Consider the following 57,182-nt stretch of genomic DNA (forward strand, 5'->3'; position numbering starts at 1 on the left):
AATAAACGCCAGATATCTTATTGATTTGATCTGCTGAGAAAAAATCTTTAGGAATAAATTTCTTTTGTTTTGTCCATTCAATAAATTTTTCTCGGGCAGATTCCTCGGAAATCTTAAAGGGCAAAATAGCATTTGGCAAAAAGTCACCCGAGACTCGATCTGTCAGTACTACGGGATTGTGGCAATAATAACAGAAAGTAGCAACTGTAGTATCATCTGTTACCACATCTCCGCCGCAACTAGGACAATGATAAAGATTAAACTGCTGTTCTTTTACTTCTTCTAAATTTTCATGTTGTTCCTGTGTTTTAGCAGCTGTTATGTCTGTTTCAGAGAAGACACTTAAGCAGTATTCACAATGAAAACTCTGCTTTTCTGGATCAAAGAGCAAAGGTCCGTCACAGTTGGGACATTTGTGAGAAATAACATCACTCATTTTACCGCCTCCTTTCATTCTAATTAAATATTAGAGCGGTATAGCTTGGAAGGGTTGTCCGCATTCTGGACAAAACTTTGGCAGCTGATCAGTAATAGTGATTACCGTTCGACACGCACTGCATCTAACCTGAAGACCGCCGTTGCCTTGGACTGTTGTTTCTGCAGGTTTCGGCATGCCACATTCTGAACAAAACTTACCTTCATTAATCGTCCCGTCGGAAGGGCAGGTCCAAGTATTAGTTTTTTCAGTGGATTGTTTCTGTTGCTGCATCTGGTCATGATTTGCTTGTGAAGCTTGATTAAAGAAGTTTCCAGTAGCTCCCATACCGGCATTCATTCCCATAAAGCCTGCCATACTACCGTTAGCATTGGATCCAGCATCTTTCATCCCTTCAGCGATTGAACCTTGAACAAAGCCTTCACGAATAGAAGGGTCACCCAGCATAGCGCCTTTATTTCTCATATTAATCAAATCTTGAGAATCATCTGTATAAGAAATGCTAGAGATAGCTACTGAGACAATTTCCATACCACGTAAACGGCGCCAGTCATCATCCAACATAGTTGACATCTGTTGACTTAAAGCTAGACTTTTTGCAGGGATGTAAGAAATGCGTTCCCCCATCATTGACAATTGATTAATAGATGCTTGGAGAGCAGTTAAAAATTCTGCTAAAAACTGTTCATTGATATCTTTTATTTCAATTTGATCTTTGCTTTTTGAAACGACATTTGTATAAAAAAGAATCGGATCAATAATTTGAATAGAATAATTACCATGTGCTCTAAGAAAAAGTTCGGCATTATAAAAATTATCAAAATAGTTTAACGGCGTGCTGGTGCCGAATTTTATTCCCCGAATCTCTTGTAAATTGATGTAGAAGACTTTTTGTTTCTGTGGTGTAACCCCTCCAAATTTAAAGCGGTCAAACGATTCTTGAATGGCTCCTTTTAAATTACCGGTAAACATTGAAGGAGCGGAATGACTTTCAACTGTGTAGTAGCCTTCTTCCGCGGTAAAGTCAATAATTTTACCTCCGTCGACTAACAACATCATTGTATTTGGGTAGACGTGGATTACTGAGCCGTCCGTGATGACGTCTGCAGTTCCTTTCTTATTTGCCCCTCGTTTATCATTTTTTCTGACTTTAAAGCCTGTTGTCATAACAGTTTGTTCATCTAATTTATCAGGTTCGATAACTTCTAGCCATTGATCTGCTAGACCACCGCCTATTGAGCTTGTTGCTGCTTTAATTAATCCCATACTAGTCACTCCTTCAAAGTAGTTAAAACTTGTCTTTATTTTATCATATGATGATATTTCTGAACAATCATTCTAAAGTCGCAGCTTGATATTCTTCAGTATCATTGTTGATACGAATATTGTATAATGTTAAGGAGTAAAAATAAGGAGAGATGATTGTGGCCTATCAAGCATTGTATAGAGAATGGCGTTCGCAGACCTTTGATGATTTGGTGGGGCAGCAAATGATTACCCAAACATTAAAAAATGCGATAACGCAAAATAAGGTGTCACATGCCTATCTTTTTACGGGTCCCAGAGGAACTGGAAAGACAAGTGCTGCTAAAATTTTTGCCAAGGCAATAAATTGTCCTAATAATGTTAACGGCGAACCGTGTAACCACTGCCCCAACTGTATCGGAATTACTGAAGGAACGATTAATGATGTATTAGAAATCGATGCGGCCAGTAATAATGGTGTAGAGGAAATTCGCGATATCAGAGATAAAGTTAAATATGCTCCGACACAAGTACCGTATAAAGTTTATATTATTGATGAAGTTCATATGCTGTCAACAGGAGCATTTAATGCTTTATTAAAGACGCTTGAGGAACCGCCTGAACATGTTATTTTTATTTTAGCGACAACTGAACCTCATAAAATACCAGCAACAATTATCTCACGGACACAGCGTTTTGATTTTAAACGAATCGGGACAGTAGATATTGAAAAACATATGTCAGATATCTTGATATCAAAATCAATTGATTTTGAAGAAGGGGCTCTTAAAGTTATCGCTCGGGCAGCCGAGGGCGGTATGCGTGACGCATTGAGTATTTTAGATCAGGCCATTTCTTTCAGCGATGGATTAGTTACTCTTCAAGATGCTTTAGAGGTAACAGGCAGTTTGACCAGCGAAATGATGGATGACTATTTAACAGCTTGTTTCCATCATGAAACAGAGCAGGGATTAACCATTCTAAATCAGTTAATTGATGAAGGAAAAGAAAGTCAGCGAATTATTGAAAACTTACTGATGTACTGTCGAGATTTATTAGTCTACCAGCAAGCTCCAGCGTTAGCTGAAACACAAATGGGTTATTGTACGGATGGGTTTAAACAGTTAAGTCATAAATTATCAACAGAGACTTTATATAGTTGGATAAATGAGTTGAATGATGGATTAAAAGAGATGAAATTCAGCCATCAGCCGACTATTTACTTGGAAGTTTTAACAGTGAAATTAACGACAACACAAAATCAGCAGCCCTTGTCAGTTGGAAACACAGCACCGGATTTACCGGAAATTAATTATTTAGAGCAAAAGGTATCAGACTTAGAAAAACAGCTTGCGGAACTTCAAAAAAATGGCAGCCTAAATGTACCAATGGAAGCCGCACATCAAAAAAACACTTCAGCTAAAAAATCTAAGCAGAGTTCGTATCGTGTGCCAAAAGAGCAGGTTTACCAAGTATTAGAAGCCGCGACTAAAGATCATTTGGCACAAGTTCGTAATGTGTGGGGAGATTTGCTTCATATGTTGACGGTGACACAAAGAGCTTTAATTAAAGCCAGCGAACCAGTGGCAGCAAGTTCAGAAGGGGTAGTATTAGCCTTTGATTATGATATTTTGTGTCAAAAAACGAGTGCTGATACAGAATTACAAGAAGAAATTCGACAAGGCTTGCATCGTTTGGTACAATATAGTCCGAAAATTGTCAGTATTCCAAAACAACAATGGGGTTCGTTGCGACAGGGATTTATTGCTCAAATGGGTGATAACTCAGAGCAGATGCAGCCGAAGGAGGCTGAAAAGGAAGCCCCGATTATTTCAGAGGCCAAAGAACTGTTTGGTGATGTAGTTGATATTGTCAATGATTAAATAAATAAAATAGTATAGGAGAATGATAATAATGATGCGCGGTATGGGAAATATGCAAGGTATGATGAAACAAATGCAAAAAATGCAAAAAGAAATGGAGACTACAAAAGCAGATTTTGATTTAAAAGAATTTAAAGGGCAAGCAGGCAACGGTTTGGTGGAAGTTACAATGACAGGTGATAAACGTGTTAAAGATATCGTCATTAAACCAGAAGTAGTCGATCCTGATGATGTCGAAATGATTCAAGATTTAGTGTTAGCAGCGACTAATGATGTGTTAGAGATAATTGATAGTGAAACGGAACGCGTGATGGGTAAATACGCTAAAAGTATTCCTGGATTTTAAAACAACATGTTAAAAAGGTCGAAGGTCGTAGGGGGTTGATTTTTTAATAACTCCGCTGCGGCCTTTAATTGTGATATGATGGAAAAGTTATCTAGAAAGCAGGTAGAATGAATGCAATATCCAGCACCGATTGCAAAATTAATTGAAAGCTATATGAAATTGCCGGGGATTGGCGCGAAGACGGCTACAAGATTAGCATTTTACACAATCAATATGCGTGAAGAAGATGTTACAGACTTTGCAAAATCATTAATCAGTGTTAAACGAGATTTACATTTTTGCAATATTTGTGGAAACATAACTGATGAAGAGAAATGTGATATTTGCCGTGACCCTAATCGTGATCGTTCAACTGTTTTAGTAGTTGAGGAATCGAAAGATGTAATGTCTATGGAAAAAATGCGCGAGTATCACGGTCTGTATCACGTGCTTCACGGTGTTTTATCACCGATGGATGGTACAGGACCGGATGATTTAAATATTGCTTCATTAATAAAAAGACTCCATGATAGTGAAATAAATGAGGTTATTATAGCAACGAATGCAACAACAGACGGAGAAGCAACAGCGATGTATTTATCGCGTTTAATCAAACCTGCAGGCATTAAAGTGACACGATTAGCACATGGGTTATCCGTAGGCAGTGATATTGAGTATGCGGACGAAGTGACACTATTAAAAGCTGTTGAGGGAAGGACGGAACTATAGTGGTACCTGACAAAGGCATTTTTATAACAATAGAAGGTCCGGACGGGGCCGGAAAATCTACGGTAATTCAAGCATTGAAAATACTAATTGAAGAAACGTGTAAAGTTCCTTTGATGTTAACAAGAGAACCTGGAGGGATAGAGATAGCAGAGCAGATACGTGAAGTTATTTTAAATCCTGAGAATACGGCTATGGACGAGCGGACAGAGGCTTTGCTTTATGCTGCAGCGCGAAGGCAGCATTTAGTTCAAAAAGTTTTGCCTGCGATTAAAAAAAATAAAATTGTTTTATGCGATCGTTTTGTTGATAGTTCTTTGGCCTATCAAGGTGCTGGGCGTGATTTAGGGATTGACGCTGTCTGGCAGATTAATCAATTTGCTATTCAAAATGTTATGCCTGATTTAACGTTGTATTTAGATGTTCCCATTGAACTCGGTTTAGCAAGAATTAAATCAGGTCGAAAAGCCAGTGAACTTGACCGCCTGGATCAAGAAAACATTGAATTTCATTTAAAAGTTCGTGAGGCGTATATATCACTTTTAAAACGTTTTCCAGATAGAATGAAGCTGATTGACGCATCATTAGATATAGAAACTGTTACATTAGCGTGTTACAATTTAATCAAGGATCAATTTCCGATTTATTTTAATTAAGGAGATGTGTCAAAATGAAGTTATTATTAGCGATTGTTCAAAATAAAGATAGTAACCGTTTGTCAAGTGAATTTAATCAAGCCAATGTAAGAGCGACAAAATTATCGACAACTGGTGGCTTTTTAAGATCTGGAAACACAACTTTTATCGTTGGGATTGAAGATGATCGTGTGGATGAGGCGTTATCAATCATCGAACAAACATGTCAATCAAGAGAACAGTATATGACTTCACCATTTAGTTTGGATATTCCGTTAGATACGCAATCCACAGATCCAGTACAAGTACAAGTTGGTGGTGCCACTGTATTTGTAATGCCTGTAGAAGGGTTTTTCCATTTTTAATGACTGAAAATTTAACAAATAAAATAAAAATAGCGCAGCCTCAATTGGTTGCGTTTTTTTTAAAAATAGCGCAAGAACATAAAATAAATCATTCTTATATTTTTGAAGGTGAAGATAATAATATATTATATGAAACGTCATTATGGTTTGCACAGCTGGTCTTATGTCAAAGTCCATTAACTGATGGTAGTCCATGTGGAATGTGTTTGACATGTAGACGAATTATTCAACAAGATTATCCTGATGTTTTGACAATCATTCCAGAAGGTCAGACGATTAAAGTAGAACAAGTTCGACAGATGAAACAGTTGTTGACAAAAAGTGGATTAGAGAGTCCTAAACGTATTCTGATTATTCGGGAAGCTGAAAAAATGACCGTCACCTCTGCAAATACACTGCTGAAGTTTATTGAGGAACCAGATGGAGATATGTTTATCATTTTTTTAACTAATAACAGTCAGCGTATTTTGCCGACCATTCAATCTCGATGCCAGCAGATTCATTTAAAACCAGTAAAAAAAAGTTTGATGATTCAACAATTGATAGAAAAAAATATTCCGCAGACAGTTGCTGGGGAATTAGCTGAAGTATGCGCATCAGTTATATCTGCTGTTGAATTATTTGAAAATGAATGGTTTAATGATTTTAGGGAAACTGTCCAAAAGTGGTTTAACCAAATTAAGTCAAGAAGTCCATTAGCTTTTATTACGGTTCAGCAGCATTTAGTTAAATCAGCGAAAGAACGCAGCCAGCAACAACTGATTTTTGATTTATTGATAGCGCATTATCGATTAGATATGGAAAAAAACAACAATTATAAGATATCCCATGTTGAAACAATTGAATTGATAATATCGGCAAAAAGAAAATTAGAAGCTAATGTTAGTTTCCAAAATGTTGCGGAACAGTTGGTGTGGCGTATTATGGCATAGCTAAGGAGGATTATCATGGTGGAGGTAGTCGGAGTTCGTTTTAAACCAGCAGGTAGAATTTATTATTACTCCCCTGAAAAAAACAAGGAGTATTTATATAAAGAGAAAGTGATTGTTGAATCACAAAAAATAAAAGAGATGGCAGAAGTTGCTATACCTTCTAAAGAGATGGCATTGTCTGATCTGCCAGATGAATTGAAGCCGATTATACAAACAGCAACGGCGAAGCAGTTAAGCAAGCTGATTGACAATAAAAAAGATGCAGCGGCTGCTTTTGTTGTCACTAAGCAAAAGATTACTGAACACGGGTTAAAAATGAAACTTGTCCAGGTAGACTATTCTTATGATCGTAGCAAAATGATTTTTAATTTTACCGCTGATGGTCGTGTCGATTTTCGAGAATTAGTCAAAGACTTGGCAGCAACTTATAAAACTAGAATTGAATTGAAACAAATTGGTGTCAGAGATGAAGCTAAATTTCTTGGCGGTATTGGTCCATGCGGAAGACCGTTATGTTGTAGTACTTTTTTAGGAGATTTTGTACCGGTATCAATCAAAATGGCTAAAGAACAGAATTTATCACTGAATCCGACAAAAATTTCTGGTGTTTGTGGCCGATTAATGTGTTGCTTGAATTATGAAAATGATGAGTACGAGCGTTTGAGACGTGAACTTCCTGATTTTGGCGAAGTCGTTGAGACACCAGAAGGTAAAGGAAAAGTTATCGGGTTGAATATTTTGAGTGAACTAATTAAAGTAAGGTTATTTCATAAAGAAACACCAATGGATTTTGATAGTGAAGAAATTACGAAATTAAGTGAAAATGAGAAACAACTTGATAAAAAGGGTGAATAACATGGATAAAATAAAGTTGTATGAGGAATTAGTTGAATTTGAAAATAAATTACAAACCATGTTAGTTCAAACAGGTGAGATGAAAAAGGTAGTTGATGTATTATTAGAACAAAATTTAAATTTAGAATTAGAAAATCAGCATTTGCGTGATAAAATCGAAAAGACAGAACTTCAAGAAGATGGCAAGCAGGAATTATCCAAATCTCGTTTGAATTTAGAAAAACTTTATGAAGAAGGATTTCACGTATGTAAAGATTTTTACGGATCACGTCGTGAAAATCATGAAGAATGTGTATTTTGTTCAAGTATGATTTATGGAAAATAAAACTGGCGGAGGAGACTCCAGCCAGTTTTTTTAAAGGAGAAAACTATGCAAGTACAACGAAGTTTTAAAGATAATCAGTCAGAAATTGGTATATTGTATTTAGTACCAACACCAATCGGTAATTTGGAAGACATGACCTTCAGAGCGGTCTCATGTCTGAAAGAAGTTGATAAAATAGCGAGTGAAGATACACGGAACACACAAAAACTATTAAATCATTTTGATATTGCCGTTAAACAAATCAGTTTGCATGAGCATAATTTTAAAGAGCGTGTTCCAGAGTTGGTAGGTATGTTGTTAGATGGCCTGACTATAGCTCAGGTTAGCGATGCCGGGATGCCTTCTATCAGCGATCCCGGTCACGAATTAGTTTTAGCAGCAATTGAAGCAAATATTAAAGTTGTCGCTTTACCTGGTGCTAGTGCAGGTATTACCGCATTAATTGCCTCAGGTATTACACCGCAGCCGTTTCTTTTCTATGGTTTTTTAGCTAGAAAAGCTAGTCAGCAAAAGAAAGAATTGCTAGAATTAAATCAACAGCATGCGACTATGATATTTTATGAGTCGCCATATCGAGTATTAAAGACATTACAGACAATGAAAGAAATTTTCGGAGAAAACCGCTTAGTCACTGTTTGCCGTGAACTGACAAAAATTCACGAAGAGTATGTGAGAGGAACAATCGCTGAATTGATTATACATTTTAGTCAGGCTGGTGTTAAGGGAGAATGTTGTATTATCGTTCAAGCATCTACGGAAGAAAATATACAAGATGAAACGGAAGAATATGGACTATCACTATCGCTTCCGGAGCATGTTGATTTATTGATTACGGAACAGTCGTTGACATCAAAAGAGGCAATTAAAGAAGTGGCAAAGATACGGCACATAAAAAAACAAGATGTCTATCGCCAGTATCATGATCAGTAGAAAGTGATTTCAAAAATTGTTGCATATTGTAGTCGTTATGCTATAATTTTATTGTGTATCTATCTGTCTTAAATTATACAGATTTTTGTAATATGAGAAGGAATTGAGAGGTGGAATTATTGTTTAATAATTGGTTGAAACGAGGTAAATCGAAGGACGACGATGAAAATAAAGTTGACGAAGACGCGCAAAGCCAAACGTCAAATAATTCATCAACACCTTTATCTGATTTAGATGACGAGTATTATTACTATTATTATGAAGAAATCGTAGATGAAGATGAAGAAAAACCTTCAATTCCAACTCTACAGGAAGAAGTTGATTTCGAGGTAATTAAAGAATCACTTGACCCAGAAAATCACCAAAATGAAACAGTTAACTATGATAGTTCTTATCCGTTTTATCAAGATGGTGATAATGTATTAAGTTATGACGAACTGGATGAGACACAACTGTTTACCAGTCAATCAGATTTATTAAGAGAAGAAAATAATCGCTTAAAAGAACAAATCAGTGAGATGGAAACCAAACAAAAACGCTTGGTGGACCAAGTCTCTATGGTCAGTGACTTGCAAGGAGAAATCGAAGAACTTCGTCTTGGTAGAAATGAACTTGCAAAATCAACTGAAGAAACAAATAAAAATTACCTTGAACAGCAGGCAACAGTTGCTCAATTAGAAGAAGAAAACGAATCACTCAGAACACAACTGACAACTGTTTCTAACGAGGCAACCGTTGATGCTGAAACGATTGAACAGCTTCAAAAATTCAAACAGCTTTGTGAGGAAAAAGATCAAACGATTGAAAATTTAATTTCTAGCAAAGAAAGTCAGCAAAAGGAATTTAATCAAGCAAATGATAATTTACGTTCGGCATTAAACGATAACGATGATTTGATGACTGAAAAGGTTGAACAAATATCATTACTTGAAAAATTACAATTTGAAAAAGATCAGACAATTCAGGAATTGGAAAGTCGTGTTGCTGAATTAACTAATCAAAAAGCAGCAGAATCAAGTGAAGCGGAAAGTAATTTAACAGCAACAATTAAAGAATTAAACGAAAAAGTTAGTGATTTAGAAAATAGTTTGCTTGAAAAAGATCAAACGATTACCGACCATGTAACTAATATAGAAGCTAAGAAACAAACGATTGCAGAGTTGACAAATCAAATCAACGTATTGACTGAGGAAAAAGATAATTTAACTCAGCAAATTAATGTAAAAGATAATGGAGAAACAGAAGCGGTTGAAAAACTAACGTTTGATCTTCAATCTCAACAGGCTAAAGTTGAACAGTTATCACAACAGATTCAGTCTTTAACTGATGAGAAGACTTCGTTGGAAAACCATGTTATTGAATTAGACAAGCAGAAAATAGATAGAGATCAAACAATTAGTCAATTAGAAGCGACGTTAAGTGATGCAAACAATGACAAAAAAGAATTAAATGAAAAAATTGAGGAATTATCTACTGATGGATCAACAGAAGTCGTAGGAACAGCAGAAATACAAAATAAACTAACTGATTTATCTGAAAAAAATGAGCAGTATGTAACTGAAATTGAACAACTGACAAGTCAATTAAAAGAATCAAATCAATTAATTGAGAAAAAAGAAGCCATTCAAGGGGAGTTAACTAGACAGATTACTGAACTTGGCAATCAAATAGATGAAATGAAAGTTTTAGAAACTGAGTTAACTAAAAAATATCAAAGTGAATTATCAACAGCAGAAAGTCAGAAAATAGCAGTGGCTGATATGGAACGGGAGCTTGCAAATATGAATGAAAATTACGAAGAACAAATGAATCAAACAGAAAAATTAGAAAAGGAACTTGCAGAATTAAAAGCTAATCAAGCAATGATTAATGATTTAGAAAAAGAAATTTCTGCAATGAAATCTCAACAACATCAAGTGAAAACAAGTTTATCTGAATTGAATAAAGAGAGAGAACGTGCACAACAACTAGAGTCAGAAGTACAATTATTAAGAAGTGAAATTGATCCAGATACACAATCATTACAGTCAGAGTTAGATCAAGTTAAAGCAGAATTAAGATTAGCTCAACAACAATTAAGACAATCAGATTCAATGAATCAATCTGATATAGCTCAAGTTATGCTGGAAGCACAAGCTCGAGCACGTCAGATTGTAGAAGTAGCTAATTATGAAGCAAAACGGAAAGTGTCTGAGGCTGAAACAGAATTAAGTGCGGTTAGTCAAGAAGCAAGAAATTATTACCGTAAACTTTCTCGAGCAAAAGCTGAGTCAGAAGTTATTTTTGCCGAATTGCTACGAAAATTAGAAAGTATCGGAGACGTTGACCGTTTACAATAATAAGTAAGGGTGAGAACAATTATGGTTAAACATAAAGTAATGAAGACGGTAGCTGTACTTTTTATCAGTACTACAGCTATCTCTTCTTTGGTTCCACTGTCCCAAGTTGTTTTAGCTAAAGATGCAGAGGACAGTGAAGTAAATTATATTCAAAGTAATAGTCACATCTTTAGTAAAAGCGAGAGAGCTACACCAGCCAAAGAAAAATTTGATGTAGTGGTTGAAAGTTCAGAAAACGATAAAAAAAGTGAAAATAGTTCAAAAAATTCTGATAGTGAAGAAGAGACCACATCTGCTAGCAGCCAAACTGAGCAAGGCGGCTCGTCAAGTAAAGATACAGAATCCTCAGAAGCCAGTAAAGAAACGGATAAACCGTCTGAAAGCAAGCCTAATATAATCACAAGCCGACCAAAAGATGTACCAACTGAAAGTGAATCGTCTGATGAAAAAAATAGTGAAAAAGAAGACGATAAAAAAGAGAAGAAAAAAGCTCAGCAACCTATTAGTTTTGCCAAAGTTCAATCAACAGTAGAATTTGTTGAAGAAATTGGTGAAGATGCACGTCAAATAGGACAAGAAAATGATTTATATGCGTCAGTAATGATTGCACAGGCCATTCTGGAAAGTGCCTCTGGTAATAGCTCACTTGCAAGAACTCCAAATAATAATTTATTTGGAATTAAGGGTGAGTTTAAAGGAAAGTCTGTCAGTATGGCGACATTGGAAGATGATGGTAAAGGCGGTATGTTTACAATATCTGCTAAATTCAGAAAATACCCTACTTATAAAGAGTCATTGCAAGATTATGCTACTTTATTGAAGGGTGGCCCAGATGGAGGTTCAAATTTTTATCGTCCAGCTTGGAAGTCTTCAACAAAAAAATATACGGAAGCAACTAAATTTTTAACAGGCAGATATGCAACAGATACAAGGTATCACGAAAAATTAAATGGTTTGATTGATACATATGAATTAACACGCTTTGATTCCAAAAAAGCTCTTAAAGAAACTGTAAAAAAAGATAAGGATACTGAAAAATTTATTAGTGATATTGCAGAAGATGTGCAAGATGTTGCGAATAAAGAAGATTTGTATCCGTCAGTTTTAATTGCAGATGCTGTAATGAAAAGTCAATCTGGTTATAATAGCTTAAGTCAACGAAATAATTTCTACCAGATAAAAGGTAATTATCGTGGAAAGAGTATTACAGTTGATACGGTATCCACTGATAAGAAAAAGAAAAAGCATAAACTTAAAGAAATTGATTATAAAGTATACCCTAATAAAAAAGAGGGCGTCGAAGATTATGTGAAAAAAATGCAAAATGATAAAAAATCATTTAAGGAATTTACACGATCAGAAAAGGACTCATATCGAAAAGTTACTGCTTATATGACTGCTAAAAATCGTGAAGATCGTAAGTATCATAAAAAATTAAATGGAATTATCAATACCTATGATTTAACTAAATATGATAAACAAGCAGATGATAAAAAATAATTCGTTTTTATTTTTGTTTGAACTGTTTTACCTTAAGGATAATAAATTATTATCCTTTTTTTATTAATAAAATGTCATTTTACTTTAAAAAAGTTCGTAAATGTGTATAATGGATATATAAATAAAACTTATATATGGTCATAATATGGTTGACCGTTTCTACCTGATACCTCAAATATCAGACTATAGGTAAAATACGGACAATTGAGCCGTTTTTTGCTTATGCAAAAAACGACTCTTTTTCTTTTTTAGGAGGAAGAAATGCAAGAGTTAAAAGAAATGATTGTGAAAAAAGGTATAGTTCTAGATGAAAATGTATTGAAAGTAGATAGTTTTTTAACCCATCAGATTGATGCATTGTTAATGGAAAAAATCGGCAAACGTTTTGCGAAACTATATCAAAACGCGGGTATTACCAAAGTTGTTACGATTGAAGCATCAGGCATAGCACCTGCGGTTTTCGCAGGTTTAGCGTTGAATGTTCCTGTTATCTTTGCAAGAAAGCAAAAAAGTCTAACGATGAATACTGAATTATTAACAGCTTCAGTATACTCTTTCACAAAACAGGTTACCAATGACATATCGATTTCTACAAAATTTTTAACGAGTGATGATTGTGTATTAGTTATTGATGATTTTTTAGCAAACGGCCAAGCTGCATTAGGTTTAATAGAGTTATGCCGTCAAGCAGGATCAGATGTTGCAGGCATTGGAATAGTGATTGAAAAATCATTTCAAAATGGCAGACAGTTGATTGAGGATAAGGGCTATCGAGTAGATTCGTTAGCGAGGGTAAAATCGTTAAAAGATAACAAAGTCGAATTCGTGTCTGAGGAGGAATAATATGCAAGAAAGTCATGGTAAATCGGCAATATTGGGGTTACAACATCTATTAGCTATGTATGCGGGGGCAGTTGCGGTTCCTTTATTGATAGGACAAGGATTAGGTTTTTCAACTAAAGAAATGACGTATTTAATTTCTATTGATATTTTTATGTGTGGTGTAGCCACATTACTGCAGCTGACAGTTACCAAATATACGGGAATCGGTTTGCCGGTTGTTTTGGGATGTGCCGTACAGGCTGTAGCACCGCTCATTCTAATTGGTTCTAAAAATGGTGTCGGAGCAATGTACGGCTCAATCATTGCAGCAGGAGTCATCATTGTTTTAATTTCAGGTTTCTTCTCGAAAATAAAACGGTTTTTACCGACGATTGTTACAGGATCAGTTATTATGGTAATCGGACTTACGCTTATTCCAATTTCGATTACAAAACTAGGGGGCGGTGATACAGGTTCAAAAAGCTTTGGAAATCCCCAAAATATTATGTTAGGTTTGTTAACTGTTGCTTTAATTGTGATTATCCAAATTTGGGGACGCGGTTTTTTTAAATCAATTTCTGTATTATTAGGCTTATTAATTGCAACAATTGTTGCGTATTTCTTAGGCGATGTATCATTTAGTGCAGTCTCAGATGCCTCATGGTTTCATTTTCCGCAATTTTTTTATTTTGGGAAACCAACTTTTGATGTGTCATCAATCGTGTTGATGACAATAATTTCTTTAATTAGTTTAGTTGAATCTACTGGGGTCTATTTTGCTTTAGGAGATTTAACAGGTAAGAAAATAACAGAAAGTGAATTAAAGAAAGGTTACCGAGCTGAGGGACTTGCAGTTATTTTAGGTGGCTTGTTTAATACTTTTCCCTATACCGGTTTTTCACAGAATGTCGGTTTAGTTCAGCTATCAGGTATTAAATCAAAACGGCCGGTCTACTATTCAGCGTTCCTTTTAATTGTCTTGGGTTTATTACCTAAAATAGGTGCGTTTGCACAGGTTATACCTGAATCAGTTCTTGGCGGTGGTATGCTGGTTATGTTTGGGATGGTTGCTGTTCAAGGGTTGAAAATGTTATCAACAACGGATATGAAGGATGAAAAAAATCTGTTAATTATGGTTTTATCAATAGGGTTGGGTTTAGGATTTAATAGTGTGCCGAATTTATTTGAACAATTTCCTGAAATTATCCAGATGTTTACTGGGAACGGGATTGTAATCACAAGTATTGTGGCTATTTTGCTGAATATAATATTTAATGAAATTTCACCGAAGGTAGCTTTAATTAGAAAACAGGCAGCATCAAGATAAAATGGTAGCAGTTAGTTGATAGACTAGCTGCTTTTTTATTGTTTAAATTGGTATATTAATACTTTACACTGTTCTTAGAGGTTGATAAGATGAATATATAAATTAAGATGATAAGAAAGTAGTTGAGTTATTTTGTCGAAAACAATTTTACCGGGTTCGACAATTGGTATAATCGGCGGCAAACATATCAGCAGAATGTTAGCTATTGCAGCTAAACAGATGGGATTGAGGGTTGTAATTATTGATCCGGATAAAGAGTGTCCGGCATCACCAATTGTAGATAGGCAAATAATTAGTGAAATTAATGATGAAATTGGTCTGTTAGAATTATCAAATGCGTGTGATGTTATTACATATGAATATGAGTCGGTTGATTCTACAGCATTAGATTACTTGGAAAAGATTGCTTATATCCCTCAAGGCACGATGGGATTATCTGTCACGCAAGATCGGATTCTCGAGCGGGAATTTTTAGATTTGCATTTAGTAAATATTGCACCTTACGAATTAGTTATAGTTATTTCAGATATTAAACAAGCGATAAACAAGTTTGGTTATCCATGTGTTGTCAAGAGTGCTAGAAGAAATCCGTATGAAGAGAATAATATTGTTATTTCTTCTGAAGCAGATATTGATCGAGCAGTACCTCTTATCCAGCAAGGCGCTTGTATAGTGGAACCTATCTTGGCAATAAAACGGGAATTATTTATGTCAATCGGTCTCAATCGTAATGGAGAGTATACTCTGTTTCCGATTGTTGAAACTATCTCAGATAGTGATAGTGAATTTAATAGTGTAGTTGCTTTTTTTGAATCTGATGATGTAACGGAAGATTTAAAAAATCAGATTTACTTAATTGCAAAAGCAGTTGCTTCAGAATTAAATGTTAGCGGTGTTGTTGGGATTGAATTGTTTCTAACTGAAGAGGACAATCTTTATGTTAATGAAGTATCAGCAAGACCACATGATTCAAGTCTGTATACGATTGATGGGTGTAATTTTTCAGAGTATGATGTCCATATTCGTGGATTATGCAACTGGAAATTACCCGAAATTTGGCATTATTTGCCTTCTGTCACTTTTAACGTAACAAACAGAAACCTTCAATTAATAACAAGTTTGATTAATAAAAAGCCCAATTGGCATTTTCATTTTTATGAAAGAAAGGAAAGCGAAATTGAGAAACTTTATGGTCATGTGACAGTTGTAACAGAAGATTTATCGGGGACATTGGAAGAATTGAAAAGTCTAGAAGTAATAAATTAGGGGATAGATGGGGTTGTTGTATAAGGTGAAAAGTAAACGAATTCAAAAAATTGCATATGATTATATTAAATCAAACGTAGAATCTGGCGTTTGGCGTGATGATGTTAAATTAGTAGAACAAGATATCTCAGACACATTATCCGTTAGCCGTACACCAGTTAGGGAAGCTATTAATGAGTTAGTGACGGAAGGTTATTTACATAAAGAGCCAAATAAAGGTGTCGTGGTTTGTAAGACTAAGATTTCAGCTAAAGAATTTTTAGAGCGTACACAATTATTAGAGTTGTTATTTTCAAGTTATCTGTTTCAATTAGAAGTAAAAAAGATTAATTTAGATTCAATAGTGAATTATGATTTATTGCGTAGAATTGATGACGAACGACGGGTAGAAGATAAGAAATTAGCATCTCAAGTATTTTTAGAATCGTTTTTAAGTGAATTAGATAATCGCGTGATGCGTCAGGTTATAATGAATAATTTTCGACAATTGTATTTAACTTTTTTTCCAACAGCGGACAATAATTTTTTATATGATGAAATGTCTCGCTCTTTCAGCCTATTAATTACTCATTTAGATGAAAAGAGATTTGATTTATGTCGTAAAGATATCAGAATATTTTTCAACCGTTTGAATTTAGAATTGATTGATCAGCAAATATAATAAGTACGGAGGAACTCAGTATGAATCAAATAGAATTAGGAAATAGTCAGTTGAATGTCTCACAAATTGGCCTGGGTTGTATGCGAATGAATCAACTATCGGTGTCTCAAGCTACAAAGATTGTGAGTCTTTGTTTAGATCAGGGAATTAATTTTTTTGATCATGCTGATATTTATGGGGATGGCGCCTCTGAAGAAATATTTGGCCGAGCCTTACAAGAAAATAGTATTTCTAGAAATGATGTTATTATTCAAACAAAATGCGGTATCAGAAAAGGATTTTACGATTTTTCAAAAAAACATATTATTTCATCTGTGGAAGGTAGTTTGCAGCGGTTAGGTGTAGATTATCTGGATTGTTTAGGTTTACATCGTCCGGATGCACTAGTTATTCCGGAAGAGGTAGCTGAGGCATTTTCTGAACTTAATAAATCTGGAAAAGTAAAACATTTTGGTGTCAGTAATCATAACCCGTATCAAATCGATTTGCTAAAAAAATATTGTGATCAGCCAATTGAATTCAATCAATTACAATATGGATTAATGCATGCAGATATCGTCAAATCAGGTTTAAATGTGAATAATCATATTGATTCTGCAATTGACCGAGATGGTTTTGTTTTAGATTATTCACGTATACACAACATGACAATTCAAGCATGGTCCCCAATGCAGTATGGATTTTTTGCAGGAGTTTTTGTAAATAATGAAAAATTTCCGGAATTAAATCAGGTATTAAATGAACTAGCGGAAAAATATCAGTCAACAGCTTCAGGTATAGCAGTTGCGTGGATAAATAAACATCCTTCCGATATTCAAACATTGATTGGTACGATGAATGAGGAGCGGATTAAAGAATTTTCTGCATCAACGACGGTTTCTCTAACAAAACAAGAGTGGTACCAACTTTATCAAGCAGCTGGTAATCAATTACTCTAAAAGGAAGTGATAATATGGATATTGAAGTCAGTCAACTGATTATGAAATATGGAAAACATCAAGTACTGGATATTCCAGAACTAATGTTAAGTAGAAGGGGTGCGTATGGACTTGTCGGAAAAAATGGTGCAGGAAAGACGTCTTTTTTTAAGTGTTTAACAAATATTATCACCTCCTATCAAGGGACAATTAAATTGAATGGTATGGACGTTCGCAAGCATAATGAGTTGTTGACGAATGTCGGTATTGTATTGGATGGTATGTCGGTTTATCGTGATCAAACGGGTTGGTTTAATATTGATTATTTTTCTAGATTACGCGGTGAGTTTAATCAGCAATTAGCAGAACAGTTGGCACTTGAACTAGAAATATCAGAATATTTAAATCAAAAGGTCAAAACATATTCTTATGGCATGATAAAAAAATTAATTCTGCTAATTGCTATTCTTCATCAGCCAAAATTTCTTATTTTAGATGAACCATTCAGAGGGCTCGACAGTGAAACTGTTTCTTGGTTTAGAATGTATCTTAAAAAATTAAATAGTGAAGGAATGACTTTGATTATTTCTAGTCATATAAAAGAAGATATTATTCAATTATGTGATACAGCACTTGTATTGGAGCATGGTAAAATAAAAGAAATTATTGATTTGACCTCGACTGATAGTATTTTGTTAAGAGACATCCGGACGACTAATCAGCCGGCATTTGAAAGTCTATTGAATTTAGCAGATTATCCTTATCAAAGAGTAGAGGATATCGTTCGTCTATCTATTTCAGATAATCATTGGTATGAAATCAAACAGAGAATGGCGGAGGAACAGATTGATATCGTCGAGATGATACCTGTTCATGCATTAGACGATAGCCTAGGAAAGCAGGGTGGTGTGAACAGATGACAGGGATGCTAATTTTTAAAGGAGAATTTTTTAAATATAAAAGAGATCGAAAGTATATTGTTACAACGATAGGACTAGCTGTTCTAAACATTATTGCTACAGTCTATTTTACTTATTTAATCGATCATATCAACCGACAAACATCACAAATTGGCGATATGGTTAATGGTATTTTCATAACTTTTTTTACTTTTTGTATTATCGCGAACTTTGTCTTTTTATTCTTCTATCCTTTTCATTTAATGGCAATGGATTATAAGAATAATGTCATGCCGTTGTTAATGGCTTCAGGTGTTAATCGAACTAAACTCTTTTTTTCTAAATTAGGAGCAACTTTTATCTGGGTTGTTTGTTTATCTATCTTTTTGGTACTGATCCCAGGTTTGATTGTATTATTTCGATTATCTCAAGACGTCGGTTTTATAAAAGTTTATGAAGTCATTATGGACTTCTTTCAATTAAACAATTTAAATTTTCTGGAATTATCAGGGATATTTATTTTAGAGTATATTAATTCTTTAGCGATTATTTCATTGTCTACAATCTTGATGAAAGGGCGCAACTTAGCTATTTTATTATATTTTATTTTTCGAATGGTTGAGTCGCTATTTTTAGGATCAATAAAACTCAGTGTGCTAAACATGAACTTAAACCAAACAGGCATGCTTATATCTTCTAATTTAGCACTTATCCTGTCTATATTAATAATTTCCTTAATTTCATTATATGCGATGAAAAAACAGAATTTGTAAGTAAAATCCGAACTAAATTTTAAGAAAAAGCAAGATTAGTTAAATTAATCTTGCTTTTTTTGTTTTAATAAGGTAGATTAGCATAGGGAACGAAATAGGTGTAGATTATTTATTTCGTTCGGTTTTTTGATTAAGGTAAGATGTCTAGGAGGAAAAGACAAATGAAAATTTTTGATTATGAAGACGTACAGCTTGTGCCGAACAAGTGTATTGTTGAAAGTCGTTCTGAATGTGATACGAGTGTCGTTCTTGGGAGCAAAACTTTTAAAATGCCTGTCGTACCAGCTAATATGCAAACAATTATCGATGAAACTATTGCCGAAAAATTAGCAAGTGACGGTTATTTTTATATAATGCACCGCTTTGATGAAGACGGCCGAATTCCTTTTATCAAATATATGCACAGTAAAGGTTTATTTGCGTCAATAAGCGTGGGTGTAAAACCGAATGAATATGAATTTGTCAAACAATTAGTAGATGAAGATGTCCTACCAGAATACGTCACAATCGATATAGCTCATGGTCATTCGGACAGTGTTATTAATATGATAAAACATTTAAAAGAATATCTTCCGGCAACATTTGTTATTGCTGGTAATGTTGGAACGCCAGAAGCTGTCCGTGAACTTGAAAATGCCGGTGCGGATGCAACTAAAGTCGGTATCGGACCTGGTAAAGTGTGTATCACAAAATTAAAAACTGGTTTTGGAACCGGTGGCTGGCAGTTGGCAGCCTTAAGACGATGCAGTAAAGCTGCACGCAAGCCTATTATTGCTGATGGCGGAATTCGTACGCATGGAGATATTGCAAAATCTGTTCGGTTTGGAGCGACAATGGTGATGATTGGCTCGTTATTTGCTGGTCATGAAGAATCTCCAGGTCAAACCAAAGAAGAATCTGGCATTCTTTACAAAGAGTATTTTGGCAGTGCATCTCAATTTCAAAAGGGTGAGCATAAAAATGTCGAAGGTAAAAAAATCTGGATTGAGCATAAAGGTGCATTACAGGATACATTAACTGAAATGCAACAAGATTTACAATCTTCTATATCTTATGCTGGCGGCAAAGATTTAGCTGCTATTACAAAAGTTGATTATGTTGTTGTAAAAAACTCGATTTTTAATGGCGATATATTCTAATAGAAAAAAGGCTTGAAACAATTAAGTTTCAAGCCTTTTTTGCTAGAGTACCCATTCTTCCAGAGCAAATGCTACGCCGTGTTCATCATTGGTTTTTGTTTCTCGGTCAGCAGCTTCTTTAACAGAAGGGACTGCATTGCCCATGGCAACACCGATTCCAGCAGCTTCAATCATAGATAAATCATTTTCATTGTCACCAATAGCCATAATTTCGTTACGTGCTATTCCTAATTTATCTGCTAATTCAAAGACTGCACCACCTTTAGAAGCTTCTTTATTTAGAATTTCTAAATAGAATTTATCGCTTTTAACGATTGTATATCGGCTATAGTATTCTTTAGGGATTTGTTTGATAGCATTGTCTAAGATGGCCGGTTCATCAATCATCATCGTTTTAATAATTTCAATTTCCGGAGTCATCTCATCAGGTGCATGATAACTTAAAGGAATACCTGTAATGGACGCCTCGTTAATTGTATATGGACTGATATTGCGATTAGCTGTATACATACGGTTAAAGTCTTGAACGTGAAAATGTACGCCTAATTTTCTTGATAGATATTCTAATTCAATGTAGTCATCATGTGTCATAGCATGTTTTAGAACAATTTCCTTTGTTCCAGTATTTTTAACGACAGCACCATTATAAGTAATTGAATAACTGTGTTTATTTTTTAAATCTAAATCATTAATGATGGCTTGAATTCCAATTGTTGGCCTGCCTGTAGCAATGACAATATTTACTCCTGCATCGGTAGCTTTTTTGATGGCTGCCTTAACTTCGGGAGTAATTTTTTTTTCCGAATTCAGTAGTGTACCATCAATATCGATAGCAACAAGTTTAATAGACATAATCACTTCTCCTTAGGGTTTTGTTTAATTGCTCCATTTTTTATATATGCATTAAAAAGAGCAATTTGATCTTCAAATAAAGTATAGGGTGAATAATTAGAGGTTGCAAGCATTTCCTTTGGGAAAAAGAAGCGTTGGTCGCCTTTTGTCTGTCCCGCCAGCGCTGCAACAAGGTCGCTGGCCTCAGATAATTCAGTCAACGAGTTATCATCGTTAATCAGTTCAATTTGAGTCCGCTGATGATTTTGGTTAGGTCGGTAAAAGTCATAAGGTAAGTCGTAGCTTGAGTTAACAGCTGTATAATTAACTGAGTCAAATCCAACCGTTTCGATAAGATGAGTCAACTCATCAAGAAATTTTTTGGTTTCGTCTGTAAAAGAAATAGATTTAAAAGGATATCGATATAAAAAGCGTTTTGCCAAGTCGCTGAGAATATCGTCTGAGTAATCTATCCACTGAGTAAAACTTGTGGTTAGAACACCATCATCTAATTTTAAATAATCATTTAGTGTGTATGTATTATTTAAAAAAGGTGTCAGCAGTGGTGAATAGGTGTCGAAAAAGAAAGAATCTTTTTGATAGAGAACTTTCGCACGGTTTAGTAAACGGTCTAAGACCACTTCCATCCCTCTTGCGACTGGGTGGAAATAAATCTGCATATACATTTGGTAACGACTGACAATGTAATCTTCAACTGCATGCATCCCGCTCATTTTAAAGGCAATACCATCTTCATAAGGCCGGATGACTCTTAAAATTCGTGTGATATCGAATGTACCATATTCGGTTCCGGTAAAGTATGCATCTCGAAGCAGATAGTCCATACGATCTGCATCAATTTGACTAGATATTAACTGCACAACTTGCGGATTTGGGTAAGTCTTTTGGATGACACTTGCGACTTTAGCGGGAAAATCTGAACTAATTTGTTTCAGAATACAATTTATCTCGGTTTCTTTCGAGGTAATAATATCTACTGTGAATTGTTCATGATTTGTTTTGAAAATACTTTCGAACGTGTGAGAAAAAGGACCGTGACCGACATCATGAAGTAAGGCTGCACAAAGTGTTACTAAACGTTCTGCATGATTCCAACCGTTGATTGGATCAGTGCTAAGCGGATAGTTGCGCTCGAAGTAGCTGCAGATTCGACGCGTAATTTCATAGACCCCTAATGAATGGCCAAAGCGAGTATGCTCTGCTGTATGGAATATTAGGGAGCTTGTACCAAGTTGTTTAATACGGCGCAGTCTTTGAAATTCTTTTGCATTAATCAAGTCTAAGATGAGCTGGTCATCTACTTGAATATAATTATGGATAGGGTCCCGAAATATCTTTTCCTTAAATGCTTTAGATTCAGTTTCCATCATGATTCCTCCTCTTGTCCGGCAGTCAGAATGCTATTACGTTGAGTCATACGCTGTTGCTGCTTAGTGTATTGTTCTTGCCAATCTTGACTTTTCAGGAAAGTAAAAAGTTCTGGAGAATCAAGAATTATTTTAGGGAAAATAGTTGAAATAGCTTTTTCTAGTCGGTAGATGACATCTGAAATAGTTAAATTTGTTTGAAGAAGGTCTTCTAAGTTTGCCATTGATTCTGGTCGCACAGGAGGATAGCCGTCTGTACCGAATTTTTCTGTTAGACCATTTAAATATAATTGGCGCACCAATTCACCTCTGTACTGTTGATTGCCGGTAACACTAAGGTAAATCATGACCGAAATACCCTGTTTGACCCGCCGTTGTGCAATTCCTGCAAATTTTTGCCCTTCAATACTAAGATCAAAGTCTCCTGGACAGTATGAGTCGCTTACTTCATGAGCATCAATCTGGTGGTTGAAGTCAGCAAATGCAGTGTCGATAATCTTTTTCATTAAGGTATAGCCATCATCGATTGATTGTTCCTGCTGTTCAAAATATTCAGGGATAATAAGTGAGAAATTTAAGACACCGTCATCAGCTACTACGGCTAAACCACCGGAATTTCTAACAACAGGGTAATAATTTGCGTTATAAACTGTTGCTAGACCAGCTTGTAAGTGGGGGAGTCTTGTGTCTTTCATTCCTAAAATAAGACAATCGGACATTTGCCAAAAATGAAAGATAATTTGTTTAGTGCGTCCTGCAAACGCAGTTAGTAAATCTGTATATATAAATGGATCAAATCGTTCTTTCTGAGATAGGCATCCTTGATTAAAAATATTTCCTTTTAAGTTCATTGTATAACGTACTCCTTTTGTTCAGTATAATAGTTACTATTATACAGGGAAATAAATCATAGTGAAAGAAGGGAGATTATTGAAAAGTTTGACAAAAAGAAAAAAGTTAAGGAAAATGAGGTGAGGTGAGTTTATGGATGAAAAAACAGCAGTTCCAATTGCTATCAAAATACAGACGAAAGTTTTTCAAAATGATGATTTCAGTGAGCATATTATTGAAACGACAGGACAAATGATTAGAATTAAAGATGTCTTGTATTTAAGGTACAACGAAGAAATGGACGGAATTCAATCAAAAGTTCCGGTAACGATTAAAATAATGTCGGATGGTCAAGTTCAATTAATTCGTTCAGGTGATGTTAGAATGAAACTTCGTTTTGTCTATCAAGAAAAACAAGAAACTATCTACAACACGCCATACGGTATGATGGATATCGCTACATTTACTAACAATATGCGAGTTAGTTTGCGAGATAAACCATATTCAGGAGATGTGACTATTGATTATGATTTATTTGGAGGTAGTGAAAAAATGGGTGTTTATCATATGGAATTATCATTTACTACTTAAAAAAAATAAATTTTAATTCTTTCAATTGATTTTACTACTTTGTTTATTGTATTATAGAGAGTAGACTGTGAAAGGACGTGTGCCGGTTGGAAATGAAAGCTTTTGAAGGTATAAATAAAGATGAATTGTCAATGATTGAGGTAGCACATGCTATTTTAGAACAACATGAACGCGGAGATATCATGGAGTTTTCTGATTTAGTCAATCAAATTCAAAATTATTTGGGCAAAGCAGATAGTGAGATTCGTGATATATTACCGCAATTTTATACAGACTTAAATATTGATGGTAGCTTTATTTCTTTAGGAGATAACCGTTGGGGATTACGCGGTTGGTATCCAATAGATTCAATTGACGAAGAAGTTTCGGGTGTTGATGAAGATGAAGAAAATAAACCTCGTCGGAAGAAACGTAAGAAAGTTAATGCTTTCTTAGGATCTGATGACGATGCGATTGATTACAATGATGACGATCCTGAAGATTCTGAACTAACAGATCATGATGAAGAATTGTATGAAGATGAAGATGAAGACGAAGAAGATGAATCAAAAGAAATTAAGGAATATACAACAGATTTATCTGAAATTGGGGCAGACCATGATGTGGATGATGCAGATGACGTTCCAGATGGCGTTGAAGAAGACCTAACAATCGTTGAAGATGAAGATTTGTTTAACGATGATGAAGAAGACGAAGACGAATAATGTGAAAAAGGGCATCTGTTGCGGGTGTTCTTTTTTTAAGATTGGAGGCTAGCTGATGCCGGATGTGATAAGAATTGTCCATTATATTGTTCTTAGTTTAAATATTTTTTCAGTTGTTATTCTTTTGTTTGGCATGGTGAAGGTCATTATTGATTTTTTTAGAAATGAGTTTAAAGGTGAAGACCGATTTGACATCGCTGCTAAAAATAATCGTATTAAATTGTACCTCGGGTCGTATATATTATTAAGTTTAGAGGTGCTTATAGTATCAGACATTATTGAAACAATTATGAATCCTTCTGCAAAAGATATTTTGATTTTAGCTGGCATTGTCGTCATTCGAACAGCCATATCATATTTTTTAGGTAAAGAAATGGAACATACTGATATTAAATAAAAACGTCCGGTCCAACTGGTCGTTTTTTTTGAGCACTTTTTTTGACTTCAATAATAACAGCGGTTACAATTCAACTATACCAAAAATAAAAAATAAACCAGGAGGGTTATAATGATAGAGATTTTAGAGTTAGACAAACATTATAAAATGTTTGTTGATGGTCAATGGATAGATGGCGTTGGAAACGAACGATTAGACAGTATATCACCGATTGATAATCGTCATTTAGCAACTATTGTTGATGCATCGGATGCTGATGTGGATAACGCTGTGGCAGCAGCAACAAAAGCGTTACCTGAATGGAAATCATGGTCTTTAGTTGACCGTAGTAATTTGCTGATTAAGATTGCAGAGGTTATTGACAAACATACAGAGCATTTAGCTAAAATTGAATCTTTAGATAATGGAAAACCGATTCGTGAGACGTTATCTGTAGACGTTCCGTTAAGTGCTGATCATTTTCGCTACTTTGCTGGGGTTATTCGCAGTGAAGAAGGAAGTGCCCAGGCATTTGATGATAATACGTTAAGTATTGTTATTAAAGAACCAATAGGTGTGGTTGGTCAAATTGTACCTTGGAATTTTCCGATTTTAATGGCTGCTTGGAAGATAGCACCTGCACTAGCTGCGGGTAATACAATTGTCATTCATCCCTCGTCATCTACTTCACTTAGTTTATTAGAATTGACAAAATTAATTGGCCCAATGCTTCCAGATGGTGTATTGAATGTGGTGACTGGTAAGGGATCAAAATCTGGTGAGTATATGTTACACCATGAAGGATTTAATAAATTAGCATTTACAGGATCAACTGAAGTTGGGTACAATGTTGCCAAAGCCGCAGCAAATCGTTTGATACCAGCAACACTTGAATTGGGTGGTAAATCAGCCAATATTTTCTTTGACGACATGCCGTTTGACAAAGCTGTTGAAGGAGCTGAATTGGGTATTCTTTTTAATCAAGGTCAAGTTTGTTGTGCAGGTTCAAGAATTTTTGTTCAAGAAGGAATTTATGACCAGTTTGTAGCGGCGCTTAAAGAAAAATTTGAGGCCGTAGTAGTTGGAGATTCGCTTAAAATGGATACTCAGATGGGGGCACAAATTAATCAACGTCAAGTGGATACAATTTTAAAGGCTGTTGAGGCTGGGCGGCAAGAAGGAGCGACTATTTTAACTGGTGGCTACCAACTAGAAGGAAAATTAAAAAAAGGCTGTTACGTTGCACCGACTTTGTTGACAGATGTAACAAATGATATGACAGTAGCCAGAGAAGAAATCTTTGGACCGGTCGCTGTGGTTATTAAATTCAAAACAATTGAAGAAGTAATTGAACTAGCCAACAATTCGGACTACGGGCTAGGTGGAGGTGTCTGGACAACAAATATTAATACAGCGCTTAAAGTCAGCCGAAGTATTGAAACAGGACGTGTTTGGGTGAATACGTATAATCAGATTCCAGCAGGATCTCCATTTGGCGGGTATAAAAAGTCAGGTATTGGTCGTGAAACGCATAAATCGATTATTGATTCATATTCTCAAACCAAAAATATTTACATTGATACAAGTGATCAAGGTTTTGAGCTTTATTAATCGGACTTAAAACGAATTTTTTCAGAAATATATATGAAAATTGTGATTTGACTAGCATAAATAAGTTTAATTTGGTAAAATAACTGTGTTAGTTAAGATAAATCTTAACAAATTTGTATCCAATTTTAGGAGGAAGTTAATTATGGCATTAGTATCAGCAAAAGAAATGTTAGAACAAGCTAGAAAAGGTAAATATGCAGTAGGAGCTTTCAACACAAACAACTTAGAGTGGACAAAAGCTATCTTAAAAGGTGCACAAGAATCTAACTCTCCAGTAATGATCCAAACATCAATGGGAGCTGCTAAATATATGGGCGGTTATCAAGTATGTTACGATTTAGTTAAAGATCTAATCGATTCAATGGGAATCACAGTTCCTGTTGCTTTACATTTAGACCATGGTGAATACGAAGACGCATTAGAATGTATTAAAGTAGGCTATACTTCAGTAATGTTCGATGGATCTCATTTACCATTTGAAGAAAACTTAGAAAAAGCTAAAGAAGTTGTTTCTTTTGCTCACGCTAACGGTGTTTCTGTAGAATGTGAAGTTGGTAGTATTGGTGGCGAAGAAGATGGTATTATTGGTGCTGGAGAATTAGCAGATCCTAAAGAATGTAAATTAATGTCTGACACAGGAATAGATTTCCTAGCTGCTGGTATTGGTAACATCCACGGTTCATATCCTGAAAACTGGACTGGTTTAAGTTTTGATACATTAAAAGAAATTGCTGACATTACTGAAGGTAAACCATTAGTACTACATGGTGGTTCTGGTATTCCTTTAGATCAAGTACAAAAAGCTATTTCATTAGGTGTTTCTAAAATAAACGTAAACACTGAATGTCAAGAAGTATTTGCTGCAGCAACTCGTAAATACATTGAAGAAGGTAAAGACTTAGAAGGTAAAGGATTTGACCCTCGTAAATTATTAGCTCCTGGTACTGAAGCTGTAACTAACCTAGTTAAAGAACGTATTGAATGGTTTGGTTCTAACGGAAAAGCATAATTAATTTTCTTAAGTAGATAATTTAAAACGACTAGACTCTGAAGTCTAGTCGTTTTTTCGTTATAGCAATAGGTGAAACACCTAACTTTTTTTCTTATTAAGAATATGCTAAAATGGTAAAGATATATAGATATGACGTATAAAGCTGCTTAATCTAAAGCAGTTTTTTTAAAGTGTAAAGTGAGGATTTTAAAAATATGAAACGAATGGTTATAAATGGTGGAAAAAAGTTAAAAGGTGAAGTAACTATCAGTGGAGCAAAAAATAGTGCGGTCGCATTAATTCCCGCAGCCATTATGGCAGACTCTCCGGTTACTTTAGAAGGTGTCCCAGATATTCAGGATGTTCATTCCTTAATGGAGATATTAGAGATGATGGGAGTAAACGTAACGTTTAAAAATCATACTATGGTTATTGATCCAACAAATATGGTATCTATCCCTATGCCGAGTGGTAAGATTAACAGTTTGCGTGCGTCATATTATTTTATGGGTTCATTGTTAGCTAAATTCGGTGAAGGTGTAGTTGGTTTACCCGGTGGTTGTTATCTAGGTCCACGACCTATTGACTTACACATAAAGGGTTTTGAATCTCTTGGAGCGAGTGTTACAACGGAACATGGAGCAACGTATTTAAGAACAACTGATCGTGGTTTAGTAGGAACGCGAATATTTATGGATATGGTGTCCATCGGTGCAACCATTAATGTTATGCTTGCAGCTGTCAAAGCTGAAGGTCGTACAGTTATTGAAAATGCTGCACGTGAACCTGAAATTATTGATGTTGCTACTCTACTAAATAACATGGGTGCTGAAATTCGTGGGGCTGGTACAAATGAAATTCGAATTGATGGTGTTGAATCACTACATGGCTGCCGCCATTCAATTATTCCGGATCGTATTGAAGCCGGAACGTATCTAGCTTTAGCCGCTGCTTATGGAGAGGGGATTACCGTCCAAAATGTTATCTATGAGCACTTAGAAAGTTTTATTTCTAAATTAGATGAAATGGGTGTTGGTATGACCATTGAGGAAGATGCCATTACCGTGTCGCCTTCTAAAAAATTAAAAGCAACGAATATCACAACAATGCCTTATCCAGGATTCGCAACAGATTTGCAGCAGCCGATTACACCGCTGTTAATGCGCGCGAAAGGGTCTAGTATAATTACAGATACTATTTATGAAAAGCGTGTGAATCATATTCCCGAGTTAGTTAGGATGGGTGCTGATGCCAGTCTTGAAGGAAATATGATAGTTATTAATGGTCATGAAGATTTGGAATTGCATGGTGCAGAAGTTTTTGCTAGCGATCTACGTGCCGGAGCCTGTTTAGTCATTGCTGGGTTGATGGCTCAAGGGACAACTAAAATATCGAATGTCGGTAATATTTTACGCGGTTATGATCATATTATTGAAAAATTAACTGCGCTTGGTGCTGATGTCTATATGGAAGAAATTGAGGACGACGAAGAGGGTAATAATTGATGCCAGAAAAAGATTATCTGACGATGGGAGAATTGGAGCATAAAACATTAAAGGATATTTATGCCTATGCAAAGGATTTTAAAATTCCCTATTATAGTCAAATGAATAAAAAAGAATTATCATTAGCTGTTATTAGAGCGCAAGCAGAAAAGCAAGGTTTCTTTATAATGGAAGGTGTTTTAGATATTGTTTCTCAGGATGGTTATGGCTTTTTGAGACCTATCAACTATACTCCGAGTCAAGAAGATATATATATTTCTTCGTCTCAGATACGACGCTTCGGCTTGCGTAATGGTGATTTGGTTTCAGGAAAAGCACGTCCACCAAAAGAATCTGAACGGTATTATGGATTAATGCATGTTGAAGCTGTAAATGGTAAGAATCCGGAAGAAGCAAAAGAACGTCCGCATTTTCCAGCATTGACCGCACTTTATCCTGAAAAACAGATTAAGCTTGAAACAACAAGCAGGCAATTAGCAACAAGAATGATAGATTTGTTTGCTCCTGTAGGTTTTGGGCAACGTGGGTTAATCGTTGCTCCACCAAAAGCTGGAAAAACGACGGTTATAAAAGAGATAGCTAACGGTATTTCTCAAAATTATCCAGATGTGGAATTAATTGTATTATTAATTGATGAACGACCGGAAGAAGTAACTGATATTGAGCGCAGTGTTAAAGGTGATGTGGTGTCTTCGACATTTGATCAACTTCCTGAAAACCATACGCGTGTTGCTGAGCTTGTTCTAGAAAGAGCTTTACGTTTAGTAGAGGATAAGCGAGATGTTGTGATTTTGATGGATAGTATTACTCGATTAGCACGTGCTTATAATTTAGTTATCCCGCCAAGCGGGCGAACATTAAGCGGAGGTATCGATCCCGCAGCTTTTTATAAACCGAAACGCTTTTTTGGCGCAGCCCGTAACATTGAAGAAGGTGGTAGCTTAACGATTTTAGCGACTGCTTTAATTGATACTGGCAGTCGAATGGATGATGTTATCTATGAAGAGTTTAAAGGAACGGGAAATATGGAACTTCACCTATCAAGAGAATTGGCAGAGCGACGTATTTTTCCAGCGATGGATGTCAAACGTTCAGGTACTCGACGCGAGGATATCTTATTGGCACCTAAACAATTAGAAGAAATTGTTCGTCTGCGAAATAATATGCGTGGTGATTCAATTGATATGACACATCAATTGTTAACTTTCTTGAAGAAAACCAAAACAAATGACGACTTTTTTGGTTCATTTAAAGATGTGAGTTTTTCTAAAAAGTGATTGCAATTTATAAATGAACATGCTAATATGTTAGTTGATTGAAAATCAACTCTGTCTCAGCAAATGAATCAGGGCAAAGGAGAGAAAAAAGAATGAAACAAGGAATTCATCCAGAATACCACCCAGTAGTGTTTATGGACTCTACGACAGGATTTAAATTTTTATCAGGTTCAACTAAACATTCAGAAGAAACAGTTGAGTGGGAAGATGGTAAAACATACCCAGTTATCCGTGTCGAAGTAACTTCTGACTCACATCCATTCTACACTGGACGTCAGAAATTTACTCAAGCCGACGGACGTGTCGATCGTTTCAACAAAAAATACGGTCTTAAAGACGAAAACGCTGAAAAATAAGACTTTTTTAATTTTTAGTGCTACAGATCTTGCTAATTTTAGTAAGGTCTTTTTTGTTTTTGTACAGACTTATGAGTATCATCTGATATAATAGGAAAGTATATAAATTTTGAGGAGTGACACTATCTTATGAGAAAAAAACAACAGGAAATTATAACAAACTTAGAGGTTGTAAGCACAATTGAGCCCAAATCAGAAATCCGCAAGCGTGTTTCGTTCTTAAAGAGTTATTTAACAACACATCCATTTTTAAAAAGTTTTGTTTTAGGTATCAGTGGCGGGCAAGATTCTTCTCTAGCTGGAAAATTAGCGCAACTTGCCATTCAAGAATTGCGTGATGAAACTGGTGATCAAGCGTATCAATTTATAGCAATACGTTTGCCGTACGGTGCTCAAAATGATGAGGAAGATGCAAAGAAAGCAGTTGCATTTATTAAACCTGATCAAAGTTATGTCGTTAATGTCAAACCTGCAGTTGATGCTTTAATTAGTGAACTACAAGCCCACTCTAATATTTCTATCAGTGATTTTAATAAAGGAAATATTAAGGCTCGCCAACGCATGATAACCCAATATGCCGTTGCAGGTGAAAACCAAGGAGCTGTCTTGGGAACAGACCACGCAGCTGAAAATGTAACAGGTTTCTTCACAAAATTTGGTGATGGGGCAGCTGATATTTTACCTTTGTTTGGCCTAACGAAGCGACAAGGCAAACAGTTACTAGTTGAATTAGGGGCTGATCCAGCATTGTATCAAAAAGTCCCAACAGCGGATCTAGAAGAAAATCGTCCAATGCTGGCTGATGAGGATGCATTGGGAGTCACTTATCAAGCAATCGACGATTATCTGGAAGGTAAAGATGTGATCAATAAGGATGCGGAAATTATTGAAAATTGGTACAGTAAGACGGAACATAAACGTCATTTGCCTATCACACCTTTTGATAGATTTTGGAATAAGTAACAAGTAAAGAGAGGTCAGTTTTATTTTGAATGAAGATCAAATAAGAAAACGTCATTTAAGTAAAAAAGAAAGAATTAGTAAATGGCAAAAATTGAAAATTCTGTTTCTAAATAAAACAAAAGAAGAAGATAAAATTATAAAAAAACCGCAAACTAAAGTGAATTGTGTTGTTCACTTGAGTCTAGCGGTAATAATAACATTAGTTGTAGTTTTTGTAGGGCATATCATGCTGCAGCTTGGCCAGAACAACAATCAGTTTCACTTAGTTTTTAAGTTCATTTTCTTGTGGCACACTGAAAAGTTTCTAATAGGTAGCCTCGTTTTGTTAGCTCTAGATGTATTTTTAATATCGCTAATGGGCTCAGTGCTCTACGGGAATATCATCTACATAATTATAATGGCATCAATGAGTGCAGCGACGTTTCAAAAAATGAAGTTTCGTGAAGAACCTATATATCCAGACGACTTAAAGATGTTGACACAATTTCAAATGTTTAGGGATATTTTGGGAACCGGTCGCTTTGTTTTATTATGTTTGCTGTTGATGATTTTATGTCTTTTCGTTATTTGGAAAATAACTAAATCGTTAAAATTATCAAAAAAAATACAAATATTTCGTATTGTCAGCGGTTTGCTAAGTTTGAGTTGTTTGATTTACGCATCGAATTTTAATACACCGACTAACTTATTAAGAAAAGGCTATGATCGATCAGCACTATGGATTCCGTATAGCCAAAAAATGAATTACTACAACGTCGGATTTGTGGGTGGATTTTTGTTTAATACGAGGGTACAAGCGATGGAAGAACCAAAAGGCTATAGCAAGGAATCAATTGAAAAAATAGTATCAAATTATAATAAAAGAGCTGAAAAAAATAATCAAAGTAAGTCTGATTCCGAAAAGCCTAATGTTGTTTACATAATGTCAGAAAGTTTTTCTGATCCTAATCGTCTAGAGGGCATTGATGTCACGCCTAACCCCTTAAAAGAATATAGCGATGTAGCACGTTCTGCTAGCTTATCTGGCCAAATGTTGTCTTCTGGATATGGTGGGGGTACTGCCAATATTGAATTTGAGGCATTGACCGGTTTTTCAATGGATTTAATGTCAGCACAAATGACGACACCTTATACAATGCTGTTGCCGAAACAAAAGAGCTTTCCTTCTATTGTTTCAAGTTTAAAGCAACAAGGATATTATACTATGGCAATTCATCCCTATAATACTTCAATGTATAAACGTCAAGAAAATTATACATTGTTTGGTTTTGATGAATTTAAGTCTGAAAAGACGATGACTCATAAGAAAAAGATTGTTAATGATAAAAATAATTTTATTTCAGATCAATCAGCTTTTTCAGAGGTTTATGATCAGCTAAAAAAAGAAAACCAACCACAATTTATACACCTTGTTACCATGCAGACACATATGCCCTATAATACGAAATACGTAGAAAGCCATTATTATTCATCTGTTGGTGAGGGACAAGACAGTTTAGTGAATTATGCACAGGATATTGCATATGCTTCAGAAGCTCTAAAAAGTTTTATGAGTGATATTAACAACTTATCGCGTCCGACAATTGTTGTTTTTTGGGGTGATCATCTGCCGTCAATTTACTCAGAGGAAGTTGTGAAAAAAAACACAAAAGAGAGGTTGCATTTGACAGAATTTTTTGTTTCTAACCCGAAGGTTGAAAAGGAAGCACCTGTTCAAGCGATTAGTCCGATTTACTTTCAACAATTTATTAATAAAAATACAGCAGTTGAGGCAACGGGTTTTTCAATGCTTTTGCAAGATATGTATCAATTTTTACCTGCGTTTGAGAAGCAGTCGTATTATTACCAAAATGATTGGCATAAAGAATTAAAGTTATTACCTGAGAACCAAAAAGTGTTCGATCAATATCGTTTAATTCAGTATGACATTGTCTCTGGTAACAAATACTCAAAAAATCTTTTTGAAGTCTTATCACGGTAAGGAGATGAATTTGTGGGAAAAGTTAAGAAAGAGAATCAACTATTTTATAATCCTCTTCGGCAAGCAATAATAAATTACGATATGATTCAACCTAATGAAAAAATTGCTGTTGGCATAAGCGGAGGCAAAGACAGTATAACCCTGTTAACATTACTTGATACCATATCAAAGCAGAAAAGACTTGGTTTTTCTTTTGAGATTATACCAATATGTTTAGATTTGGGTTTTGAAACCGACATTCAACCACTGATTGATTATGTAGAAAGGTTAGGCTATTCTTTAGAAATCGTTCCAACAAAAGTTGCGGAAGTCGTTTTTGATATTCGTAAAGAAACTAATCCTTGTTCATTATGTGCTAAATTACGCCGTGGTATTTTATACAGCCATGCAAAAAAATTAGGTTGTTCAAAAGTTGCTTTGGGTCATCATCTTGATGATGCGATTGAAACATTCTTTTTGAATTTCTTGTTTCATGGTCAGTTTGATAGTTTTCAGCCGAAAACTTATTTAACTAAAACGGATATCAGCATTATTCGACCAATGATTTATGTTGAGGAAAAAGATATCAGGCGTTTTGTTAATGAAATGGATATTCCGGTTATTTTTAATCCGTGTCCAGTAGATAAAAAGACGAAACGCGAAGAGATGAAATCCTTAGTTGCTGATTTAAAGAAAAAATATCCATTAATTAAGCGCCGATTTTTGCAAGGTGTAGAAAATCCCAATCAAGATACAAGTTGGGTTATAAAACAATAAATTATTAAAAAAGGATTGATGCTATGTATTGTATCAATCTTTTTTTACGAACAATTATAATGTTAATATAAATTATAATTCATTTTTTAATGATAAAACATGTTGAAAAATATAAAATATATGATATATTGTAATTAACACGAACAAATCAATTTGTTTGTTGTAAAAGCATTCGGATAATCAGGGGGATACAATGAATAAAAAACAAATCGGTTTATTAGTTGGATTAATTGGTATAACGGCAATAACAGGTGCTTGCGGAAATAAAGAAAAAGCTCAAGGAAGTGTTAATGCATCTGAAAAAAATGAATCGATTGTGATGGTTACAGACACGAATGGTGTTGATGACCGTTCGTTCAATCAATCTGCTTGGGAGGGTATGACTGCTTGGGGTAAAGAAAACCATCTGAAAAAAGGTGTTGGCGGGTATGATTATATACAGTCAAGTAATGCATCTGAATTTACAACAAATATTGATCAAGCATTAACCGGAAAGTTCGGAACGATTTTTGGAGTAGGATTCTTGATTAGGGATGCGATTGATACAGCAGCCGGAGCTAACTCTTCACAACAATTTGCAATTATTGATTCTGTCATTGATGGTAAGAAAAATGTGGCTTCAGCAACTTTTAAAGATCATGAGGTAGCCTATTTGGCGGGAGTCGCAGCAGCCTACACGACCACGACAAATAAGATAGGCTTTATCGGTGGTGAGGAGGGACCTGTTCTGGATAGGTTTGAAGCAGGTTATACGCAAGGTATAAAAGATACAGCAAAAAAATTAAATAAATCTATAACAATAGATGTTAAATATGCAGCTTCTTTTGGTGATCCCGCTAAAGGAAAAGCAATAGCAGCAAATATGTATCAAGATAACGCGGATATTATTTATGCAGCAGCCGGAGGAACTGGAGCGGGGGTCTTTCAAGAGGCCAAAGCCCAAAATGAATCTAATGGTGATAAAAAGGTTTGGGTAATAGGTGCAGATAAGGACCAGCAAACAGACGGGAAATATAAAATGAAAGATGGAACAGAAGGGAACTTTACTTTGACGTCATCAATTAAAGAAGTTGGTGAAGCAATTAAGGATATAGCAGACCAAGCTAAAGCTGGGAAATTTCCAGGCGGCAAACATTTAACATACGGTCTTAAAGACGGTGGTGTCAGCTTAGTCAAAGGAAATATGTCTGAAGATGCGTACAAAGCAGTTAATGAAGCAAAACAGAATATTATTGATGAAAAAATAAATATAAAAGAAAAACCAAGTAAGTAGAATAATGACCCTCGCAAATCAACGACGATTTATGAGGGTCTTTTTTTTTAGGTTAGTTCAATAATCTTGGTAGAAATTTTATCAATAAAATCTTTGTCATGATCAACAAAGATTAATGTCGGTTTTGTACGTGAAATAACTTCTTCAAGCTGGTTATGATTAAATAAGTCGAGATAGTTCAAAGGTTCATCCCATAAATATAATTGTGCCGGTGTAATTAGAGATTGTGCAAGTTCTACTTTTTTTTGCTGTCCCATACTCAGATGTTCGATGGGATTGGTAAATAACTGTCGTTCAATGCCTAATTTTTTTAAATTATTCAACATGTCTTCATAGGATAAATGGTTATTTTTACAAAACTGATCAATTGGTCCATGGTTATTGTACTGTTGTTTGATTAGACTCCAAATATGGTTTTTAGGATAAGTTATTTTTCCACTTATTGTGCCGAGAAAATCTGATAAAATAGCTTGAAGTAGAGATGATTTCCCGACTCCATTAGGTCCAGTTATCGCTATTCGATCACCTTTCTTAACTGTAAATGAAACTGGATTAAATAAGGGGATATCATCATAGAAGAGCTGTAAATTTTCAACAGTCAGTAATGTGTCATGATAATCAGGTTGATAATTCATAGTTAAGGCATTGACATCTTCGATATTTTTTAAAAGTTCTTCTTTTTCTGAAATCTGCTGATCCATACGATTTAATAAATTTTTTGATTTTTTCATTGCTCTTGCAGCTCGTGCACCGATAAAGCCAGTATCATAGACAGATCCGCTGTTTTTTACAGTAGACTTACCATATTTATCACCTTCACGTGATTGAGACCACTCAGCTTTCTTAGCAGCAGTTTGTTTTAACCGTGAGACTTCTTTTTTTAGTTGTTCATTTCGATGGAGTTCTGTTTGATCTTCTAGTTCTTTCTGATCAAGGTAAGTAGAGTAATTTCCTTGATATAAAACAATCTTACTTTTATCTAAAGATAAGATATGATCAGTGACTTGATCAACAAACTTTCGATCATGACTTGTTACAATAAAACCTTGTTTTTTATTTTTCAAGTACTCAGCTACTTGTTGTCTACCTATTGCGTCTAAATGATTTGTCGGTTCATCAATTAACGGAAATGTTGTTGAATCGGCAAATAAAAGTGCAAGCAGACATTTGGTTTGTTCTCCTCCTGAAAGTGTAGAAAATGGGCGCCAAAGAATGTCGCTTTTAGCTTCTAATAGATTCAATTCACGTTCTACTTCCCATAGTTCAGCTGTCGTGTGTTCGGAGAGAATGTCATAAGTCATTTGTTGTTTATTTTCAATAGTGATTGGAAAATATGAAAAAGGCAGCTGATGCTGGATGTTTCCGTTGAATTCCAATTTATTTTGAAGCAATTTAAAAAAAGTTGTTTTTCCGCGACCGTTACGACCAATAAGTCCAAGTTTCCAACTGGCATCGATAGTTAAATTAACGTCATCAAATAACAAATCAGCAGCACCATCGTACTCGAAGGTTAGGTTTGTAATGGCAATTTTACTCAATATATATCATCCTTTCAAAGCAAACAAAAAGACCAATTCTATTCGGAGAATTGGTCGATTAAATCGCAAAAAAGACTGAGTATATGCAAAGTCAAATCATCTTGCGGAAATATCCAACCAATTCTAGAAATCTATAGACTAATCCCTTGTTGCAATAATAAAAAATAGTCATAAAATCTCTTGAAGTATTGGTTAGAATTTCAATGGATGATCCCTCGCTTTCGTTGCACTAATCCTAGCATGTATAAATAAAAAAATCAATTGTTATTTATTGATAATCTAATTGTACCTAGTGAATAGAGCAGAGTATGTTCTATTTGTATGGCGGACAAACCTTATGAAATCAAGATTTGTCTTTTGCTATTTTTAGTAAATTATGATATAATCTTTAGGTGATAGATATAGAAAGAGTGAGCGATTTCGCTCACTCTTTTTGATGAATTCCTTGATAATCCCAAAGGAGGTAATATGATGGCAAACGTTGTTGCAACGGTAACAGAGTTAGTAACACCAATATTAGAAGAAAATACGTTTGAATTGGTTGACATTGAATACGTAAAAGAGGGTAGAGACTGGTTTCTCCGAGTATTCATCGATAAAAGTGGGGGCATTGATATTAATGAGTGCGTGCTGGTCAGCGAACAGTTAAGTGATATTTTAGACAGTCTTGATCCAGATCCGATTCCGCACGCTTACTTCTTAGAAGTATCCTCACCGGGTGCAGAACGTCCGTTAAAAAAGGAAGAGGACTACTTAAATGCTGTAAATGAATACATTAATGTATCATTATATCAAGCAATTGATGGTGAAAAACAATATCAAGGTTTTCTTAAAGAGGTAACGGAAGAGACACTGACGTTATTAGTGAAAATAAAAACACGTGAAAAAATAATGAGCTTTGACCGAAAAAACATTGCCAAGGCAAGATTAGCAATTCAATTTTAAAATGGAGGTTATAAATAAATTATGAACAAGGAAATGTTAGGAGCTTTAGACGCCTTAGAACGTGAAAAAGGTATTTCAAAAGATATAGTCATCGAAGCATTAGAGGCCGCAATGGTTTCAGCTTATAAAAGACATTATGGACAAGCCCAAAATGTAGAAGTAGAATTTGACCAAAAAAAAGGTGACGTTCATATCTACTCTGTCAAAGAAGTGACAGAAGAAGTCATGGATTCCCAATTAGAAGTCAGTTTAAAAGAAGCACTGAAAATTAATCCGGCTTATGAAATTGGTGATATGATTCGTTTTGAGGTGACTCCTAAAGATTTTGGCCGTATTGCAGCACAAACGGCTAAACAAGTTATTTTACAGCGTGTACGAGAAGCTGAACGTTCTATCATCTATAATGAATTCAGCGCCTATGAAAATGAAATTATGCAAGGTATTGTTGAACGTCAAGACCGTCGATATATATATGTCAACTTAGGGAAAATCGAGGCAGTTTTATCAAAACAAGATCAAATTCCGAATGAAGTCTATCAACCGCATGATCGTATTAAAGTGTATATATATAAAGTAGAAAATACATCAAAAGGACCTCAAGTTTATGTAAGCCGAAGCCATCCAGATTTACTGAAACGTCTATTTGAGCAAGAAATTCCTGAAGTATATGATGGAGAAGTTGAAATTGTCAGCATTGCTCGTGAAGCTGGTGACCGTGCTAAAGTAGCTGTTAAGGTAGAAAATCCTGATATTGATCCAGTGGGTACCTGTGTTGGTCCTAAAGGTCAACGTGTCCAAGCAATTGTTAATGAACTAAAAGGTGAAAATATGGATATTGTTGAATGGAATGCTGATCCGGCTGTTTTTATTGCTAATGCGTTGAATCCGGCACAAGTTGTTGATGTGATTTTTGATGATAGCCAGCGTGCTTGTACAGTTATTGTTCCAGATTTCCAATTATCACTAGCAATTGGAAAACGCGGGCAAAATGCACGTTTAGCAGCCAAGTTAACAAATTATAAAATTGATATTAAGCCAGAGTCGGAGTTGGAAACGATTCGTGAAGAACTTGCATCTAAAAAAGCTCAAGCAGCAGAAGAAACTTTGAAGGTTGTGGAAGAAGATACAAATGCAGAACAATCTCAGATTGAATTGCCGATTATGGAAGATAATACGGAAAATGAAGAGTCTGAAGCTTTGGTGGATGAAGAACTTGTTATGCCAGGAGCAGTCATCGACATTCCTGTAATTGACGAGGAAGATGAAAAAGAATAAAATTTAATCGAATTGATTAAGGAGGCGAAATACAAGATGAAGCAAAGAAAAATCCCTATGAGAAAATGTGTCGTTTTAAACGAAATGAAGCCAAAAAAAGAAATGATTCGTATTGTTCGTTCTAAGGAAGGTGTAGTTTCAATCGATCCTAGCGGTAAGATGCCGGGGAGAGGAGCTTATCTTTCTATGGAGCCTGATGTTGTGAAAGCCAGCTGGGATAAGCATATCTTAGACCGTGTGATTAATGCTGAATTGACAGATGATTTTTATCAAGAGCTTTTAGATTACGTCACGCATCAAAAAGCTAGAAGAGAGTTATTCGGTAATGGAAAATAATCAAAATGTATTAAATATGTTAGGTTTGGCTATGAGGGCTGGAAAGCTAGTTTCGGGAGAAGAGATAACACTTAAAGCTTTAAAAAGCAAAAAATTATCATTAGTTCTTATCGCAGGTGATGTAAGCGAAAATACGAATAAGAAAATACATGATAAGTGTCAGTATTATGAGACACCGGTATTTACGTTCATGACAAAGGCGGATATCAGTCATGCGATTGGAAGAAGCCGCTCGATAATCGGAGTAACTGATCGTGGTTTTGCTCAGAAAATGCGTGAACTAATGGTAAAATAATACAATTAGGATGGTGATTGCATGACTAAAAAACGTGTATACGAATTGGCAAAGGAATTAGATGTGACAAGTAAAGTAATCGTGGAAAAATCTCAAAGTTTGGGATTAGATGTAAAAAACCACATGAGTACGTTGTCAACTAATGATGAAGCAAGTATTCGTCAACAATTGACTAAAAAAACCGCATCACCGGTTGAAAAAACAAAAGCTCAACAAAAGAGTAGTAAAAGCATACCACAGCGTTCAGCTGAAAATACTTCGCAACACAAGTCGAAAAATCAAGTACAGCAGAGAAATAATAAAAAAACGAATAGTAAGGATGATCATGTGACTAATCAAAATAAACCGGTCAATAAAAGTAGCAATCAACAAGTCGGTAAAAAGAATACTAACCAACAAAATAATAATAGAAGCGGTCAGCAAAACAAAACGCAACAAAATAATAATAATAAACCTGGAGGCCAACAGGGTAATAGTAATCGTGGAGGTGGAAACTTTAGAAATAACAACCGTCCAAATAATCAATTTAATAAGCGTAATAATAATCGTCGTGGCAAAAAAGGTAAACATCAGCAAACATCTAATAAACCTGCTGTTCCACCACGTAAATTTAAAGAGCTTCCAGAAGTTCTTGTTTACACAGAAGGCATGAATGTTGCCGATATCGCAAAAAAAATCTATCGTGAACCAGCAGAGATTATTAAGAAATTATTTATGTTAGGTATTATGGTTAATCAAAACCAAGCGCTAGATAAAGATACAATAGAATTACTAGCAACGGACTACGGTATTGAACCACAAGAAAAAATTCAAGAAGATGTTGCTGATATTGATAAATTCTTTGAAACAGAAGTAATTAATGAAGATGAATTAGTTACACGTCCTCCTGTAGTAACTATTATGGGACATGTCGATCATGGTAAAACAACATTACTTGATACATTACGTCATGCTAAGGTAACTCAAGACGAAGCTGGTGGAATTACACAACATATTGGAGCATATCAGATTGAAGTCAAAGGTAAAAAAATTACTTTCTTGGATACACCAGGGCATGCGGCATTTACCAGCATGCGTGCACGTGGTGCAAGTATCACTGATATTACAATCTTAGTTGTTGCTGCAGATGACGGAGTTATGCCACAAACAGTCGAAGCGATTAACCATGCTAAAGCAGCAGATGTACCGATTATTGTTGCAGTAAACAAAATTGATAAACCGGCCTCTAATCCAGATCGTGTTATGCAAGAACTGAGTGAATATGGTTTGATTCCAGAATCATGGGGCGGTGACACGATATTTGTACCTATTTCTGCTAAATTTGGTGATAATATCGATGAACTACTTGAAATGATTTTATTAGTATCAGAAGTTGAAGACTTAAAAGCAGATCCAACTCAGCGTGCTATCGGAACAGTTATCGAAGCGCGTTTAGATAAGAGTAAAGGTCCAGTTGTGACATTATTGGTACAACAAGGAACACTGCATGTTGGAGATCCAATTGTTGTTGGTAATACACATGGTCGTGTACGTGTTATGACAAATGACATTGGTCGTCGTGATAAGGAAGCAACCCCAGCGACACCAGTTGAAATTACAGGATTAAATGACGTGCCCCAAGCAGGTGATCGCTTTGTGACATTTGAAGATGAAAAAACTGCTCGTTCAGCAGGTGAAGAACGTGCTAAACGAGCTTTATTGGAACAACGTTCATCAAATAGCATCGTGACTCTAGATAACTTATTTGAAAGTTTGAAAGATGGCGAAATGAAAGAAGTTAATGTTATCATCAAAGCTGATGTTCAAGGATCAGCTGAGGCATTGGCAGCAAGTTTGAATAAAATTGATGTAGAAGGCGTTAGAGTTAAAATTGTTCATAGTGCTGTAGGAGCAATTAACGAGAGTGATATAACGTTGGCTTCAGCAAGTAATGCAATTATTATTGGCTTTAACGTTCGTCCAACACCACAGGCCAAAACGCAAGCTGATCAAGAACAAGTCGATATTCGTTTACACCGTATCATCTACAAAGTAATTGAAGAAATTGAAACTGCTATGAAAGGTATGCTTGATCCGGAATTTGTTGAAAAAATTACAGGGCAAGCACAAGTTCGTGAGACCATAAAAGTATCTAAAGTTGGTACTGTAGCCGGATGTTACGTCACTGAAGGATTCATTCGTCGTGACAGCGGTATTCGCTTGATTCGTGATGGCATTGTTATTCATGAAGGTGAACTAGCTAGTTTGAAACGATTTAAAGATGATGCTAAAGAAGTTAAGATGGGCTTTGAGTGTGGTATAACTCTTGAAAATTATAATGATGTTAAAGTGGATGACGTTATTGAAGGATTTATCATGGAAGAAGTAAAAAGAGCCTAAATAATTGAATTTAGGGAGGTAAAAGATTATGGCAAACTATCGTCATAGACGAGTATCACAAGAAATTTTACGTGAAGTAAATGATATTTTACAAAAAAAAGTACGAGATCCCCGTGTAGAGGGGGTTACAATTACTGAAGTTGATTTAACAGGTGATTTGCAGCAAGCAACTATTTATTATACATCGTTAGCTGAGTTGGCATCTGATCGAGAGAAAATTCAACAAGGCTTGGATAAAGCGACTGGTTTAATTCGTCGTGAATTGGGCCAAAGATTACAAATTTATAAAACACCAGAAATCACGTTTGCTGTTGATGAGTCTGTTGCTTACGGTAGTCATATTGACGAGCTGATTAATAAGTTAAATAGAACAGAACATTAAGTAAGTCAGGGATTCTTGAAATGGAGTAGCCGAGACAGTTGACCGTTTCAAGAATCTTTTTTTATAAAAAAGCAGTGTTAAGAACTAAAAGGAGAAAGCTTTTGTTTCGAAAAGCTATTAATTTTGTGTTAGACTGTTATGTAACGTGCACATCGGAGAAGCTAGACAACTAATAGGAGGATTAGGCTATAATGGAAAGATTTTCATTAGACCCAGAAATAAAATTATCATCAGTCGCAATTAAAGTTAAGGACTTAGATAAAATGGAAAATTTTTATCGTCATATTATAGGACTTGATTTAATTAATGAAGAAAATGATATGGCTTTAATGGGGTTAGGTCAAGAAAAAAAGAAATTGTTGGGGTTGGTATATTCACCAGAGGCCGACGAAAATCTGAATCAAGGGACTGGGTTGAACCACATGGCTTTTGTTTTTCCTGAGAGGGAACAGTTAGGTTCATTCATTCATCACTTATTTGAATTAAATTATCCGATTGATGGTGAGAGTGATCACGGTTATTGTGAAGCGATTTATATTACAGATCCTGAGGGAAACCGAATTGCATTTGTGTGGGATAAACCGCAAGAAAAATGGCCAGTGGCAGATGGAAAAATTCATGGCGTTACTAAGCCGTTAGATTTAAGAAAAGTTACGAAAAATTATTCAGAAACTTATCAGCATATTCCTAAAGATACAAAAGTTGGATATGTCCATTTATCAGTTGCAAATTTAGATGAGAGTTATGACTTTTATACAAATTTACTTGGATTTACATTAAAGGATAATGACTTTTCAAATATGCATTATCTATCGCTAAATCAATATCATCACCATATTGCATTAGATAGTTGGACGCCTTCAAGTTATGCACCTTCAGTTCAAGATGATGAGTTAGGTGTTGATCATGTGACTTTTTCGGTACCAAATTATGATAGTTTAGTCGCTTTAAGAAATCACTTAACTGCACATGATGCAGATTTATATTTTAATAAGGGCAAACAAATTATTGGTATCAATGATCCAAATGGTATTCAACTATGGTTTAGAGTATTTCCAAAATAAAAAACAACCTGTACAGTTAAAAGCTGTGCAGGTTGTTTTTTATTTTTAAGATATCGTGTCATTAATAGAAATCTCTAACATGAAGCCTAGTGCCATTAATGTAGCGATTAATGATGTTCCTCCTTGACTTAAAAAAGGGAGTGGAATACCTGTTAAAGGGAGTAAGCCGATCGAGGCACCAATATTTTCGACTATTTGAAAGAGCAACATGAAAACAATGCCGATACCGATATAGATATTAAATGTTGAATTACTTTTGATACCCGCATAAAAAATTTGAAAAAAGAGATACATAAATAATATTAATGTGAGAGTACATCCGATAAATCCATATGCTTCGCCAACAAAGGTGAAAATCATATCTGACTCTTGCACAGGTACATAAACCGAAATTCCATGAACACCATGACCAATTAATCCTCCAGAACCGATAGCTTTTAACCCTTGAACTTGTTGATAGGCAATTGAATCAGCAAATTCAAAAGGATTTGCCCAAGCACGTACACGATTTAATTGATAAGGTTTAAAGTGCAGAGCTGTTAAAATATGTTGTCCATACTCAGTAAAGACTAGTACGATAAGGATAAAACCCAAAATCAGGGTAAATATACTCAGTACGGCAATAATTCGCCAGTTTATTCCTGAGGCAATAATTAATGCTGCAAAGATACATAGAAAAACAAGGGATGTACCAAAATCTTTTTGCATGAACATTAGTAAAAATAAGGGAATACTGTAAAGACAAAGCTTACCCAATTCTTTTAAATCATTTTGCCAGGTATTCTCTGAAAGTGTCATATTGTATTCAATTAAAATCTTTGATAAGAATAAGATATAAGCAATTTTTGCAATTTCTGATGGTTGAAACTGAAAACCAGCAATACTTAGCCATCGTCGGGTACCTGTAATTTGATACATTGTTGTATCATAAAAAAAATACAATGCCAACATTAAGAGCAGTGAAAAAATATAGAAATAGGGTACCATCTTCCAAACTACTTTTTTATTCAGCAACATAATACCGAACATACAAATAATTCCCACACCAATAAAAATTAATTGCTTAATTAACTGGTGTACAGAGTTTACCATTTCATCGTGATAGGCTACCCAATATTGAAGCCAGGTACTTAAAATAAGTAGCAGTAAAATAGGTAGTAATAGTCGGTAATTCAGTGTCGTTTTTTTTGAATAATGGTTAATCATTATATGTACCTCACTTATTAAATTAGAAAATACATAGTTGACCTTATCATAAAACTATCGTTTATTGATAAAAATAAATAATAGTTTAATAAAAAATTATAATATTTTAAAACAAAATTGTTCTTATGAATAATTTGTTGGTAATGAATAAATTTTAGATAGTTGTCTATCAAAAAAATAAAAAGGCTTACGTGACAAGTTGATGATAAGAAACACAAAACATTATGATATTTTTTGTTCACTAATTTTTTTCTGAATTTAGTTTAAAAAAGTTCAAATCAGATAGAAAAGTCTGAAAAATTGTCAGTAAATCCGTTTGTTTAGTAAACTCATTAGCGTCGGCACATTATAAAACTAATTTAAGAAAGGAGGGAGACGGATGCTTCTATTGGAGAATGTATCAAAGTCCTATCAATTAAAGCAAAGAATGGTATCAGCACTTGATGATGTCAGTTTAAAAATCAAATCAGGAGAAATACTTGGAATTGTCGGAGAGAGCGGATCCGGAAAATCAACACTCTTAAAATTAATAAATTTAATGGATAAGCCGGATCATGGTCGAATACTAGTTGAAAATCAAGACACGGCTAAATGGACTAAAAAGGATACTATTAATTATAAGCAGTTGGTAGGAATGATTTTTCAACAGTTTAATTTATTAGAAAATTTGACAGTTTTAGATAATGTTTTATTACCATTACGATTATCAAATAATGTATCACATAATAGTGCGAAAGAATGGCTAGAATTTGTAGGATTATCAGATAAATGGAATCATTATCCACATCAATTAAGTGGTGGACAAAAACAGCGGGTCGCTATTGCTCGAGCATTAGTAAAGTCACCAAAACTATTATTACTTGATGAAGCAACTAGTTCATTAGATGAACAAACCACGTCAGAAGTCGTAAATTTGTTAAAAAAAATTCATCAAGAGATGCAAATAACCATGGTTATCGTGAGTCATGAGTTAGAAACGATTAAGGCTTTGTGTTCGCGAGCGATTATTATGGAAAATGGTCGACTAAAAACATGTATCGAAGTCAATCAATCTAACGTATTGCAAGATGATACGTATCCAAAGAAGGTTATTCGTATTTTAACACAATGACATATCTAGAAACAGTCAGTTATTATTTTCCAGAATTTTTAAAATCTTTAAAAGAAACAGGTGTTATGTTAAGTATTGCAACAATTATTGGCGGCATATTTGGTTTAGTATTAGGACTGATCATTTATTTGTCACGAAAGAGCGGACCGTCTTCGCATCCTTTTCTTTATCAAATAAGTTCAGGATATGTCAATGTGGTCCGGTCATTTCCTTTTTTATTACTTGTTGTGACGGTTATTCCGATTTCAAGATTGTTGTTTGGTACAGCTTTTGGTGCATTTGCAGCGTCATTTCCCTTGTGTTTAGTGGCTATTGCAATTTATGCACGATTGGTAGAACAGGTTTTGCTTGATGTCCCTAAGGCAGTAAGTGATCTTGCTGATTCGTTAGGGTGTTCGACCTATCAATTCATTCGTTATTTTTTATTGGTTGAGGCAAGAAGCGGCCTTGTTTTAGCACTAACATCGATGCTGATTAGCTTAGTGTCGTATTCGACGGTGATGGGAGTTGTTGGTGGTGGCGGAATTGGAGATTTTGCTATTCGCTACGGTTATCAGCGTTATGAGTATAGTGTGATGTATTCGGCTATTGTTGTCATGATTATTTTAGTTGGCTGTCTGCAATCTTTAGGGACGCGTTTAGCAAAAAGAATAGATAAAAGAAAGTAGGAAGATAGATGAAAAACAAATTGTTAATGGTTGGTATTTTAGGGATGGTTATGCTGGGTTTAGCCGCATGCGGACAAAAGGGAGAAAAATCTGGAACGGAAACCACAGGGAAATCTGCTGCAAAAACAGAGGAAAAATCTGACAAGGTTATCAAGGTGGCTTCACATATGACACCGATGACAGATGTAGTAGAAATAGCTGCTAAAGAAGCTAAAAAAGATGGTTGGGATATAGAGTTAGTTCAAGTAAATGATAATATTCAGTACAATGAATTATTGAATAATAAAGAAGTTGATGCAAATTTCGCCCAACACGAACCTTATATGCAAAAATTTAATAAAGAAAAAAAAGCTGATTTAGTAGCGATTCAAAAAATTTATGATGCAAAAGTTGGTTTTTACTCTAAAAAATATAAAGATGTAAAAGATATACCAAATGGTTCAAAAATTGCTATCCCAAGTGATGTGTCAAATGAGGGACGCGCGCTTGCAATGTTAAATGACCAAGGAATAATTACCTTAAAAGATGGTGTTGGTTTTGAAGGAACAACAAAAGATATCGAAAAAAATGATAAAAACGTTGAGCTTGTTCCAGTTGATTTGTTGAATTTGGCTGAAGCGTATAATGAAGACGATATGGCTTTAGCTTATAATTATCCGACTTACATCGCAAAAGTCGGTTTAACGCCAAAAGATGCTCTATTTACCGAAGAAAAGATAGATAATCGCTTTGCTATTTCATTAGTTGCCAGAGAAGATAATAAAGACTCAGAAAAAATTAAAGCATTGAAAAAAGCAATGACAAGTCAGCAAGTGAAGGATTATCTTGAAAAAGAACACAGTGTTACATTGATACCATCATTTTAAATAAAAAAAATGATACTTTGTCTACAATCTGAGATTATCGATACAGTCGGTAATCTTTTTTTATTGTACTTTAAAAAATTGTTTGGCATGATAGAGTTATGGGGGCGATAAGATGAGTACACATGTTATGTGGTTTCGTAAAGATTTCCGGTTATTTGATAACCAGGCATTAAATTTTGCGATTCAATCAATAGAGAAAACAGATCGATTAGTCTGTGTTTTTCAGATTAATCCTGAACAAATTCAAGAGAGTACTGCGAATAATGATTATTTCTTCGCAACTGTAAATCAATTTTTTTCGGAACACCCTGAATTAAATATTCATTATTTAGTGGGTCAACCGGTTGTATCATTTAAAAAATTTCAGTCAGTTTATCCGGATTGGTCAGATATATATTTTAATGAAGATGAGTCAGTATATGGTAAAGAAAGAGATGACGCAGTTTTGGCATTTTGTTTGGATGCAGGAATCAGCAGCCATAAATTTCCAGATAATTATTTATTGCCTGCAAAATATGTGTTAAAGAACGACGGCACACCATATAAGGTGTTTACTCCTTTTTATAAAAAGTGGCAAACATGTGAGATTGATACGTGCCTGCTGTCATTGGCTGACTTATCTGATATTACTATTCAAAGCAATCAAGCCTTTTCAACAGACGGCTTACATGAAATGCAACGATTACTTGAGGGCTGTGTTAAAAACTGGACTGAAGATGTCGGAGAAAAAGCAGCGATTAAACGGTTGGAATCGTTTATTGACTATGGTTTAGTTAATTATGCGAATTTAAGAGACTATCCTAGTATAGATGGGACAAGTCGCTTGTCTCCATATCTGAAGACCGGTAATTTATCAATACGCTTTGTTTGGCAAAGATTACTTGAACAAGAGGACTCTGAGGGGAAATCAACATTTATGAAAGAATTAGTTTGGCGTGAGTTTTATAAAATGATTGATGTATTTTTCCCGAGACAACGGTTTGAAGAATTGCAAGAACACTATCAGCAGCTACCCTGGCGGGAAAATCAAGAGGATTTAATTAATTGGAAGCAGGGGCAAACTGGATTTCCGATTATTGATGCTGCTATGAGACAATTAAATGAAACTGGTTGGATGCATAATCGCTTACGTATGCTTACGGCTTGTTTCTTAACCAAAGATTTATTAATAGACTGGCGGTTAGGTGAAAAATATTTTAGGCAGCAATTAATTGATTGTGATCCGCCAAATAATATTGGCGGTTGGCAATGGGCAGCTTCTACTGGGACTGACGCTGTTCCGTATTTTAGAATCTTTAATCCAACTACTCAAAGCAAGAAATTTGATAGATCAGGTGATTTTATTCGATCTTTTGTCCCAGAGTTAGCAGGTGTCCCTGATAAATATATTCATGAACCGCATTTAATGACATTAGCACAACAAGAGAAAGCAGCATGTATAATCGGTAAAGATTATCCTTGGCCAATGGTAAATCACCAGGAAGCTAGAGAACTGACACTTTTATGGTTTAAAACCCACAAAAAATAAAATTAGAATTTTATGAGTAAAATGGTATAATAATGAAAACAGTTTTTTATATGGGAGGGAACATAATGAAATATTGCAGCACAAGAGGTCATGGAGAATTAGTTGAATCAGCTCAAGCAATTTTATCTGGAATTGCACCTGATGGCGGTCTATATGTACCAACAGAGTTTCCTAAAATTGATTTAGCATTTGACTGGCTTATGACAGCCCCTTATCAAGAGGTAGCACAAAAAATTTTAACACCGTTTTTATCAGATTTTACTGAATCTGAGTTGTTAGAATGTATCGAGGAAGCTTACAATGCTATGTCATTTGATACAATTTCTATCGCACCGGTTGTAAAATATGGTCAAACAGATTACTTGGAACTTTTTCACGGACCTACTTTAGCATTTAAAGATATGGCGTTATCTATTTTACCGTATTTCATGACAACTGCGATTAAAAAGTTAAATGTCGATAAAGAGATTATCATTCTAACAGCAACTTCAGGCGACACAGGCAAAGCTGCTATGGAAGGCTTTGCTGATGTAGCTGGGACAAAAATTATTGTGTTTTATCCAAAATACGGTGTCAGTTCAATTCAAGAAAAACAAATGTTGACTCAAACCGGTGATAATACATTCGTTGTAGGTATTACTGGTAATTTTGATGATGCACAGTTACAGGTAAAGCAAATATTTAACGATGAAATTATTAATGAACAATTGTCACAGCATGGTAAACAGTTTTCGTCTGCAAATTCAATTAATATCGGAAGACTGCTGCCTCAAGTTGTATATTATGTCTACGCATATGGACAATTACTTAAATCGGGCAGGTTGGAACCAGGAGATTTAATGAATGTATCTGTACCAACCGGGAATTTTGGGAATATTTTAGCTGCATATTATGCAAAACAGATTGGTTTGCCAATTGGTCGATTAATTTGTGCATCTAATAAAAATAATGTGTTAACGGACTTTTTTATGGAAGGTATTTACGATAAAAACAGAGAATTTTATGTGACTAATTCACCTTCAATGGATATTTTAATTTCAAGTAATTTGGAAAGGTTGTTGTGGCATGTGTCTAACCAAGATTCAAAATTGATTACTGATTTGATGCAAAAACTGCGTCAGACTGGTTGCTATGAAATTTCAAATGACTTGAAGAATAAGATATCACAAGATTTTTATGGCGGTTTTGCGAATGAGCGTCTAATTGAACGGACGATTAAAGAAACGTTTTATGATGATCAACTGGTCATTGATCCGCATACAGCAGTTGCAAAAGCAATTGCCGAACAGTATGCATATGTCACTGATGACGATGCTTCTATGCTGGTCGTATCAACAGCAAGTCCTTTTAAGTTTCCTCAAGCAATCTTGAATGCAGTCGGTAAATATCCGAATAATATGACTGATAGTGAGTTATTGGAGAGTATCGGGCGAATAATGGATCAAGATTATCCAAAAGGGATTCAAGATATGTTATTGAATCCAATGTGTCATCATTTAGTGATTGATCCTGAAGAAATGGTAGATACAGTGTTAAACTTAATTAAAAAATAATGTTAATGGGAACTTTGGGTTATTTCAAAGTTCTCTTTTATGTGCACAAAAACAGATATTTGATAAAATATAACTGAGGCAGGTGACAGCAAGATGATAGCTATTGGACTAACAACATTTCATGAACATGAGGCTTTGATGCACAAAAATAAAATGACACTAGCGGAGTATGCTTCATTTTTTCCAATTGTTGAATTAAACACATCATTTTATGGTATTAAGCCAGCATCGGTAAGTCAACATTGGAGCAATCAAACACCAGATTCATTTAAATTTATTGTAAAAGCATACAAAGGAATGACTCAACATGCTGATTGGCACGATAGCTATTCGTCGGAAAATGACATGTACACAGCATATGCAGATTTTATAGAGCCGCTGATTCGTGAAAATAAATTATTGGCTGTGTTGTGTCAGTTTCCGGGTTACTTTGCGTGTACGAAAGAAAGTGTGGCCTGGTTAAGTAATTTACGAAGACATTTACCAGATGTGATGTTAGCAGTTGAATTTAGGCATCAGTCTTGGTACAGTGAAACTAATCGAGAGAGTATGTTAAATTATATGAGGGATAATAGGTTTTCATTGGTGGCAGCCGATGAACCTCAAGTCCCGATTCGTTCAATTCCATTTCTTCCAGTTGTTACAAATCCAGAATTATTTTATATCCGTCTGCATGGTCGACATAAAGGCAACTGGTTAGATAATAGTGGCGATTGGCGAAAAAAAAGAAACTTGTATCGTTATTCAGATGAAGAACTGGCAAAGTTGGCCCAAACGATTCAATGTAATTCGCAAGTAAAAAATCAAGCAGTTATCTTTAATAATAATTCAGCAGGCGATGCAGCACCCAATGCGCTAACATTAAAAAAACTATTAGGTATTGAATATCATGGATTAAATCCAAATCAATTAAGTTTATTTTAGGAGGCATCAGTAAGATGATTAAGGCAGTTTTTTTTGATATTGATGGCACGCTGTTATCTAGCGAGTCACGAATCTTGCCAAGTACGATTCGTGCAGTGGAAAAATTACATCAACAAGGAATTATTTGCGGTATAGCTTCTGGCAGAGGACCATCGACTATTATTGATTTAACGAAGGGCATCCCAATGGATTGCTATGTATTGTACAATGGACAATTGGTTTTTTCTCATACGAAAGGAATTTACGAACATCCTTTTTCAAAGGAATTATTACAAAAACTGGCAGCATTCGGTGACAGCGAAGAGAGACAAATGTCATTCGGCGGCCGCAAACGATATTATGGAAGTATGTCCATGAGGATTGGTCAGCGTAAATTAATTAAAAAGCTGTATCAAACACTGCCAAAATCAATTTCTATTACTGAATTAAATAAGTTATTGAAACAAAAGAATATTGTTCCTAAGAGGGAAACATTCTTTGAACAGCTGCCGATATTGTCGGTGCCAATATATCAGTGTGTTTTATTAAGTCCAGAAAGCGAACAGCCCCGATTAGAGGCTTTGTTTCCAGAGTGTACGTTTACTCGCTCAAATCCCTATTCTGTTGATATCATTGAAAAAGGTAGCTCGAAGTTGGTAGGAATAAAAGCAGCTGCTGAATATTATGGAATAGATACGACTGAAATAGCAGTCTTTGGTGACAATTGGAATGATGTTGAGATGCTGGCAGGTGCAGGGATAGGTGTCGCCATGGGCAATGCCCCTGATGCTGTAAAGGAAGCAGCCGATTTTGTTACACTTACTAATGATTATCATGGGATTGATTATGCGTTGAAAGAATTAAAAATAATTAGATAAGAAGGTTAGTTATGTCATATTTTGAGAAAGTCAGTGAATTCCATCGGGTATTTGATCCAAACGAATCAGAAGAAATAAGAACATTATCTGATCAAGAAGCGGAGTACCGAACATCCTTTAAATTGGAAGAGTTAATAGAATTTCTGTATGCAGCCAGTGATGGTGATAACGATTTATTTGATTCCTTTATTGCTGGATTGCACGACCAAATGGATCAGCAAGCTGAAAAAATAAAAAAACAACCGCCCGTGCATTCGGATAAACTTGTTGGTGAAGTAGATGCTTTAATTGATTTGCTGTATTTTACTTTTGGAACATTTGTAAAAATGGGAATAAATCCTGAACCGATTTTTGATATTGTTCATGCAGCAAATATGGGGAAACTCTTCCCAGACGGTCAACCTCATTATCATGATGTAACTGGAAAAGTACTTAAACCCGATAACTGGGAGCGTGATTTTGCGCCAGAGCTTAAGATTAAGGCAGCTGTTAGACAACAGCAAAACAAGAGCGTAAGTGATTAAAGTTTTAAAATTGTCTGAGAATAATATAGATGAGAATTTTGTCGTCTAAAAAACCAGCCTGCTGTATAGTTACAGTAAGACTGGTTTTTTTGTAAGACATGTTGTTTACATGACAAAGAATTCTTCGTAAAGAGCTTTGACAGCTCGGTCTTCGTCTGCTTCATTGACACCGAAGAAAATGCTAACCTCTGATGAACCTTGATTTAACATTTCTATATTTACTTGATTGATAGACAAAGCATGTGTAGCACGTGAAGCAACACCGATATTTTGTTTCATACCCTCACCGACCAAAGCAATCATCGATAAATGATGAGTCACTTTAATTTCATCGACATGTAAAACGGTTTTGAATCGCTCAATTAACCTTTTCTCGATGTCGGGTGTTAATTGGTCTTGCCGCATGATCAAAGAAATATCATCAATCCCAGAAGGCATATGATCATATTGCAAGTCAAATTCAGTCAAAATATTTAAGACACTGTGACCAAAGCCGAACTCTCGGTTCATCAGGTATTTGCTTAGATAAATATTTGTGAATCCTGAATCTGCAGCAATACCGACAACTCTTTTTTCAGTAGCATGGGAATCAGGCAGTATCATTGTACCAGGAGAGCTTGGGTTATTTGTGTTTTTAATAACTACAGGGATGTTAGCATAAAATGTTGGAATAAGTGCTTCGTCATGGAGTACGCCAAACCCTGAATAACTTAATTCACGCATTTCCTTAAAAGTCAGTTCTTTCAAAGTAGGACAATCAGGAATTAGATTAGGATTGGCACAGTAAATCGCATCGACGTCAGTAAAATTTTCATATAAATCGGCTTTAATGTTAGCAGCAACCAACGAACCGGATATATCAGAACCGCCTCTAGAAAAGGTACAGAGTTGTCCATCCTCTGAAAAACCAAAGAAACCTGGAATCACGTAGGTCACTTGTTTTGCTAAAATATCGGGGGAAAGTTCTTTGCCGCCCATATTTATCATAGCACCGTGCGGACTATGTTCAAGGACAATCCCGGCTTCTTTCGGAGATAAATATTCTGACGGAATGCCTTTACTAGTTAAATAGGCAGCAACCAAATGAGCGTTATTGTCCTCACCGCTAGCTTTAAAGGTATCGTAAACCAACTGTTCATTATCGGTGGGTAAGTCAACTAAATTTAAAACGGCTTGTTTTATTTGCCCAAATGTATTTTCCAATCCTGCAGGTTTACAAATATCAAGGTAACGATTCAAAATTGCTTGTTGAACCTCCGTTACAGACTGCTTGGTTAAGCAACACTCAGCGTAATTAATCAATAAATCAGTAATTTTGATATCATGAGAATAGCGTTTTCCCGGGGCTGAAACAATAATGAAACGTCTTGCTGAATCTGCAGCGATTATTTGATAGACTTTTTCTAATTGTTCAACTGAAGCAACAGAGCTTCCGCCAAACTTAGCAACCTTCATAAGAATACCTCCAAGTATAGTAGTTAAAGAATAGCATACCAAAAAAAATAGTATAAATGCAATAAGCGTTTTATCAAATTTTAATCTTTTTTTCATTTGATTAAAACTATTCCCATTATCTATTATTTTTCGGGTTTTTAATAATTAATTAGTGATACAGTGAGATGAGTGTGATATAATCTTAAATAGATGTAAATTTTCTAATAATAGCGATTGATTGCATGAAGCACGGCATTGATAACTATTTTGTTAAACAATGTCATGTGTTTTTCTGGTTTATGGAAAGGGTTGTGGTGACTAAAGATAAAACGGAGGAACTACAATGAATAATAAACTTTGGTTATGGATGTTACTAATCATAATCGTCCTAGCAGTTTTAGCATACTTAGCTGCGTTTTTTATGCGACGAAAAAATCACGATCAGCTTGGAGAACTTGAGCGACGTAAATTAGCGTTGTTTGATTTACCAGTACTGGAAGAGATTGATAATGTTAAAAAAATGCACTTAGTCGGCCAAAGTCAAAATACCTTTAGAGAATGGAACCAAAAATGGGTAGATATTTCCACTATCTCTTTTGCGGAATTAGAAAGTTTAATTTTTGATATTGAAAATTTAAATGAAACATTCCGATTCATGAAAGTAAAAGATGCCATCGCAGAAGCAAATGTAACTATTGATAACATGGAACGTGAAGTTGAGGAAATACGTCAAGGCTTACGTGAATTAGCAGAGAGTGAAGAACGTAACTCAGAAGCTGTTCAAAAAGCTTTAGATGCTTATGAAGAAATGAGTAAGTCTGTAACGTCAGAACAAGAACGTTATGGTGTTGCTTATAAAGAACTTGAAAAACAAATTCAATCAATTGAGCGTGAGTTCACTCAATTTAGAGCATTAAATACAGCTGGTGATCCAATGGAAGCCAGAGTTGTGTTAGAAGACGCAGAAGATAGTACTTATCACTTGAAAAAAATAATTGACCAAATTCCACCGTTGTTTGAGATGTTAGATAGAACGTTTCCTAAGCAATTGAAGGAAATTAAAGACGGTTATGAGTCTCTTAAAAAAGATGATTATGTTTTTGAAAGTGATTTTATCCCGACAAGCGTAGAAAAAATTGAAGGCCGTGTTCATTCTACTCTGATGAATTTAGAAAAATTAGAGGTTGAAAATGTTGAAAAGTTAAGTGCAGATATTGCAAAAGAAATAGATCACTTATATGACATTATGGAAAAAGAAATAGATGCGCGCCACTTTGTTAATGATAACCGTACTATATTAGTTGATTTTCTTGCTCATACAGAAGAAAATAATCAACGATTGGTTATTGAACTAGACCATGTTGCTCAAAGTTATATTTTAACGCATAATGAGATCGGCAAAGTCAGAAGCTTCCAATCCCAAATGGAAGAGATGCAAAATGAATTAACAGAAATGAATAAAAAATTAGAAGAAAAGACCGCTGTATTTTCACAAGTGGCAAACTTCTATGAAGACAGTTTAGCTCAATTAAAAGATATTGAAGCTGAACAAATGAAAATAGATCATTCAATTAAGGACTTTGCGCCTAGAGAGCGACAAGCCATTAAGAAAATTGATGACTATGAACTGGAACTTAGAAACTTGAAACGTTATATTGAAAAACAACGCTTACCAGGTATTCCTAACAGCTATCTAGAGTTTTTCTTTGTAACAAGTGATCGAATTGAGGAGTTAAGCAAAGAGCTTAATAAGATTAGAATAGATATGAATCATATTGATCGATTATTAAAGTCATGCGAAGATGATGTTAAATCGTTAACTGAGCGGACAGAGGATTTGATTGATAATGCGTCATTAACAGAGCAAATGATTCAATACGCTAACCGTTTCCGCTTTTCTAATCCAGAAATAAAGAATGCAATCGATAAGAGTATGAGTTTATTCGCTAGAGAATACAACTATCAAGAATCTCTAAATGTTATTTCAGAAGCAATTGACCGAATTGAACCTGGAGTAACAGAGCGTATTAGAAAATATTATTTTAATAATAAAGAAGACATGATGTAATTTTTACATCATTCTAAACTTAAAAAGACAAACTGTGAAATTAGACAGTTTGTCTTTTTTTATAAAAAATAGTGTTATACTGTAATTAAATGAACATATAAACTTACGGGAGTGATTAATATGTTTAGTAAAAAAGTACTTGTGATTGGGTCGCTTTTGTTAGCTGCTATTGGGTTTAGTCCTATGTATATGGCTGTGATCAGTAAGAATAAAGAGAAAAAGAAACTAGAATTTAATCCTGATTATTATAAAGATAAAAATGAAGATATTGTTAAATAAAGAGGTCAAGCTCGGTGGTGAATACCACCGGGCTTTTTATTATATGTTTTGAAAACCACCTGCTATGCGGGTGGTTCAGAAGAGCTTTCAGCGTGGTATAAAAAAAGTCTCCTAAAATGATAAGATATATTTGGTTTCCCGACCACGAAATATCAATCATTTAGGAGGTCCCTTATGAAAAAGGACAATCAAAGTTTATCACACACAACATGGAAA

At 35.1% G+C, this 57,182-nt stretch carries 55 protein-coding genes, 2 pseudogenes and 1 riboswitch (1 of these 58 only partly in view); of the genes and pseudogenes, 49 read left to right on the top strand and 8 right to left on the bottom strand.

Annotation, left to right across the window (positions count from 1 at the left end; translation table 11 throughout):
* Both CBF37_RS06780 and CBF37_RS06785 read right to left on the bottom strand, forming a co-directional pair.
* On the bottom strand, window positions 1-436 hold the start of the coding sequence (locus CBF37_RS06780; protein WP_125983998.1) for a CpXC domain-containing protein. Its footprint begins 614 nt before the window's first position; the window shows 436 of its 1,050 coding nt (coding positions 1-436); its start codon is at window positions 434-436; its stop codon lies off the left edge, out of view.
* Between the two features lie 30 nt (window positions 437-466).
* Window positions 467-1,702 carry an SPFH domain-containing protein gene (locus tag CBF37_RS06785; RefSeq protein ID WP_125983999.1) on the bottom strand — a complete coding sequence of 412 codons (1,236 nt, stop codon included), beginning with the start codon at window positions 1,700-1,702 and terminating at the stop codon, window positions 467-469.
* 158 nt (window positions 1,703-1,860) lie between these two features.
* On the opposite strand from CBF37_RS06785, the gene dnaX reads away from it, so the two are divergent.
* The 19 genes from dnaX to guaC all read left to right on the top strand — a co-directional run bounded on the left by dnaX (window position 1,861) and on the right by guaC (window position 20,300).
* Complete coding sequence (dnaX, locus tag CBF37_RS06790; RefSeq protein WP_125984001.1) at window positions 1,861-3,564, top strand: DNA polymerase III subunit gamma/tau; 1,704 nt, start codon at window positions 1,861-1,863, stop codon at window positions 3,562-3,564.
* Between the two features lie 31 nt (window positions 3,565-3,595).
* On the top strand, window positions 3,596-3,910 hold the full coding sequence (locus CBF37_RS06795) for a YbaB/EbfC family nucleoid-associated protein (protein WP_206168046.1): 315 nt from the start codon (window positions 3,596-3,598) through the stop codon (window positions 3,908-3,910).
* Between the two features lie 111 nt (window positions 3,911-4,021).
* The gene (gene recR, locus CBF37_RS06800; RefSeq protein ID WP_125984002.1) at window positions 4,022-4,618 is read left to right on the top strand and encodes a recombination mediator RecR; all 597 of its coding nucleotides are present in this window, start codon (window positions 4,022-4,024) and stop codon (window positions 4,616-4,618) included.
* On the top strand, window positions 4,618-5,271 hold the full coding sequence (tmk, locus tag CBF37_RS06805) for a dTMP kinase (protein ID WP_125984004.1): 654 nt from the start codon (window positions 4,618-4,620) through the stop codon (window positions 5,269-5,271). The genes recR and tmk overlap by 1 nt, the downstream gene beginning before the upstream one ends.
* A gap of 14 nt (window positions 5,272-5,285) precedes the next feature.
* The gene (locus tag CBF37_RS06810; protein WP_125984006.1) at window positions 5,286-5,615 is read left to right on the top strand and encodes a cyclic-di-AMP receptor; all 330 of its coding nucleotides are present in this window, start codon (window positions 5,286-5,288) and stop codon (window positions 5,613-5,615) included.
* Window positions 5,615-6,547, top strand: coding sequence for an AAA family ATPase (locus CBF37_RS06815; RefSeq protein WP_125984008.1), 933 nt, complete (start codon window positions 5,615-5,617; stop codon window positions 6,545-6,547). The genes CBF37_RS06810 and CBF37_RS06815 overlap by 1 nt, the downstream gene beginning before the upstream one ends.
* Window positions 6,548-6,562: 15 nt before the next feature.
* Window positions 6,563-7,402: a PSP1 domain-containing protein gene (locus tag CBF37_RS06820; RefSeq protein WP_125984010.1), complete on the top strand. Its 840-nt coding sequence runs from the start codon at window positions 6,563-6,565 to the stop codon at window positions 7,400-7,402.
* Between the two features lies 1 nt (window position 7,403).
* Window positions 7,404-7,727, top strand: a complete 324-nt coding sequence (locus CBF37_RS06825; RefSeq protein WP_125984012.1) for an initiation control protein YabA — start codon at window positions 7,404-7,406, stop codon at window positions 7,725-7,727.
* A gap of 45 nt (window positions 7,728-7,772) precedes the next feature.
* Window positions 7,773-8,657 carry a 16S rRNA (cytidine(1402)-2'-O)-methyltransferase gene (rsmI, locus tag CBF37_RS06830; RefSeq protein ID WP_125984013.1) on the top strand — a complete coding sequence of 295 codons (885 nt, stop codon included), beginning with the start codon at window positions 7,773-7,775 and terminating at the stop codon, window positions 8,655-8,657.
* Window positions 8,658-8,767: 110 nt separating this feature from the next.
* Entirely contained in the window at window positions 8,768-10,996 is a 2,229-nt protein-coding gene (locus CBF37_RS06835; protein ID WP_125984014.1) for a coiled-coil domain-containing protein, read from the top strand.
* 21 nt (window positions 10,997-11,017) lie between these two features.
* Entirely contained in the window at window positions 11,018-12,496 is a 1,479-nt protein-coding gene (locus tag CBF37_RS06840) for a glucosaminidase domain-containing protein (protein ID WP_165866658.1), read from the top strand.
* Between the two features lie 108 nt (window positions 12,497-12,604).
* Window positions 12,605-12,702, top strand: a riboswitch (purine riboswitch).
* 55 nt (window positions 12,703-12,757) lie between these two features.
* Window positions 12,758-13,339, top strand: coding sequence for a xanthine phosphoribosyltransferase (locus CBF37_RS06845; RefSeq protein WP_125984015.1), 582 nt, complete (start codon window positions 12,758-12,760; stop codon window positions 13,337-13,339).
* A 1-nt stretch (window position 13,340) separates the two neighbouring features.
* A complete protein-coding gene (locus tag CBF37_RS06850) occupies window positions 13,341-14,645 on the top strand; it encodes a nucleobase:cation symporter-2 family protein (protein WP_125984016.1) in 1,305 nt (434 codons plus the stop codon).
* A gap of 132 nt (window positions 14,646-14,777) precedes the next feature.
* Window positions 14,778-15,911: a 5-(carboxyamino)imidazole ribonucleotide synthase gene (locus tag CBF37_RS06855; RefSeq protein ID WP_125984017.1), complete on the top strand. Its 1,134-nt coding sequence runs from the start codon at window positions 14,778-14,780 to the stop codon at window positions 15,909-15,911.
* 25 nt (window positions 15,912-15,936) lie between these two features.
* The gene (locus tag CBF37_RS06860) at window positions 15,937-16,572 is read left to right on the top strand and encodes a GntR family transcriptional regulator (RefSeq protein ID WP_165866659.1); all 636 of its coding nucleotides are present in this window, start codon (window positions 15,937-15,939) and stop codon (window positions 16,570-16,572) included.
* 20 nt (window positions 16,573-16,592) lie between these two features.
* Entirely contained in the window at window positions 16,593-17,510 is a 918-nt protein-coding gene (locus CBF37_RS06865) for an aldo/keto reductase (protein WP_125984019.1), read from the top strand.
* A gap of 14 nt (window positions 17,511-17,524) precedes the next feature.
* Window positions 17,525-18,409: an ABC transporter ATP-binding protein gene (locus CBF37_RS06870; protein ID WP_125984020.1), complete on the top strand. Its 885-nt coding sequence runs from the start codon at window positions 17,525-17,527 to the stop codon at window positions 18,407-18,409.
* Window positions 18,406-19,161, top strand: coding sequence for an ABC transporter permease (locus CBF37_RS06875; protein WP_125984021.1), 756 nt, complete (start codon window positions 18,406-18,408; stop codon window positions 19,159-19,161). Before CBF37_RS06870 ends, CBF37_RS06875 begins: the two co-directional genes overlap by 4 nt.
* Before the next feature lie 161 nt (window positions 19,162-19,322).
* Complete coding sequence (guaC, locus tag CBF37_RS06880; protein ID WP_125984022.1) at window positions 19,323-20,300, top strand: GMP reductase; 978 nt, start codon at window positions 19,323-19,325, stop codon at window positions 20,298-20,300.
* A gap of 42 nt (window positions 20,301-20,342) precedes the next feature.
* Here the strand turns inward: guaC and yidA are convergent, their stop codons facing one another.
* The 3 genes from yidA to CBF37_RS06895 are packed head-to-tail and all read right to left on the bottom strand — an operon-like array spanning window position 20,343 to window position 23,370.
* Window positions 20,343-21,152, bottom strand: coding sequence for a sugar-phosphatase (gene yidA / locus CBF37_RS06885; protein ID WP_125984023.1), 810 nt, complete (start codon window positions 21,150-21,152; stop codon window positions 20,343-20,345).
* Window positions 21,153-21,154: 2 nt separating this feature from the next.
* Window positions 21,155-22,519 carry an HD domain-containing protein gene (locus tag CBF37_RS06890; RefSeq protein ID WP_240626678.1) on the bottom strand — a complete coding sequence of 455 codons (1,365 nt, stop codon included), beginning with the start codon at window positions 22,517-22,519 and terminating at the stop codon, window positions 21,155-21,157.
* The gene (locus CBF37_RS06895) at window positions 22,519-23,370 is read right to left on the bottom strand and encodes a lipoate--protein ligase family protein (RefSeq protein WP_125984025.1); all 852 of its coding nucleotides are present in this window, start codon (window positions 23,368-23,370) and stop codon (window positions 22,519-22,521) included. Before CBF37_RS06895 ends, CBF37_RS06890 begins: the two co-directional genes overlap by 1 nt.
* Window positions 23,371-23,503: 133 nt before the next feature.
* Between CBF37_RS06895 and CBF37_RS06900 the strand changes: the two genes are divergently transcribed.
* The 12 genes from CBF37_RS06900 (at window position 23,504) to CBF37_RS06955 (ending at window position 35,734) form a co-directional block, all read left to right on the top strand.
* On the top strand, window positions 23,504-23,941 hold the full coding sequence (locus CBF37_RS06900) for a YwiB family protein (RefSeq protein ID WP_125984026.1): 438 nt from the start codon (window positions 23,504-23,506) through the stop codon (window positions 23,939-23,941).
* Window positions 23,942-24,027: 86 nt separating this feature from the next.
* The gene (rpoE, locus tag CBF37_RS06905; protein WP_125984027.1) at window positions 24,028-24,645 is read left to right on the top strand and encodes a DNA-directed RNA polymerase subunit delta; all 618 of its coding nucleotides are present in this window, start codon (window positions 24,028-24,030) and stop codon (window positions 24,643-24,645) included.
* A gap of 55 nt (window positions 24,646-24,700) precedes the next feature.
* The gene (locus tag CBF37_RS06910) at window positions 24,701-25,042 is read left to right on the top strand and encodes a DUF1622 domain-containing protein (protein WP_125984028.1); all 342 of its coding nucleotides are present in this window, start codon (window positions 24,701-24,703) and stop codon (window positions 25,040-25,042) included.
* A gap of 111 nt (window positions 25,043-25,153) precedes the next feature.
* Window positions 25,154-26,632 (top strand): aldehyde dehydrogenase family protein, encoded by a 1,479-nt coding sequence (locus CBF37_RS06915; RefSeq protein ID WP_125984029.1) that lies wholly within the window; start codon window positions 25,154-25,156, stop codon window positions 26,630-26,632.
* Window positions 26,633-26,774: 142 nt separating this feature from the next.
* The gene (locus CBF37_RS06920; protein ID WP_125984030.1) at window positions 26,775-27,641 is read left to right on the top strand and encodes a class II fructose-bisphosphate aldolase; all 867 of its coding nucleotides are present in this window, start codon (window positions 26,775-26,777) and stop codon (window positions 27,639-27,641) included.
* Between the two features lie 197 nt (window positions 27,642-27,838).
* A complete protein-coding gene (locus tag CBF37_RS06925; RefSeq protein ID WP_125984031.1) occupies window positions 27,839-29,128 on the top strand; it encodes a UDP-N-acetylglucosamine 1-carboxyvinyltransferase in 1,290 nt (429 codons plus the stop codon).
* On the top strand, window positions 29,128-30,405 hold the full coding sequence (rho, locus tag CBF37_RS06930; RefSeq protein WP_125984032.1) for a transcription termination factor Rho: 1,278 nt from the start codon (window positions 29,128-29,130) through the stop codon (window positions 30,403-30,405). Before CBF37_RS06925 ends, rho begins: the two co-directional genes overlap by 1 nt.
* Before the next feature lie 92 nt (window positions 30,406-30,497).
* The gene (locus CBF37_RS06935; RefSeq protein WP_125984033.1) at window positions 30,498-30,761 is read left to right on the top strand and encodes a type B 50S ribosomal protein L31; all 264 of its coding nucleotides are present in this window, start codon (window positions 30,498-30,500) and stop codon (window positions 30,759-30,761) included.
* 129 nt (window positions 30,762-30,890) lie between these two features.
* A complete protein-coding gene (gene nadE, locus CBF37_RS06940) occupies window positions 30,891-31,724 on the top strand; it encodes an ammonia-dependent NAD(+) synthetase (RefSeq protein WP_125984034.1) in 834 nt (277 codons plus the stop codon).
* 226 nt (window positions 31,725-31,950) lie between these two features.
* Entirely contained in the window at window positions 31,951-33,705 is a 1,755-nt protein-coding gene (locus tag CBF37_RS06945; protein ID WP_125984059.1) for an LTA synthase family protein, read from the top strand.
* A gap of 12 nt (window positions 33,706-33,717) precedes the next feature.
* Window positions 33,718-34,461: a tRNA 2-thiocytidine biosynthesis TtcA family protein gene (locus tag CBF37_RS06950; RefSeq protein ID WP_125984035.1), complete on the top strand. Its 744-nt coding sequence runs from the start codon at window positions 33,718-33,720 to the stop codon at window positions 34,459-34,461.
* Between the two features lie 193 nt (window positions 34,462-34,654).
* Window positions 34,655-35,734 (top strand): BMP family lipoprotein, encoded by a 1,080-nt coding sequence (locus CBF37_RS06955; protein WP_125984036.1) that lies wholly within the window; start codon window positions 34,655-34,657, stop codon window positions 35,732-35,734.
* Window positions 35,735-35,781: 47 nt separating this feature from the next.
* Here CBF37_RS06955 and abc-f read toward each other — a convergent pair whose 3' ends face one another.
* The gene (gene abc-f, locus CBF37_RS06960; protein WP_125984037.1) at window positions 35,782-37,272 is read right to left on the bottom strand and encodes a ribosomal protection-like ABC-F family protein; all 1,491 of its coding nucleotides are present in this window, start codon (window positions 37,270-37,272) and stop codon (window positions 35,782-35,784) included.
* 471 nt (window positions 37,273-37,743) lie between these two features.
* Between abc-f and rimP the strand changes: the two genes are divergently transcribed.
* From rimP to CBF37_RS06995, 8 genes and pseudogenes are all read left to right on the top strand, one after another.
* The gene (rimP, locus tag CBF37_RS06965; protein WP_125984038.1) at window positions 37,744-38,217 is read left to right on the top strand and encodes a ribosome maturation factor RimP; all 474 of its coding nucleotides are present in this window, start codon (window positions 37,744-37,746) and stop codon (window positions 38,215-38,217) included.
* 21 nt (window positions 38,218-38,238) lie between these two features.
* Window positions 38,239-39,492 carry a transcription termination factor NusA gene (gene nusA, locus CBF37_RS06970; RefSeq protein ID WP_125984039.1) on the top strand — a complete coding sequence of 418 codons (1,254 nt, stop codon included), beginning with the start codon at window positions 38,239-38,241 and terminating at the stop codon, window positions 39,490-39,492.
* Window positions 39,493-39,528: 36 nt separating this feature from the next.
* A complete protein-coding gene (gene rnpM / locus CBF37_RS06975; RefSeq protein WP_125984040.1) occupies window positions 39,529-39,828 on the top strand; it encodes an RNase P modulator RnpM in 300 nt (99 codons plus the stop codon).
* Window positions 39,818-40,123 carry a YlxQ-related RNA-binding protein gene (locus CBF37_RS06980; RefSeq protein WP_125984041.1) on the top strand — a complete coding sequence of 102 codons (306 nt, stop codon included), beginning with the start codon at window positions 39,818-39,820 and terminating at the stop codon, window positions 40,121-40,123. Before rnpM ends, CBF37_RS06980 begins: the two co-directional genes overlap by 11 nt.
* 21 nt (window positions 40,124-40,144) lie before the next feature.
* Window positions 40,145-40,210: pseudogene (locus CBF37_RS11970) on the top strand (translation initiation factor IF-2 N-terminal domain-containing protein); the annotation flags it as partial.
* 351 nt (window positions 40,211-40,561) lie between these two features.
* A pseudogene (gene infB, locus CBF37_RS06985) lies at window positions 40,562-42,502 on the top strand (translation initiation factor IF-2); the annotation flags it as partial.
* A gap of 28 nt (window positions 42,503-42,530) precedes the next feature.
* A complete protein-coding gene (rbfA, locus tag CBF37_RS06990) occupies window positions 42,531-42,884 on the top strand; it encodes a 30S ribosome-binding factor RbfA (RefSeq protein ID WP_125984043.1) in 354 nt (117 codons plus the stop codon).
* A 191-nt stretch (window positions 42,885-43,075) separates the two neighbouring features.
* A complete protein-coding gene (locus tag CBF37_RS06995; RefSeq protein ID WP_125984044.1) occupies window positions 43,076-43,948 on the top strand; it encodes a VOC family protein in 873 nt (290 codons plus the stop codon).
* 45 nt (window positions 43,949-43,993) lie between these two features.
* Here CBF37_RS06995 and CBF37_RS07000 read toward each other — a convergent pair whose 3' ends face one another.
* Window positions 43,994-45,154 carry an FtsW/RodA/SpoVE family cell cycle protein gene (locus CBF37_RS07000; protein ID WP_125984045.1) on the bottom strand — a complete coding sequence of 387 codons (1,161 nt, stop codon included), beginning with the start codon at window positions 45,152-45,154 and terminating at the stop codon, window positions 43,994-43,996.
* Window positions 45,155-45,533: 379 nt separating this feature from the next.
* On the opposite strand from CBF37_RS07000, the gene CBF37_RS07005 reads away from it, so the two are divergent.
* The 8 genes from CBF37_RS07005 to CBF37_RS07040 all read left to right on the top strand — a co-directional run bounded on the left by CBF37_RS07005 (window position 45,534) and on the right by CBF37_RS07040 (window position 53,185).
* Entirely contained in the window at window positions 45,534-46,265 is a 732-nt protein-coding gene (locus CBF37_RS07005) for a methionine ABC transporter ATP-binding protein (RefSeq protein WP_125984046.1), read from the top strand.
* The gene (locus tag CBF37_RS07010) at window positions 46,262-46,933 is read left to right on the top strand and encodes a methionine ABC transporter permease (protein ID WP_125984047.1); all 672 of its coding nucleotides are present in this window, start codon (window positions 46,262-46,264) and stop codon (window positions 46,931-46,933) included. Before CBF37_RS07005 ends, CBF37_RS07010 begins: the two co-directional genes overlap by 4 nt.
* Window positions 46,934-46,941: 8 nt before the next feature.
* Window positions 46,942-47,799, top strand: a complete 858-nt coding sequence (locus CBF37_RS07015; protein ID WP_125984048.1) for a MetQ/NlpA family ABC transporter substrate-binding protein — start codon at window positions 46,942-46,944, stop codon at window positions 47,797-47,799.
* A gap of 112 nt (window positions 47,800-47,911) precedes the next feature.
* Window positions 47,912-49,327 (top strand): cryptochrome/photolyase family protein, encoded by a 1,416-nt coding sequence (locus tag CBF37_RS07020; protein ID WP_125984049.1) that lies wholly within the window; start codon window positions 47,912-47,914, stop codon window positions 49,325-49,327.
* 65 nt (window positions 49,328-49,392) lie between these two features.
* The gene (thrC, locus tag CBF37_RS07025) at window positions 49,393-50,880 is read left to right on the top strand and encodes a threonine synthase (protein WP_125984050.1); all 1,488 of its coding nucleotides are present in this window, start codon (window positions 49,393-49,395) and stop codon (window positions 50,878-50,880) included.
* A gap of 93 nt (window positions 50,881-50,973) precedes the next feature.
* Window positions 50,974-51,804, top strand: coding sequence for a DUF72 domain-containing protein (locus CBF37_RS07030; protein WP_125984051.1), 831 nt, complete (start codon window positions 50,974-50,976; stop codon window positions 51,802-51,804).
* Between the two features lie 14 nt (window positions 51,805-51,818).
* Entirely contained in the window at window positions 51,819-52,661 is an 843-nt protein-coding gene (locus tag CBF37_RS07035; protein WP_125984052.1) for a Cof-type HAD-IIB family hydrolase, read from the top strand.
* Between the two features lie 11 nt (window positions 52,662-52,672).
* The gene (locus tag CBF37_RS07040; RefSeq protein ID WP_125984053.1) at window positions 52,673-53,185 is read left to right on the top strand and encodes a pyrophosphohydrolase domain-containing protein; all 513 of its coding nucleotides are present in this window, start codon (window positions 52,673-52,675) and stop codon (window positions 53,183-53,185) included.
* Between the two features lie 105 nt (window positions 53,186-53,290).
* Here CBF37_RS07040 and CBF37_RS07045 read toward each other — a convergent pair whose 3' ends face one another.
* Window positions 53,291-54,640, bottom strand: a complete 1,350-nt coding sequence (locus CBF37_RS07045) for an aspartate kinase (RefSeq protein ID WP_125984054.1) — start codon at window positions 54,638-54,640, stop codon at window positions 53,291-53,293.
* Between the two features lie 322 nt (window positions 54,641-54,962).
* Here CBF37_RS07045 and CBF37_RS07050 point away from each other — a divergent pair, with 322 nt between their 5' ends.
* Together CBF37_RS07050 and CBF37_RS11630 are read left to right on the top strand one after the other, a co-directional pair.
* Window positions 54,963-56,687 (top strand): septation ring formation regulator EzrA, encoded by a 1,725-nt coding sequence (locus CBF37_RS07050; RefSeq protein WP_125984055.1) that lies wholly within the window; start codon window positions 54,963-54,965, stop codon window positions 56,685-56,687.
* A 120-nt stretch (window positions 56,688-56,807) separates the two neighbouring features.
* Window positions 56,808-56,966, top strand: a complete 159-nt coding sequence (locus CBF37_RS11630) for a hypothetical protein (RefSeq protein ID WP_165866660.1) — start codon at window positions 56,808-56,810, stop codon at window positions 56,964-56,966.
* Window positions 56,967-57,182 lie beyond the last annotated feature (216 nt).

The sequence above is a fragment of the Vagococcus vulneris genome (genome assembly GCF_003950515.1).
Taxonomy (GTDB): Bacteria; Bacillota; Bacilli; order Lactobacillales; family Vagococcaceae; genus Vagococcus; species Vagococcus vulneris.

Excerpts from the sequence above, each read along its gene's own strand:
- CBF37_RS06785 (WP_125983999.1), bottom strand. The coding sequence starts at position 1,702 with ATGGGATTAATTAAAGCAGCAACAAGCTCAATAGGCGGTGGTCTAGCA.
- CBF37_RS06795 (WP_206168046.1), top strand. The coding sequence starts at position 3,596 with ATGATGCGCGGTATGGGAAATATGCAAGGTATGATGAAACAAATGCAA.
- recR (WP_125984002.1), top strand. The coding sequence starts at position 4,022 with ATGCAATATCCAGCACCGATTGCAAAATTAATTGAAAGCTATATGAAA.
- CBF37_RS06810 (WP_125984006.1), top strand. The coding sequence starts at position 5,286 with ATGAAGTTATTATTAGCGATTGTTCAAAATAAAGATAGTAACCGTTTG.
- CBF37_RS06815 (WP_125984008.1), top strand. The coding sequence starts at position 5,615 with ATGACTGAAAATTTAACAAATAAAATAAAAATAGCGCAGCCTCAATTG.
- CBF37_RS06820 (WP_125984010.1), top strand. The coding sequence starts at position 6,563 with ATGGTGGAGGTAGTCGGAGTTCGTTTTAAACCAGCAGGTAGAATTTAT.
- CBF37_RS06825 (WP_125984012.1), top strand. The coding sequence starts at position 7,404 with ATGGATAAAATAAAGTTGTATGAGGAATTAGTTGAATTTGAAAATAAA.
- rsmI (WP_125984013.1), top strand. The coding sequence starts at position 7,773 with ATGCAAGTACAACGAAGTTTTAAAGATAATCAGTCAGAAATTGGTATA.
- CBF37_RS06840 (WP_165866658.1), top strand. The coding sequence starts at position 11,018 with ATGGTTAAACATAAAGTAATGAAGACGGTAGCTGTACTTTTTATCAGT.
- CBF37_RS06845 (WP_125984015.1), top strand. The coding sequence starts at position 12,758 with ATGCAAGAGTTAAAAGAAATGATTGTGAAAAAAGGTATAGTTCTAGAT.
- CBF37_RS06850 (WP_125984016.1), top strand. The coding sequence starts at position 13,341 with ATGCAAGAAAGTCATGGTAAATCGGCAATATTGGGGTTACAACATCTA.
- CBF37_RS06865 (WP_125984019.1), top strand. The coding sequence starts at position 16,593 with ATGAATCAAATAGAATTAGGAAATAGTCAGTTGAATGTCTCACAAATT.
- CBF37_RS06870 (WP_125984020.1), top strand. The coding sequence starts at position 17,525 with ATGGATATTGAAGTCAGTCAACTGATTATGAAATATGGAAAACATCAA.
- CBF37_RS06875 (WP_125984021.1), top strand. The coding sequence starts at position 18,406 with ATGACAGGGATGCTAATTTTTAAAGGAGAATTTTTTAAATATAAAAGA.
- guaC (WP_125984022.1), top strand. The coding sequence starts at position 19,323 with ATGAAAATTTTTGATTATGAAGACGTACAGCTTGTGCCGAACAAGTGT.
- yidA (WP_125984023.1), bottom strand. The coding sequence starts at position 21,152 with ATGTCTATTAAACTTGTTGCTATCGATATTGATGGTACACTACTGAAT.
- CBF37_RS06890 (WP_240626678.1), bottom strand. The coding sequence starts at position 22,519 with ATGGAAACTGAATCTAAAGCATTTAAGGAAAAGATATTTCGGGACCCT.
- CBF37_RS06895 (WP_125984025.1), bottom strand. The coding sequence starts at position 23,370 with ATGAACTTAAAAGGAAATATTTTTAATCAAGGATGCCTATCTCAGAAA.
- CBF37_RS06900 (WP_125984026.1), top strand. The coding sequence starts at position 23,504 with ATGGATGAAAAAACAGCAGTTCCAATTGCTATCAAAATACAGACGAAA.
- CBF37_RS06910 (WP_125984028.1), top strand. The coding sequence starts at position 24,701 with ATGCCGGATGTGATAAGAATTGTCCATTATATTGTTCTTAGTTTAAAT.
- CBF37_RS06915 (WP_125984029.1), top strand. The coding sequence starts at position 25,154 with ATGATAGAGATTTTAGAGTTAGACAAACATTATAAAATGTTTGTTGAT.
- CBF37_RS06920 (WP_125984030.1), top strand. The coding sequence starts at position 26,775 with ATGGCATTAGTATCAGCAAAAGAAATGTTAGAACAAGCTAGAAAAGGT.
- CBF37_RS06925 (WP_125984031.1), top strand. The coding sequence starts at position 27,839 with ATGAAACGAATGGTTATAAATGGTGGAAAAAAGTTAAAAGGTGAAGTA.
- rho (WP_125984032.1), top strand. The coding sequence starts at position 29,128 with ATGCCAGAAAAAGATTATCTGACGATGGGAGAATTGGAGCATAAAACA.
- CBF37_RS06935 (WP_125984033.1), top strand. The coding sequence starts at position 30,498 with ATGAAACAAGGAATTCATCCAGAATACCACCCAGTAGTGTTTATGGAC.
- nadE (WP_125984034.1), top strand. The coding sequence starts at position 30,891 with ATGAGAAAAAAACAACAGGAAATTATAACAAACTTAGAGGTTGTAAGC.
- CBF37_RS06945 (WP_125984059.1), top strand. The coding sequence starts at position 31,951 with ATGCTGCAGCTTGGCCAGAACAACAATCAGTTTCACTTAGTTTTTAAG.
- CBF37_RS06955 (WP_125984036.1), top strand. The coding sequence starts at position 34,655 with ATGAATAAAAAACAAATCGGTTTATTAGTTGGATTAATTGGTATAACG.
- rimP (WP_125984038.1), top strand. The coding sequence starts at position 37,744 with ATGGCAAACGTTGTTGCAACGGTAACAGAGTTAGTAACACCAATATTA.
- nusA (WP_125984039.1), top strand. The coding sequence starts at position 38,239 with ATGAACAAGGAAATGTTAGGAGCTTTAGACGCCTTAGAACGTGAAAAA.
- rnpM (WP_125984040.1), top strand. The coding sequence starts at position 39,529 with ATGAAGCAAAGAAAAATCCCTATGAGAAAATGTGTCGTTTTAAACGAA.
- CBF37_RS06980 (WP_125984041.1), top strand. The coding sequence starts at position 39,818 with ATGGAAAATAATCAAAATGTATTAAATATGTTAGGTTTGGCTATGAGG.
- rbfA (WP_125984043.1), top strand. The coding sequence starts at position 42,531 with ATGGCAAACTATCGTCATAGACGAGTATCACAAGAAATTTTACGTGAA.
- CBF37_RS06995 (WP_125984044.1), top strand. The coding sequence starts at position 43,076 with ATGGAAAGATTTTCATTAGACCCAGAAATAAAATTATCATCAGTCGCA.
- CBF37_RS07000 (WP_125984045.1), bottom strand. The coding sequence starts at position 45,154 with ATGATTAACCATTATTCAAAAAAAACGACACTGAATTACCGACTATTA.
- CBF37_RS07005 (WP_125984046.1), top strand. The coding sequence starts at position 45,534 with ATGCTTCTATTGGAGAATGTATCAAAGTCCTATCAATTAAAGCAAAGA.
- CBF37_RS07010 (WP_125984047.1), top strand. The coding sequence starts at position 46,262 with ATGACATATCTAGAAACAGTCAGTTATTATTTTCCAGAATTTTTAAAA.
- CBF37_RS07015 (WP_125984048.1), top strand. The coding sequence starts at position 46,942 with ATGAAAAACAAATTGTTAATGGTTGGTATTTTAGGGATGGTTATGCTG.
- CBF37_RS07020 (WP_125984049.1), top strand. The coding sequence starts at position 47,912 with ATGAGTACACATGTTATGTGGTTTCGTAAAGATTTCCGGTTATTTGAT.
- thrC (WP_125984050.1), top strand. The coding sequence starts at position 49,393 with ATGAAATATTGCAGCACAAGAGGTCATGGAGAATTAGTTGAATCAGCT.
- CBF37_RS07030 (WP_125984051.1), top strand. The coding sequence starts at position 50,974 with ATGATAGCTATTGGACTAACAACATTTCATGAACATGAGGCTTTGATG.
- CBF37_RS07035 (WP_125984052.1), top strand. The coding sequence starts at position 51,819 with ATGATTAAGGCAGTTTTTTTTGATATTGATGGCACGCTGTTATCTAGC.
- CBF37_RS07040 (WP_125984053.1), top strand. The coding sequence starts at position 52,673 with ATGTCATATTTTGAGAAAGTCAGTGAATTCCATCGGGTATTTGATCCA.
- CBF37_RS07045 (WP_125984054.1), bottom strand. The coding sequence starts at position 54,640 with ATGAAGGTTGCTAAGTTTGGCGGAAGCTCTGTTGCTTCAGTTGAACAA.
- CBF37_RS07050 (WP_125984055.1), top strand. The coding sequence starts at position 54,963 with ATGAATAATAAACTTTGGTTATGGATGTTACTAATCATAATCGTCCTA.
- CBF37_RS11630 (WP_165866660.1), top strand. The coding sequence starts at position 56,808 with ATGTTTAGTAAAAAAGTACTTGTGATTGGGTCGCTTTTGTTAGCTGCT.